This window comes from Rosettibacter sp. KY25 (genome assembly GCF_057554405.1).
In genome coordinates this window covers 173,014-216,897 of sequence record NZ_BAAJAO010000004.1, presented here as the reverse complement: position 1 = coordinate 216,897, position 43,884 = coordinate 173,014, and the positions used below count along the sequence as shown (strand labels likewise).

41 protein-coding genes (1 of these 41 only partly in view) are annotated in these 43,884 nt (G+C 31.5%); 15 read left to right on the top strand and 26 right to left on the bottom strand.

What is annotated here, in order from left to right:
* From AC27L2_RS04375 to AC27L2_RS04365, 3 genes are all read right to left on the bottom strand, one after another.
* The coding region (locus AC27L2_RS04375) for a GxxExxY protein (RefSeq protein ID WP_487210468.1) at positions 1 to 210 on the bottom strand (210 nt) is incomplete at its 3' end.
* 100 nt (positions 211 to 310) lie between these two features.
* A complete protein-coding gene (locus AC27L2_RS04370; RefSeq protein WP_487210467.1) occupies positions 311 to 1,825 on the bottom strand; it encodes an ATP-binding protein in 1,515 nt (504 codons plus the stop codon).
* A gap of 5 nt (positions 1,826 to 1,830) precedes the next feature.
* Positions 1,831 to 2,712, bottom strand: a complete 882-nt coding sequence (locus AC27L2_RS04365) for a substrate-binding domain-containing protein (protein WP_487210466.1) — start codon at positions 2,710 to 2,712, stop codon at positions 1,831 to 1,833.
* Positions 2,713 to 3,027: 315 nt separating this feature from the next.
* Between AC27L2_RS04365 and AC27L2_RS04360 the strand changes: the two genes are divergently transcribed.
* The 7 genes from AC27L2_RS04360 (at position 3,028) to AC27L2_RS04330 (ending at position 12,421) form a co-directional block, all read left to right on the top strand.
* Positions 3,028 to 3,639, top strand: coding sequence for a class I SAM-dependent methyltransferase (locus AC27L2_RS04360; protein WP_487210465.1), 612 nt, complete (start codon positions 3,028 to 3,030; stop codon positions 3,637 to 3,639).
* 7 nt (positions 3,640 to 3,646) lie between these two features.
* On the top strand, positions 3,647 to 5,527 hold the full coding sequence (locus tag AC27L2_RS04355) for an FAD-dependent oxidoreductase (RefSeq protein ID WP_487210464.1): 1,881 nt from the start codon (positions 3,647 to 3,649) through the stop codon (positions 5,525 to 5,527).
* 20 nt (positions 5,528 to 5,547) lie between these two features.
* A complete protein-coding gene (locus tag AC27L2_RS04350; RefSeq protein WP_487210462.1) occupies positions 5,548 to 5,919 on the top strand; it encodes a NifB/NifX family molybdenum-iron cluster-binding protein in 372 nt (123 codons plus the stop codon).
* 114 nt (positions 5,920 to 6,033) lie between these two features.
* On the top strand, positions 6,034 to 7,377 hold the full coding sequence (locus AC27L2_RS04345) for a NapC/NirT family cytochrome c (protein WP_487210461.1): 1,344 nt from the start codon (positions 6,034 to 6,036) through the stop codon (positions 7,375 to 7,377).
* Positions 7,378 to 7,388: 11 nt separating this feature from the next.
* Entirely contained in the window at positions 7,389 to 8,561 is a 1,173-nt protein-coding gene (locus AC27L2_RS04340; RefSeq protein ID WP_487210460.1) for a hypothetical protein, read from the top strand.
* Between the two features lie 417 nt (positions 8,562 to 8,978).
* Positions 8,979 to 11,639, top strand: coding sequence for a magnesium-translocating P-type ATPase (gene mgtA / locus AC27L2_RS04335; protein ID WP_487210459.1), 2,661 nt, complete (start codon positions 8,979 to 8,981; stop codon positions 11,637 to 11,639).
* Between the two features lie 2 nt (positions 11,640 to 11,641).
* Positions 11,642 to 12,421, top strand: a complete 780-nt coding sequence (locus AC27L2_RS04330; RefSeq protein WP_487210458.1) for a PTS sugar transporter subunit IIA — start codon at positions 11,642 to 11,644, stop codon at positions 12,419 to 12,421.
* Positions 12,422 to 12,498: 77 nt separating this feature from the next.
* Here AC27L2_RS04330 and AC27L2_RS04325 read toward each other — a convergent pair whose 3' ends face one another.
* From AC27L2_RS04325 to AC27L2_RS04310, 4 genes are all read right to left on the bottom strand, one after another.
* Positions 12,499 to 12,897: a type II toxin-antitoxin system VapC family toxin gene (locus tag AC27L2_RS04325; protein WP_487210457.1), complete on the bottom strand. Its 399-nt coding sequence runs from the start codon at positions 12,895 to 12,897 to the stop codon at positions 12,499 to 12,501.
* The gene (locus AC27L2_RS04320) at positions 12,894 to 13,124 is read right to left on the bottom strand and encodes an AbrB/MazE/SpoVT family DNA-binding domain-containing protein (RefSeq protein WP_487210456.1); all 231 of its coding nucleotides are present in this window, start codon (positions 13,122 to 13,124) and stop codon (positions 12,894 to 12,896) included. Before AC27L2_RS04320 ends, AC27L2_RS04325 begins: the two co-directional genes overlap by 4 nt.
* 499 nt (positions 13,125 to 13,623) lie before the next feature.
* Positions 13,624 to 14,274: a peroxiredoxin gene (locus AC27L2_RS04315; protein ID WP_487210455.1), complete on the bottom strand. Its 651-nt coding sequence runs from the start codon at positions 14,272 to 14,274 to the stop codon at positions 13,624 to 13,626.
* Positions 14,275 to 14,426: 152 nt separating this feature from the next.
* Positions 14,427 to 14,909, bottom strand: coding sequence for a Dps family protein (locus AC27L2_RS04310; protein WP_487210454.1), 483 nt, complete (start codon positions 14,907 to 14,909; stop codon positions 14,427 to 14,429).
* 163 nt (positions 14,910 to 15,072) lie between these two features.
* Here AC27L2_RS04310 and AC27L2_RS04305 point away from each other — a divergent pair, with 163 nt between their 5' ends.
* The 5 genes from AC27L2_RS04305 (at position 15,073) to ribH (ending at position 19,516) form a co-directional block, all read left to right on the top strand.
* Positions 15,073 to 16,569, top strand: coding sequence for a sigma-54-dependent Fis family transcriptional regulator (locus AC27L2_RS04305; protein ID WP_487210453.1), 1,497 nt, complete (start codon positions 15,073 to 15,075; stop codon positions 16,567 to 16,569).
* A gap of 143 nt (positions 16,570 to 16,712) precedes the next feature.
* Positions 16,713 to 17,162, top strand: coding sequence for a bifunctional diaminohydroxyphosphoribosylaminopyrimidine deaminase/5-amino-6-(5-phosphoribosylamino)uracil reductase RibD (ribD, locus tag AC27L2_RS04300; protein ID WP_487210452.1), 450 nt, complete (start codon positions 16,713 to 16,715; stop codon positions 17,160 to 17,162).
* A complete protein-coding gene (locus AC27L2_RS04295; protein ID WP_487210451.1) occupies positions 17,155 to 17,796 on the top strand; it encodes a riboflavin synthase in 642 nt (213 codons plus the stop codon). The genes ribD and AC27L2_RS04295 overlap by 8 nt, the downstream gene beginning before the upstream one ends.
* Before the next feature lie 2 nt (positions 17,797 to 17,798).
* The gene (locus tag AC27L2_RS04290; protein WP_487210450.1) at positions 17,799 to 19,040 is read left to right on the top strand and encodes a bifunctional 3,4-dihydroxy-2-butanone-4-phosphate synthase/GTP cyclohydrolase II; all 1,242 of its coding nucleotides are present in this window, start codon (positions 17,799 to 17,801) and stop codon (positions 19,038 to 19,040) included.
* Positions 19,041 to 19,051: 11 nt separating this feature from the next.
* Positions 19,052 to 19,516, top strand: a complete 465-nt coding sequence (ribH, locus tag AC27L2_RS04285) for a 6,7-dimethyl-8-ribityllumazine synthase (RefSeq protein ID WP_487210449.1) — start codon at positions 19,052 to 19,054, stop codon at positions 19,514 to 19,516.
* Positions 19,517 to 19,574: 58 nt separating this feature from the next.
* Here the strand turns inward: ribH and AC27L2_RS04280 are convergent, their stop codons facing one another.
* From AC27L2_RS04280 to AC27L2_RS04265, 4 genes are all read right to left on the bottom strand, one after another.
* Entirely contained in the window at positions 19,575 to 21,290 is a 1,716-nt protein-coding gene (locus tag AC27L2_RS04280) for an AMP-dependent synthetase/ligase (RefSeq protein ID WP_487210448.1), read from the bottom strand.
* Between the two features lie 39 nt (positions 21,291 to 21,329).
* Positions 21,330 to 22,805: an aminoacyl-histidine dipeptidase gene (locus AC27L2_RS04275; protein ID WP_487210447.1), complete on the bottom strand. Its 1,476-nt coding sequence runs from the start codon at positions 22,803 to 22,805 to the stop codon at positions 21,330 to 21,332.
* 11 nt (positions 22,806 to 22,816) lie between these two features.
* Positions 22,817 to 23,896 carry a redox-regulated ATPase YchF gene (gene ychF / locus AC27L2_RS04270; protein WP_487210446.1) on the bottom strand — a complete coding sequence of 360 codons (1,080 nt, stop codon included), beginning with the start codon at positions 23,894 to 23,896 and terminating at the stop codon, positions 22,817 to 22,819.
* 109 nt (positions 23,897 to 24,005) lie between these two features.
* A complete protein-coding gene (locus AC27L2_RS04265; protein WP_487210445.1) occupies positions 24,006 to 24,290 on the bottom strand; it encodes an ATP-dependent Clp protease adaptor ClpS in 285 nt (94 codons plus the stop codon).
* Between the two features lie 192 nt (positions 24,291 to 24,482).
* Here AC27L2_RS04265 and AC27L2_RS04260 point away from each other — a divergent pair, with 192 nt between their 5' ends.
* The 3 genes from AC27L2_RS04260 to AC27L2_RS04250 are packed head-to-tail and all read left to right on the top strand — an operon-like array spanning position 24,483 to position 26,815.
* Entirely contained in the window at positions 24,483 to 25,229 is a 747-nt protein-coding gene (locus AC27L2_RS04260; protein WP_487210444.1) for an electron transfer flavoprotein subunit beta/FixA family protein, read from the top strand.
* A gap of 9 nt (positions 25,230 to 25,238) precedes the next feature.
* Entirely contained in the window at positions 25,239 to 26,210 is a 972-nt protein-coding gene (locus AC27L2_RS04255) for an electron transfer flavoprotein subunit alpha/FixB family protein (RefSeq protein ID WP_487210443.1), read from the top strand.
* Positions 26,207 to 26,815: a bifunctional nuclease family protein gene (locus AC27L2_RS04250; protein WP_487210442.1), complete on the top strand. Its 609-nt coding sequence runs from the start codon at positions 26,207 to 26,209 to the stop codon at positions 26,813 to 26,815. Before AC27L2_RS04255 ends, AC27L2_RS04250 begins: the two co-directional genes overlap by 4 nt.
* Before the next feature lie 9 nt (positions 26,816 to 26,824).
* Here the strand turns inward: AC27L2_RS04250 and AC27L2_RS04245 are convergent, their stop codons facing one another.
* From AC27L2_RS04245 to hpnD, 15 genes are all read right to left on the bottom strand, one after another.
* Positions 26,825 to 28,306, bottom strand: a complete 1,482-nt coding sequence (locus AC27L2_RS04245) for a DUF2851 family protein (protein WP_487210441.1) — start codon at positions 28,304 to 28,306, stop codon at positions 26,825 to 26,827.
* 92 nt (positions 28,307 to 28,398) lie between these two features.
* Positions 28,399 to 29,202, bottom strand: a complete 804-nt coding sequence (gene pyrF, locus AC27L2_RS04240) for an orotidine-5'-phosphate decarboxylase (RefSeq protein ID WP_487210440.1) — start codon at positions 29,200 to 29,202, stop codon at positions 28,399 to 28,401.
* An 8-nt stretch (positions 29,203 to 29,210) separates the two neighbouring features.
* Positions 29,211 to 30,440, bottom strand: coding sequence for a rod shape-determining protein RodA (rodA, locus tag AC27L2_RS04235; protein ID WP_487210439.1), 1,230 nt, complete (start codon positions 30,438 to 30,440; stop codon positions 29,211 to 29,213).
* A complete protein-coding gene (gene mrdA / locus AC27L2_RS04230) occupies positions 30,430 to 32,253 on the bottom strand; it encodes a penicillin-binding protein 2 (RefSeq protein ID WP_487210438.1) in 1,824 nt (607 codons plus the stop codon). The genes rodA and mrdA overlap by 11 nt, the downstream gene beginning before the upstream one ends.
* Positions 32,250 to 32,738, bottom strand: a complete 489-nt coding sequence (mreD, locus tag AC27L2_RS04225; RefSeq protein ID WP_487210437.1) for a rod shape-determining protein MreD — start codon at positions 32,736 to 32,738, stop codon at positions 32,250 to 32,252. The genes mrdA and mreD overlap by 4 nt, the downstream gene beginning before the upstream one ends.
* Before the next feature lie 2 nt (positions 32,739 to 32,740).
* Positions 32,741 to 33,571 (bottom strand): rod shape-determining protein MreC, encoded by an 831-nt coding sequence (gene mreC, locus AC27L2_RS04220; RefSeq protein WP_487210436.1) that lies wholly within the window; start codon positions 33,569 to 33,571, stop codon positions 32,741 to 32,743.
* Positions 33,571 to 34,596, bottom strand: coding sequence for a rod shape-determining protein (locus AC27L2_RS04215; RefSeq protein WP_487210435.1), 1,026 nt, complete (start codon positions 34,594 to 34,596; stop codon positions 33,571 to 33,573). Before AC27L2_RS04215 ends, mreC begins: the two co-directional genes overlap by 1 nt.
* A gap of 8 nt (positions 34,597 to 34,604) precedes the next feature.
* Positions 34,605 to 36,122, bottom strand: coding sequence for a bifunctional phosphoribosylaminoimidazolecarboxamide formyltransferase/IMP cyclohydrolase (gene purH, locus AC27L2_RS04210; protein WP_487210434.1), 1,518 nt, complete (start codon positions 36,120 to 36,122; stop codon positions 34,605 to 34,607).
* A gap of 13 nt (positions 36,123 to 36,135) precedes the next feature.
* Positions 36,136 to 36,747, bottom strand: a complete 612-nt coding sequence (gene purN / locus AC27L2_RS04205; protein ID WP_487210433.1) for a phosphoribosylglycinamide formyltransferase — start codon at positions 36,745 to 36,747, stop codon at positions 36,136 to 36,138.
* Positions 36,748 to 36,808: 61 nt separating this feature from the next.
* Positions 36,809 to 38,305 (bottom strand): tetratricopeptide repeat protein, encoded by a 1,497-nt coding sequence (locus AC27L2_RS04200; RefSeq protein WP_487210432.1) that lies wholly within the window; start codon positions 38,303 to 38,305, stop codon positions 36,809 to 36,811.
* Positions 38,302 to 39,933 carry a CTP synthase gene (gene pyrG / locus AC27L2_RS04195; RefSeq protein ID WP_487210431.1) on the bottom strand — a complete coding sequence of 544 codons (1,632 nt, stop codon included), beginning with the start codon at positions 39,931 to 39,933 and terminating at the stop codon, positions 38,302 to 38,304. The genes AC27L2_RS04200 and pyrG overlap by 4 nt, the downstream gene beginning before the upstream one ends.
* Before the next feature lie 100 nt (positions 39,934 to 40,033).
* The gene (locus tag AC27L2_RS04190; RefSeq protein ID WP_487210430.1) at positions 40,034 to 40,987 is read right to left on the bottom strand and encodes a lytic transglycosylase domain-containing protein; all 954 of its coding nucleotides are present in this window, start codon (positions 40,985 to 40,987) and stop codon (positions 40,034 to 40,036) included.
* A gap of 155 nt (positions 40,988 to 41,142) precedes the next feature.
* A complete protein-coding gene (locus AC27L2_RS04185) occupies positions 41,143 to 42,450 on the bottom strand; it encodes a citrate (Si)-synthase (protein WP_487210429.1) in 1,308 nt (435 codons plus the stop codon).
* Between the two features lie 47 nt (positions 42,451 to 42,497).
* A complete protein-coding gene (gene hpnE, locus AC27L2_RS04180; RefSeq protein WP_487210469.1) occupies positions 42,498 to 43,799 on the bottom strand; it encodes a hydroxysqualene dehydroxylase HpnE in 1,302 nt (433 codons plus the stop codon).
* A protein-coding gene (gene hpnD, locus AC27L2_RS04175; RefSeq protein ID WP_487210428.1) for a presqualene diphosphate synthase HpnD crosses the window boundary here: on the bottom strand, positions 43,799 to 43,884 show its final stretch. 757 nt of this gene lie beyond the right edge of the window; the window shows 86 of its 843 coding nt (coding positions 758-843); its start codon lies off the right edge, out of view; it ends in the stop codon at positions 43,799 to 43,801. The genes hpnE and hpnD overlap by 1 nt, the downstream gene beginning before the upstream one ends.

Below are 43,884 nucleotides of genomic sequence, written 5' to 3'. Positions count from 1 at the left end.
TACTAAAATATCAACTCTATATCCCGCATCAAGTTTTACTTCTTCATAAACTAAAGGAAGAGGTTTCTGCTTTTTAAAATTTAATCCAGACTTTTTAAGCTCATAGCACAAACATTCTTCATAAGCACTTTCCAACAGCCCAGGTCCAAGTGCAGAATGAATTTTAAATGAACAATCTAAAATTTTCTTAAATATTTCTTCTTCATTCATTTTTATATCCTTTGTGTTCCTTAGTGAAAATCCTTTGCGTCCTTCGTGGTTAATTCTTTTTTTCACAACAAAGGAACACGAAGGGCTTCACAAAGTCACACTAAGTTATATTATAAATCGGCAAATGTAAATTTACTATCGTTCCTTTTCCTTCTTCACTTTCAAAATAAATTTTTCCGTTATGTGTTTCAATAATGTTATACACTACGGATAATCCAAGTCCTGTTCCTTTTCCCGGAGATTTTGTTGTGAAAAAAGGATCGAAAATTTTTTCTAATAAATTTTTTGGAATCCCTTTACCGGTGTCCTGTATTTGAATTTTAAGAAAATCGTTTTCTCTTCTAGCAGAAAGTATTATTCTCTTTTCACAATCCGGATTAACCTGATTTTTTTCTTCAATCGAATCAATAGCATTTATCAACAAATTAAGGAAAACCTGTTCAAGCTGATTTTTATTGCCTTTAATCTTTGGCAAATCAGCAGACAGATAATTAGTAATTGATATCCTGAGTTTTTCTAATCTATGACTCACGAGCAATAAAGAATTTTCAACAATTTCATCAATAGACAAACTCATAAAATCACCACTTTGTCTTCTTGAAAAGTTTAGCAGATTACCAACTACTTTTTCAATTTTTTCAACTGCATTTTCCATCATAACAAGATATTTTTTGTTTTGCTCGATGTTTGAGGGATCATTTTTAATTCTTCTTATACAATTCTGAATACCTGCAACTGGATTATTTATCTCGTGAGCAAGTCCAGCAGTAAGAGTTCCGACAGTTGCAAGTTTTTCTGATTGAATAATTGTTGATTGAGCATTTTGCAAATCACGATAAGCATTATCCAGACGAAGAATCATCTGATTAAATTTATCAGCGAGAATATCGATTTCATCTTCTGCTCTGAAAAGCATTCTAATTCTATCAAGAAACTTTTCACGAATTTTAATTTGTGGAATTTCTTGTTTCCCAATTTGATTCAGTTCAATATTTTCCGCAACACTTTGAATTGCTTTTATAGGCTTGGTAATAAACTTTGCGAATACAAATGCACCAATAATTCCCACTGTAAGAAAAGCTGCAACCATTAACCAGAAAATATTAACTGTCTTCTGAACATCTGCAATAATTGAAGTTTCTTTCAATCCAACTCTTACCAAGCCAACCTTTCCATCGAGTATAGGAACCGCAACATCAAGGATAATTTCATTATTTAAATATTTAAGCAGCAAAAGTTGCGTGTTGAATGATTGATTTTCTTTGATAGTATTTGCATTTATCAATTCTGTAGGGAAATCTGTACTGAATGTATGAACCAGAACATTATTTTTATTATCAGAAATAAAGATGTAATAAATATTTTCATCAATTTCTTTAATGCTGCTGATAGCATTCTGCAGTGAAATATAATCCTCAAACAAAATTGATGAAGTAATTTGGTTGGCGATACTTCTTGCAATAAATAAAGCTCGTTTTTCAGTTTCTGCTTGTAAAGCCGTTTGAACATTATTATATATAAGAAGTGAATTGATAGAACCAAAAGTCAGAACGATTATAATAATAGCAAGAGAGAATTTCCAAAAAAGAGGTAATTTAAATTTGACTGTTGTCATAATTCTCATCTATAAAGTGAATCATCTGCCAGTATGAATTTATCTATCATAATTTTGTTCAGTAGCTTTTTGCCTTCTGTATCAAGATGCATTTCAAGCATAACTTTTCTTAATTTTTCTTTGAGATTTTTATCAAGATTTTTTTGCACTACAAAAGGCGGGATTCCAAAGTCTATTGATTTATGAATGATTTTTACTCCTTCAATTTTTTCTGGCTGAAAATGTTTCAGATACTCATAAACCAATCCATCAACAGTTGCACCATCAACTAATTTCCTTTTAACTGCCTGAATTGAGTAGTCGTGTGCATAAGTAAAAATTGTTTTGCTAAAAAACTTTTCCGGCGTTGTTCTTCTTTCTTTAAGAATGTTTACAACATAAGAATATCCGGTATTGGATAGCGGATCGGTAAAAGCAAATGATTTATCTCTTAGTTCATCAAACGAATTGATATTGCTATCTTTGTTGACTAAAATGTATGCCTGATAATGTGGTTTTCCATTAACAACTGGAACCACTAATATCTCAATAGGAATTTTATACATAGCTTCGAGATAAGCTCCGGTACATATAAAAGCAAAATCAAGTTTATTTTCAGCGAGCAATTCATTTACTTCTCTGTAAGTTTTTCTTTGTTTGAATTCAATCGGAACACCAAGTTTAAACGAAATATAATCTATCAAATCCTTGTAAAGGTTGAAAGTTTCAATCGGTGAAATCATAGTGGAGACAGCAACATAAATTTTAGATTGGGATTGATTATTAACAGAATCAAAATTTGATTTATCATTCGCTAAATCTATTTCTTTAACATTATGAGTTTGTTCACACGATGTAAGAAATATAAAATTTATTAGTAGTGTAATGGCAATTAATATATTTTTCATGGTTAAATAGAATTATGTTTTTTCTTAAATCAAATATATAAAAATCAAAACTACACATAAATAAATACTTAAAGAATCATAAAGACAAATTCTACGCACATTTATTCACACAATTTTATGCAAATAAAATAGTTTTGAATGATATGCTCTATTCAGAATAAACTTTTCTTAAAAAATAATTTCAAATTATTCTACATATCCAGTAATCTAACATTTCATTTTTTTCTAATAATTGATAGAGTTTTCTCTCCTTTATTATACAGAATCTTTTCTAAACCAATTTCATCTAATCGATAACACTAATTATAGTTTGATATGATAAACAAAACTCACTGGTATGATGGCTGGTTCTATGATAAATTCATAGCTCCAAACCAAGATAAATTATTTTTGATAATTAAGAATTTAATTGAGCCAAATTCTACAATTATTGATGTTGGTTGTGGAACAGGAAGATTTTCATTTACTATTGCTGATAAAAGTAAATCTGTTCTAGGAATAGATTTATCATCAAGAAATATTGAAAAAGCAAATTCAAATCTTACAAAATATCCAAACGAGAAAATTTCTTTTTTGCACGCCGATATTTCAGAAATAATTTCTAAAAACTATCATTTCGATTATGCAGTTATGACTTATGTTATTCACGAAGTAAATGAAGAAGAACGAATAAAATTATTAAAAGATATTTCAAATGTAACAGACAAAATTATAATTGGTGATTATCTTGTTCCAAAACCAAATGGATTTTGGAGTGTATTGAATGAAGTAGTTGAATTTGCAGCTGGAAATGAACATTACAAAAATTATAAAAATTATGTTCATAATGGCGGCTTAATATTTTTAGCTGAAAAGGCTGAATTAAAAATTATAAAAGAAGTTAAAAATAAACCTTTTACAAGTCACATCGTTGTTTTAACTAAGTGAGTTGACGATGAAATTAAAAAACATTGAATTAAGAAATAATTTTTTTATGTCGCCAGTTAAAACTGGTTATGGTGATTCAGAAGGAAGTATTACTGAACGCCATCTTGCTTTTTGGAACAAACGTTCTAAACATGTTGCGGCAGTTATCTTTGAACCATTTTTTATAGATAGAAGAGTTCGTGAATTACCAACTCAGATTGGAATCGATGATGATAATAAAATTGATGGACACAAAAAATTAGTTGAAACAGTTCATCGCAACGGTGCAAAAGCTGTTGCACATATCAATCATCCTGGTAGAATGGCAAATCCAAAATTGCCAAATAATATTTATGTATCAGCATCAGAAATTGAATGTCCTAATGGTGGTCCAAAACCAAAAGCATTATCAATTGAAGAAATTAAAATTGTTCAACAGCAATATGTCGATGCAGCAATTCGAGCAGAAAAAGCTGGCTATGACTTTATTGAACTTCAATTTGGTCTTGGTTATTTAATTGCTCAATTCATTTCTCCAAATTCAAATAAAAGAAATGATGAATATGGCGGCAGTTTTGAAAATCGTTTGAAATTTGGATTAGAAATTTTAAGACAAATAAAATCTTCAGTTCATCTTCCAATCATTGTTAGATTAAGCGGCGATGAAAAGTATGAAGGCGGATTAACAATAAATAATACCATACAAATAGCTAAAATTCTTGAATTGGAAGATATAGCAGCTCTTCATATAACAAGCGGCGATATTTGCATGAGTTCTCCATGGTATTACCAACATCATTTTATTCCTAAAGGGAAAACATGGGAACTTTCAAAAAAGATAAAAGAAAATGTTTCGATACCAATAATAGCAGTTGGACAAATAAATGAACCAGAAGATATTGATGAGATATTATCAAACAACGCTGCAGATTTTATTGCAATAGGAAGAGCCTTAATTGCAGACCCTGATTTTGTTGGCAAATATTTAAAACAAGTTGAAGGAAGAATTCGTCCTTGCAGTTCTTGTTTAACTGGCTGCCTGGGAAGAATAAAAATTGGCAAAGGTCTTCAGTGCGAAATCAATCCACTTGTTGGAAGAGAACTTGAAGAAATTACTCCTGCAAATGAAAAGAAAAATTATGCAGTAGTCGGAGGTGGATTAGCAGGAATGCAGGCTGCTTTAGCTTTGAAACAGCGAGGTCATAAAGTTACATTGTTCGAAAAAGACAAACTTGGCGGACAATTTAATCTTGCACCGCTTCCATCACAAAAACAATCTTTACAAAAACAAATCGATTACTTCATTAATGAAATTAAAGATGCACAAATTGATATTATCTACAAAGAAGCAACTGCAGAAGATTTAATTGGGAAGTACGATGGAGTAATTATTGCAACTGGTTCGAAACCTTTCATTCCACAAATTGAAGGATTGAAAGAATATCATTGGGCCGAAATTTTATATGAATTTAATATTCCAAAAAATAAAAATGTGATTATAATTGGCGGCGGTCTAATCGGAGTTGAAATTGCAAACACTTTGGTAGATTATGGTAATAAAGTTATAATCATTGAAATGCTTGAAGACATTGCTCGCGATATGGAAATGGTTACTCGCAAGTTAAATCTGATGAAATTGAAACTAGCAAATGTTCAGATATTTACAAACTCAAGAGTTACTAAAGTTGACAGCAATAAAGTTTATTTCATTCAAGCAAATGGTATAGATAAAGAACATATATTAGAAAACATTGATGTTTTTGTAATTGCAGCAGGAATGAGACCAAACAAAGAATTAATTGAAAGATTAGAAGGAAAAATTCCATATTATGTAGTTGGAGATGCAGATAAAATTGGCGATGCAGTTTCTGCAATTCAAAGCGGATATTTTATTGCAAAAAATTTATAAACAAATTAAAAGGTGATATTATGTTAATACTAATTGGAGCAGATTCAAATAATTTATCTTCACTCGTTGCAAAAAGATTTGGACATGCAAATTATTATATTCTCTACAACACAGAAACAAAATCTTTTGATGCAATAGAAAATATTGAAGAAGGACATCATCATGAAAATCTTCAAGAATTTCTAAATAAAGGAGTAAAAGCTTTTATTGTTGGAAATATTGGTCCTCATGCATTTGAAATTATTAATACTCCTGAAAGCAAAGTCTATCTTGCAAGAAAAATGTCAGTTCAAGAAGCAATTGATAAATTTTTAAGAGGTGAACTTTTACAATTAAATGAACCAACAGCCAAAAGAAGTATTGGACATGGTCATAAACATCACAATGAATAAATAATAAATCAAAAATGAAATTAATAAGTGATAAAATTAGATTAAATAAAATTGTTTATTGGAATACATTTTATTAGCTTTTAATAGAAATTATTCAATCAATTGGAGGGTTTTATGAGGCTCTCAAAAATCACTTCATTAATTTTTATCTACATTTTATTTCCACTAATAATTTATTCACAAACTGCGATGGGGAGTTTAAAATATGATGATTTTAAAACTCCTCAATACTGCGGTTCAGCATGTCATACAGATTTTTATCAGCAATGGAAACAGGCAATGATGTCTCAGGCATATACGCATGAATGGGATGAAATAGAATATTTTAAATTAGCTGTTCCTCATGCAGAAAAAGATGAAAAAGTTGCAGAAGTAAAAGCTGGATGCAATGGTTGCCATTCACCAATTGCTTATGTATCAGGCGATGTTCCTCCACCGCTTCCAAGTAAAAACTCAAGAGCAAATGAATCAGTATCCTGCGATGTATGCCACAGTATTGCAGGTTTTGCTGGCGATACACCATATAACTTCAATTACATAATGAAACCCGGAAAAGTAAAATATGCTTCTCGAATGCCAAAGATTCAATCACCAGCTCATGAAATTGAAGTTAATCCAATAATGAAAACTGGTGATTTCTGCGGAATCTGTCATAACGAAAAATCCCCATACGGTGCATGGGTAAAATCAACGCATCTCGAATGGAAAGAAGGTCCATATTATAAAGAAGGTGTTCAATGTCAGGATTGTCACATGCCAAAAGCAGAATTCAAAACAGCATCAATGGGAGAAAAATATTCTGATGCAAGATTACATCTTTTCCATGGCGCACATGATCCAGGAAAAGTGAGAGGAGTAATTGAATTAAGAATTAATCCTGATGTGAGAGAAGTTGAGCCGGGAAGCGTTGTTAAATTTACTGTAGCTTTGTTCAATCAAAAAACAGGACACAAATTTCCAACTGGCTCTGTTGAAGATAGAATTGTCTGGCTGCATGTAGAAGCCGTTGATTCAAAAGGAAATGTTTATCATTTACCAGTTGACAAAAAAGGTTTTGAAGGAGAAGAATATACAATTGGAAGTGATGTGCTTGCATATCAGGATATGGGAATTGCTTTGAATGACCCCAACTTCAAAGGAGTTCAAAGAGATGGAATTCCTATTGGTGATAGAATTTTTAGAATGCCATATTTTGACCCTCAAGGGAGAATGACAATTCAACAATGGAATACAGCAAAACTTGGCGTTGATTATAGAATTGGCCCTCGTGAAACAAAAATAGAAACATTCACTTTCAAAGTGCCTTATAATATTGCACCTGGAAAATTAAAAGTAACTGCTACATTAAACTATCAACTTCTTGTTAAACCAGTTGCAGATTTTCTTGGTGTCCCAGAAAGTGAATCACAAATTGTAAAAGTAAATGAACATTCAACTGAAGTTACAATTCTACAATAAAAGGTGATATCATGAAAAAAATTTACTTATCAATATTTCTTTTTTTTATAATGCTTATTTCTATAACTCAAAACTCATTTGCGATTCCAGCTTTTGCAAGAAAATACAATATGAGCTGTCAAACATGTCATTCTCCTTTTCCAAAATTAAAACCATATGGAGATGAATTTGCAGGTAATGGATTTGTGCTTGGAGATAAAGATGCACCAAGATATTTTATAGATACAGGGGACGACCAACTTTCTCTTCTGCGCGAACTTCCTATTGCAATTAGACTCGAAGGTTATGTTACTTACAATAATCTTAAATCAGAAAAACTTGATTTCAGCGCACCATATTTAATTAAATTACTATCTGGCGGAGCAATTACAAACAATATTTCGTATTATTTCTACTTTTTCTTTAGTGAACGTGGTGAAGTAGCCGGATTGGAAGATGCGTTTTTAATGTTCAATAACTTATTTAATCAGGATTTAGATTTGTATGTTGGACAATTTCAAATTTCCGACCCTCTTTTCAAAAGAGAACTGCGTTTGACTTTTGAAGACTATAAAATTTACGATGTAAATCCTGGCTTATCAAAAGCTAATTTAACTTACGACAGAGGTTTAATGCTAACTTATGGCTTACCAACAGGTACAGACCTTGTTTTTGAAGTTTTGAATGGAACTGGAATAGGTTCTGCAAACAGCTTTAGAATTTTTGATGATGATAATTACAAAAATTTCTTCGGCAGAATTTCACAGGATATAACTGATAATGTAAGAATTGGCTTTTTCAGTTATTATGGAAAAGAAAAACTTGAAGATGATTTACAAAGAAAATTCACAAACACTTTTACAATGTGGGGACCAGACCTCACAATAAAATTAAAAGATAAACTTGAGTTTAATTTCCAATATGCACAAAGAAAAGATGAACAGGCACAATTTTATTTTAAGAACCTTAAAACAAAAGGATTATTTTCTGAATTGATATTTACACCAAAAGGTGATGAAAGCAAATGGTATGCAGTAGCTCTCTACAATTGGGTTGACTCGGATTTTGATAATCTTGATTATATCAGTAGCACTTTGAGTTTGGGATATTTAATAAGAAGAAACATAAGATTAATTGGTGAGTATACTTACAACATTGAAAAAAAATATGGTCAAATTGCAGTTGGTATAGTTTCAGCTTTCTAATGATAAAGAGGACGGCTTAAATGCCGTCCTCTTGAAAAATTTTATATCAAAACTTTTTGACTATTAATTACCATTAATTATTAAAAATAAATAATACAAGTAGTTTTAAAACAGAAATTAATTATTTTTGTAAAGTATATTAAATAGTTAAGGACATAAAATGCCCGATTCAGACGAACCTGGCGCCAACATAAACAATACAACATATTTAACCAAACAACTCGCCTTGGAAATGAGCCTCTAAATTTTTCATTGGTTCATTTCCAGGTTGGTTTCAACTGAAGGAAATGCCAATGAAAAATACTTTTGCTAATTATCACATTTCGAAATAAAAATTCTTTTCACTAAAGTTATAAATCATTTTAATTAAACTACTGTGCTTTATAAAAATAATTCACAAAAGCAGTAGGTGATATAATGACAAAATCAATTTTCTCAAAAGTTTCTTCTTCAACATTTACGAAAGAAGCTAAAGCACCTCATGCTTTATCTGAGCAAGAAAAATTATTAATTGATATTTGTCGTTCCTCAGTTCAGGATGCAATTACAAAATTAAAAACTTCTGTAAAAGGTTTAAGCAGCGAAGAAGCAGAACGAAGATTAGATGAATACGGCAAAAATGAACTTGCTCATACAAAAACATTAAGTTTTTGGGGAGACATTTTTAATCGAATCAAAAGTCCTCTTGTAATTCAGCTTTTAATAATTGCAATAGTTTCCGGAATAATAGGAGAAATCAAATCTACATTCATTGTAAGCTGCATGGTGCTTTTAAGTGTTGGATTATCTTATGTTCTTGATAGAAGGTCAAATAAAGCAGTAGAAGCACTTGGCAAAAGAGTTCAAACTCATGCAATTGCATTAAGAGATGGAAAAGAAATTGAAATTCCAATCTCAGAAATTGTGCCGGGTGATGTAGTTCTTCTTCAAGCAGGCTCAATTATACCAGCAGACTTAAGATTAATTAGTGCCAAAGATTTTTTTGTGAGTCAATCTGTTTTAACCGGCGAATCGATGCCAGTCGAGAAAAAAGCAGAACCTCAAAAAAATCAAACTAATTATGTTTTTGAACTTGAAAATGCCTGTTTTCAGGGAAGCAATGTCATCAGCGGAAGTGCTCGAGGTATAGTTGTTAACACTGGTACAAAAACTTACTTCGGTTCAATATCAGAACGATTAACAGAAACACGGCCTCAGACAAGTTTTGATAAAGGAGTAAAATCTTTTACTTACTTGATGATTCGATTTATGGTAGTAATGGTTTTTGTTGTGTTTATGATTGTAGGCATTACAAAAGGAAATTGGCTTGAAGCATTGTTATTTGGACTTTCAATTGCAGTTGGTCTTACACCCGAAATGCTTCCAATGATTGTTACTGTTAATTTAGCTAAAGGTGCTTTAACAATGTCTAAAAAGAAAGTTATTGTTAAGCATCTCAGCTCAATTCAAAATTTTGGGGCAATTGATATTCTTTGCACAGATAAGACAGGAACCCTTACACAAGATAAAGTAGTTTTAGAAAAACATGTTGATATTACCGGTAAAGAAAGTCATGATGTACTGCTGTATGCCTATCTAAATAGTTTTTATCAAACTGGTTTAAGAAATTTAATTGACCGCGCAATAATTTCTCATATCGATTTGAATGTTGAAGCAAAATGTCAATTAGTTGACGAGCTTCCATTTGATTTTCAAAGAAGAAGAATGTCTGTTGTTGTTGAATATGAAGGTGACCATGTTTTGATTTGTAAAGGAGCTGTTGAAGAAATTTTTGCTGTAAGCAATCGATATCAAGTTGATGATGAAATCTATCCACTTATTCCAATGATTCAAAATGACCTTTATGAAGAAGTTGAGGATTTGAACAATGACGGATATCGAGTTTTAGCAATTGCATATAAAGAATTTCCAAAAGAGAAAAAGACATTTACAGTTTCTGATGAAAGTGATATGATTCTTCTTGGTTATATTGCCTTTTTTGATCCGCCAAAAGAATCTGCTGCAGAAGCTATTGCAGCTTTGCACAATAATGGTGTTGAAGTAAAAATTCTTACTGGCGATAATGCCTTAGTAACTAAAAAAGTTTGTAATGATGTAGGTCTTAAAATAACAAAAATTGTAACCGGTGATGAAATTGATAGAATGACTCCCGAACAATTTAGAAAAACTATAGAAGAAGCAAATGTATTCGCTAAGCTATCACCTTCACAAAAAGAAAAAGTTATTTATGAATTAAGAGAAGCTGGACATGTTGTTGGTTACATGGGAGATGGAATTAATGATGCCCAATCACTCCGTGCTGCAGATGTTGGTATCTCGGTCGATAGTGCAGCTGATGTTGCCAAGGAATCTGCAGATATTGTTCTTCTCGAAAAAAGTTTAATGGTGCTTGAAGAAGGAATAATTGAAGGCAGAAAAGTATTTGCAAATATTATCAAATATATTCGAATGGGAGCGAGCTCTAATTTTGGAAATATGTTCAGCGTCTTAGGTGCAAGTTATTTGTTCCCATTTTTGCCAATGAAACCGGTTCAGATATTAACCAATAATCTTCTTTATGATTTTTCTCAAACTGGAATTCCAACAGATAATGTTGATAAAGAATTAATCGAAAAGCCATTAAAATGGAACATCGATAATATAAAGAGATTCATGATTTTTATTGGTCCGATTAGTTCTATTTTTGATTATGTAACTTTTGGAGTTATGTGGTTCTTCTTTCATGCAAAGAATTATCTCAATCCAGAAATTGCACTTCATCAAAAAAGTTATTTAGAAAGTCTATTCCAAACAGGATGGTTTGTAGAATCATTATTAACTCAAACTTTGATTGTACATATCATTCGGACAAAAAGAATTCCATTCTTTGGAAGTATGGCTTCTCTTCCAATGACACTAACAACATTATTAATAATGACAATTGGTGCATGGCTTCCTTATTCTCCATTTTCTAAAACTCTTGGTTTGGTTCCGCTTCCGTTTATTTACTGGTTTTGGATTATAGGTATTTTAATTTCATACGGAATATTAACACATTTTATTAAAACATGGTTCTTTAAAAAATTTGGAGATAATTAAAAATGGATACACTACTTGATGCACTTCAAGAAGGAAGATTAATTGAACTTCCAGATAATGATAAAAATCATGCATTACAATTTTTAGCTCATATTTTGGAAGCAATTCCATCCGTTCCAAATAATACAGATGTGGCTGGATTAGTATTAAAAAGAGAAGAAAGTTTTAATACTGCATTAGGCAAAGGATTTGCTGTTCCACATGCACGCGTTCCATTTGAAGGCGATTTGTTATGTGCTGTTGGATGGAGTCCGAATGGAATAAATTATGGAGCCACTGATAATAATCCTGTTCATATTGTAATAATGTATCTTGTTCCAAGTAATCAAAGAAATCAATACCTAAAAGAAGTCTCCAATATTGCCAAAGCTTTAATGGAATTGCATGATGAGAATAAATTAAAATCATTCAACGACTTAAACTCTGTAAGAAATTATTTGCTCGATATGATTAGCACTGCGAAGGATGTTGTTGGTCCAGAAGCACGAGCGAGAATGATTCAGCTTGAAGTAAGAGAAAGTATCGCAAAGCTGCCAGCTCAAGGTTTAGAAAATTTGATAATTGAACCACTGATGATAATAATTGATGGGAAAGGAAATCACATAGCTTTAACTCAAAATAAAGAGCTTTTAGACATACTTGATAAGGCTTCAAATGTTTCGGAATTATTATCAATAAACGGCGCTTTTGAAATATCTAACTGGCGAATATTAAAAAGAAGTTATACTAACTATTTAGGAGGAAGAATAAATTACGATTGTGTGGCTATTAAAGTGAAATAAAATTTACTTAAAAACAATTGATAATGAATTCACAAAGATAAATGATTCTTAAACAGTTTCTGTTATTCTAATAACTATCACAACCAAATAATTTTGATTTCTTTTTCAAGCACTTTAAATTCTTTATCACCTGTTACAAGACTAGCCTTTTTAATTTTTGCAAGTGCTGCAGCAAAAGCATCGGCATACGATATCTTATTGTAAGCTTTATATTCAGCTGCCTGAAGTGTAAGATTAATATTTGCCTCTACGATTTCTATCGGTAAAGCCTTTAGAATTTCCAAAAACAATTTTCCTTTTTTTTCACCGCCAACACGAAGCGCATGATAATAGACCTCTCCTATATTTACCACACACATCAAAGCATATACATCCTTTTCAACACATTGCTCAAATAATTCTGCAACTTTATTATACCCAGATTCTTTATTCAAATATGCAATTAAAGCATAACTGTCAAAAACAATTGGTTTCATAACTCCCTTTCTCTCTTTTTATCTTCCATTAAAGATTGGAGCATCTTCCCCTTTTCATCCATAATGCCTGCAAGTTTATTAAAATAATTTTTGTCTAATGGCTGTAAAATTAATTTACCCTCTTGCTCGATAATTGCTACTTTTGTGCCGCTTTTCATTCCGTATTTTCTTCTAATCTTTACAGGAATCACAATTTGCCCTTTTGATGTTACTACAGATGTTTCCATCTTACTACTCCTTTTTCAATAAACATACAATATTTGTAAAAGTAAGTCAATATAATTATGTATTACTTAAATTAGAAAGTAAGAAATTATAATCCATCACTTACATATTTTATATCAATAAGGGATACAGCATTTATCAATTTGCATAATTATCTGATTGTCAAGAGTTAAGTTTTATATTTTAAGAGCTGTAATAAAGTCTTAGGTATGCATAACAAAATGACATGGGGTGTCTAAAAGTTCAGCCAAAGGCTGATAAGCCCCTGGCTGAAAGATTTTTCCATCTGAATACAGCGGACAGGTTAAAAATCGAATACAGATTAAAATCAGCATCAGATTTCGATTGTTTGATTGCAATAAATTCTACTGAACAAAATATTCCAAGATTTTCCACAGAACCATTTGCCAAACTATTAATTCGATACACAAGTTTTCATTGTCCGTCAGAATTGGATTATAATTGTAAAATTATTTTTAGACAGCTTTATCATTAAAAAATCTACAATGATTTGTAAGTAAACCACCAATCGTAACCTTCAGCAACTTTCTTTCTTTTTTCTGCTTCAACTATATCTTTTGGCGGTGGTATTATTACTTTGTCCTGAATCAATTCATTATTGGGCCAATTTTCAGGCATTGCAACTTTGTTAATGTCTGAAATTTGCAAAGCTCGTAATGCACGCAGTACTTCATCAATTTGCCTTCCAACTTCTTGTGGATAATAAATCATCAATCTTATTATTCCTTTTGGGTCGATTATGAATACTGCACGAACAGTATTTGTGCCTTTTCCAGGATGAACCATTCCAAGAGCACTTGCAACTTTCCCCATGTCATCAGCTATAATTGGGAAAGGAATTTCTACACCAATTTTTTCTTTAATCCATTCAACCCATTTGATGTGAGAAAAAACCTGATCGATTGAAAGTCCAATTAATTCTGCATTGAGCTCTTTGAACTTATCATTTCTTTTGGCAAATGCCACAAATTCTGTAGTACACACAGGAGTAAAATCTGCAGGATGACTGAATAATACAATCCACTTGCCTGCATAATCCTCCGGAATCTTTTTCATTCCATGTGTAGTTTGAACTTCAAGACTTGGCATCTTTTCGCCGAGAAGTGGAATTCCTCCCTTAACTTCTTCCATATTAAACCTCCGATTAATTTTTAATAATTACTTTTTTGCTAATTGTGTTTGTCTTTCAGAAAAGAATGAAGAGAAAACTTTTACCGCTATAAAAGTAAAAAATTTATAAATACTTTGAAGAAATAATTTTCTTCCATAACTGCAATCACAAATCATTGTTTTGCCTCCTCTAAAATTGATTTTAATAACCATACATGCTTTTCATATCTTTCAGCAACACTGTATAATTTTCCTGCCGTTACTTCGTCACCATACTCAGATTGAATTTCTTCTCCAGTTTCTCTTATTCTTTCGGCAAGTGCTTCATAATCATCAGCAATTTTTTTTACCATTTCAAATTGATTAGGATATGTTCCTTCAGCTTCTTCTTTCAATTCTGATAATTTTAGAAATTCACTCATTGTTCCTGGTGCATATAATCCATAGGCACGAATTCTTTCTGCAGTTTCATCAATATCATCAGCAAGTTCATTATATAAATCTTCAAATTTTTGATGAAGTGTTAAAAATAAACTTCCTTTTACATTCCAATGATAATTTCTTGCTTTTGTGTAAAGAACAAATTGGTCTGCTAAAATTGGTTTAAGCATTTCCCCTATTTTCGTTTTCGATACGCTGCTCAATATTGTTTTCATACCTCCTCCTTGATTGTTTGCATTTATATGCCAAGCTTTATGCCGAAAATTTTTCTTAAAAAATGGCTCAAAAAACAAACTTTTTTAAATGATTTTACATTTAAAACGATATTTCGTAATATTGAATCACTAAATATCGTGGATAACTAAATTTCGGTGAGATATGAACGAACAAAATTTATTGCAATCAGATTTGATTTATTTGACTCCTCAAAGAACAATGGAAATTGTGCTTGATACTATAAGCGAAATCATTCCTTATGAGCTTGCTGTAATTTTAAGCAAAGAATCGAACAATACTTTGAAAGTGAGATATTTACGCGGACCTCTTGTAAATGATGAGCTAAAAAATTTTGAAATATCACTTTATAACAGACCAGAACTGCTTGAGGTATTAAATGCTGGGCAGGTAAAGCTTGTAGAAGAAACAAAAAATCCAGAGCATAAAGATACTTATGCTGGAGTTGTCAATTTACCAATTGGACATTCATGCATGCTTGCACCATTAAAAATTAATGGTGAATCTCTTGGACTTATGACACTTGACCACAGTCAATGTGATATGTTTACACCACAAAGAGTTAATATTGCAAATTCTCTTTCAAAATTAATTGCACTTGCACTTGCTCAAACAATTGTAAATGATTCTTTAATGAATGAAAGAGAAACATTAATTTATGAACGCAATTCTTTAATCAATGATATAAATTCTGTCTTTGAAGGACTTGTAGGAAATTCTCCTAAATGGCTACAGGTAATTGAAAAAATAAAATTAGTTGCACCAACTGAATCTCATGTTATGATTCTTGGTGAAACAGGAACTGGAAAAGAACAGGTTGCAAAAGCAATTCATGCTTTATCGAAAAGAGCTAACAAACCTTTCATAACATTAAACTGCTCTGCACTTAATTACAATCTTGCAGAAAGTGAATTATTTGGACATGAAAAAGGAGCTTTTACAGGTGCAGTTTCTTCAAGAAGAGGAAGATTTGAATTAGCTGATGGTGGAATTCTATTTCTTGATGAAATCGGTGACCTCCCGCTCGATATTCAACCAAAATTATTAAGAGCAATTCAGGAAGGAACATTTGAAAGACTAGGCGGAGAAAAAACTATTCATGCAGATGTAAGAATTATTTGTGCAACAAATGTAGATTTAGAACAAAAAGTTAAAGAAGGAAAATTTAGAGAAGATTTATTCTATCGGTTAAATGTATTCCCAATTTACCTTCCTCCGCTAAGAGAAAGAAAAGATGATATTTATCTTCTTGCAAATTATTTCTTAGAAAAACTCTCAAAAAAATTCAGTAATAAAAAATTTCTGCTGACAGATGAATCAATCAAAATTCTGAAAGAAAATTACTGGGCTGGTAATGTAAGGGAACTTCAAAACACTCTTGAGAGAGCTGCCATTTTAAGTGCAGATGGAATTATAAAACCTTCTCACTTAATTTTTGAAAAACATTTTATAAGCAAAGATGCCATACTTGACGAAGCAACAATTGGTTCTTTTGAAGATGAAACAAGAAAGATAATCAAGAAAGCTCTTGATATTTGCAATGGTAAAATTTATGGCAAAGATGGCGCTGCCGCATTGCTGAAGCTAAAACCAACTACTCTTCAAAGCAAAATGAAAAAATTAAATATTACATATAAATGATTGAGAGTGATTCAAAAGAACGCAGATTTACAGGATTTATTCAGTTAAATTTCAGCTGAACTGAAAAGACTATGTGATTAATTAAGCTATTTTTTCATGAGTAAAATTTAGAGTATTTTTGATTTGGAATTTATAAGTTATTCATGGAATCAGATATAAAATATTTAGAACGTTGCTTAGAACTTGCACTCAAAGGAAAAAATAAAGTAGAACCAAATCCTCTGGTTGGTGCTGTAATTGTTAAAGATGGTAAAGTTTTATCTGAAGGCTGGCATGAATATTTTGGAGGACCTCATGCAGAAGCTAATGCAATTAATAATGCTAAAGAAAATCTTGAAGGAAGCACACTTTACTGCAACCTTGAACCATGCAGTCATACAGATAAAAAAACTCCGCCATGTGTTCCTTTGATAATCAAAAATAAAATATCAAAAGTTGTAATTTGCACACTTGACCCAAATCCTAAAGTAAATGGAAATGGAGTTAAGCAGCTTCGTGATGCTGGAATTGTTGTAGATGTTGGTTTACTTGAAAACGAAGCCAGAGAATTAAACAAGATATATTTCGAACAATTTGCTAAATCAAATGTTTAGTGGAATAATTGAAGAAATAGGACAGATTCAAAAAATTGATTCTATAAACGGCGGAATAAAATTGACAATATCTGCTGATAAAATTTTAGAAGACATAAAAATAGGTGATTCTGTTTCTGTTGATGGAATTTGTTTGACTGTAACTTCATTCAACAAAAATAATTTTACAGTTGATGCGGTTGGAGAAACTCTTAAGAAAACTACTTTATCTAAAATCAAAAATAAATCTTATGTTAATCTTGAAAGAGCAATTAGATTTAATGAAAGAATTGGAGGACATTTAATTCAGGGACATGTAAATTCCACTGCAAAAATAACTCAACTAAAAAAGTTTGGTGAAAATTATTTGCTGCAAATTGAACTACCTTCAGATTTAATGAAGTATGTAATCAAAGAAGGTTCAATTGCTGTTGATGGCATAAGTCTTACTGTAGCTGATATTCATGATAACAAAATAAATATTTCAATTATTCCTCACACTTGGCAGAATACTACTCTTCAATACAAAACAGAAAATGATTTTGTAAATATTGAGGTTGATTTCACTGCAAAGTATATAGAAAATTTTATTAAAAATTTTTTATCACAAAAAAATGAGATTACGGAAGAGATGTTAAAAAAATTAGGTTATTGAAAATGGAAGAATTCAGGAACTTTGAAACAATTAAAAATGCAATCAAAAAATTCCGCAATGGTGAAATGATTATTGTTGTTGATGATGAAGACCGCGAGAATGAAGGCGATTTAATTATGGCAGCAGAATTTGTAACTCCAGAAGCAGTAAATTTCATTACAAAAGAAGCACGCGGTATTCTTTGTGTTGCAATCACACCAGAAAGAGCTCAGGAATTAGAACTCCAGATGATGGTTAAAGAAAACACTTCAATTCATCAAACACCATTTACAGTTTCAATTGATTACATTCATGGAACAACAACTGGAACCTCAGCTTTTGACAGAGCCAAAACAATTAAAGCAATTACCGATAAAAATGTTAAGCCGGAAGATTTTGCAAAGCCAGGTCATATCTTCCCACTTGTTGCAAAAAAAGGCGGAGTTCTAAAAAGAGCAGGTCATACCGAAGCTGCTGTTGATTTGGCAAAACTTGCTGGATTGTATCCAGCTGGCGTTTTATGCGAAATACTTGACAGCGATGGTTCTATGTGTCGAGGTGAAAATTTACAAAAGTTTGCACAGCAACATAATTTGAGTATAATTTCTATTGCAGATTTAATTGAATACAGAAGAAGAAAAGAAAAATTAGTTCGTAAAATTGTGGAAGTTAATCTTCCATCAAAATATGGTGACTTCAAATTACATTTATATGAAAACATCTTAGATTCAAGTGAAAATGCTATTGCACTTGTCAAAGGTAAGATTGATGATGGCGAACCAGTCCTTGTAAGAGTTCATTCTGAATGTTTAACTGGAGATGTTTTTGGCTCATTAAGATGTGATTGCGGAGAACAATTAGCCACAGCACTTCAAATGATTGAACGAGAAGGAAGAGGTGTTCTGCTTTACATGCGTCAGGAAGGCAGAGGAATTGGACTTGTAAATAAATTAATTGCATACTCAATTCAAGAAAAAGGAAAAGATACAGTAGAAGCAAACGAAGCTCTCGGTTTTAAAGCTGATTTGAGAGACTATGGAATTGGTGCTCAAATATTGAAAGACCTTGGAATTTCTAAAATTCGTTTATTGACAAATAATCCGAAGAAAATTGTTGGCTTAAAAGGCTATGATCTTGAAATTGTTGAACGCGTTCCAATTGAAATTCCGGCAAATGAAAAAAACAGAAATTATCTTAAAACAAAAAAAGAAAAACTTGGACATTTATTTAACGAACAAACTTTAAAAAGTATTTTACCAGAATAAGCGGAGGAAAAATGGCAGAAATAATTCAGGGTTATCTTAATGCCAAAGGGAAAAAGTTTGCAATTGTAGTATCCCGATTTAATGAACTAATTTCAAATCAGTTATTAAATGGAGCTAACGATTGTTTGTTAAGACATGGTGCAGACGATAAAGACATCAAAGTTTACTGGGTTCCTGGCTCATTTGAAATTCCATTGACTGCAAAAAAAATTGCAATGACAAAAAAATTTGATGCAGTAATTTGTCTTGGTGCAGTAATTCGCGGAGCTACCCCACATTTTGAATACATTGCAGCCGAAGTTTCGAAAGGAATTGCAAATGTTGGATTAGAAACAGGAATTCCAATTGTATTTGGAATTATTACATCAGATTCAATGGAACAAGCACTTGAAAGAGCAGGAGTAAAAGCTGGAAATAAAGGCTGGGATGCAGCTCTTACCGCAATTGAAATGAGCGACTTGATGAGTAAGATTTAATTAATTCACATCATAATTTTATTGGCAGCTAAAACCACCAAAGCCAAATTTGGTGGTTTTAGTTATTTCCATTATTAACTAAATATCTCTTAATTTTTTGCGTTGTTGTTTTTTCAAATTCTTTTTCTCTTATGTAAAACTTTTTAATCTGCTTATAACTTGCCAGTTGTTTATTAGCTTTTTCGACTTCTTCGGATATTATTTTATGAATTAATTCTTCAGTTATTTCTACTTTCTTGTTCTCTGCATATTCAATTAAAGCTTCGGCATCGATAACAATTTTAGCTGCAATAATTTCATCTTGCTTTGGGTCTTTTTCGCCATAAACAAGTGACTCAAGGATAAATGGGCTTCTGTTGAGTATGTCTTCTATTTCTTCTGGAAAAACATTCTTACCATTTTTAGAAATAATAACATTTTTTTTCCTTCCATTTATATGAAGAAAACCGTCTTCATCAATGTAACCAACATCACCTGTTTTAAACCAGCCATCAAAGAATGCTTCGTTTGTTGCTTTTTCATTTTTATAATAACCAAGCATTACATTTGGACCTTTAGCCCATATTTCTCCGCTTCCATTTTCATCAGGATTATGAATTTTTAGTTGAACATGAGGAAGAGGTAAACCTGCTGCATCATCTTTAAAGTTATCAAGACGATTCAACGCAAGAATTGGTGATGTTTCTGTCAAGCCATATCCCTGAATAAATGTAAACCCGAATTCTCGCAATCCTTTTGCAACTAACGGGTCTGGAGCTGCACCACCTGCAATAAAAATTCTAATCGAGCCACCAAACTTTTCATGAAGTTCTGAAAAGATTTTCTTCTTAACATCTTTTAATCCAATTAGAGAAAAAAGATTTGTTAATTTTACTAAAGGAGGAACAATAAATGATTTTATTTTATCTTCTTTTATTCCTTTAATTATTCTTCTAAACATTTTATCATAAAGCAAAGGAACACCAAGCAAAATTGTTGCATGAACTTTTTGAAGGTCGTCAACTACAGTTTTTAACGAGCGTGCATAATGAGCAGATGCACCTGAATAAAGCGGGCATAACAATCCGCATGTACATTCATAAGTATGATGCATTGGTAGAACTGATAAAAATCTATCCTGTTCATTAATCAAAATCATGCTTACCATATCCATTAAATTAGATGCAAGATTTCTTTGTGATAACATAACTCCCTTTGCTCTTCCAAGTGAACCAGATGTAAAAATTATTTCAGCAAGTTCATCAGGATTTATTTTTGGCAATTCATTTATTGAGATTGGTTTTGCATTTTTAATTAATTCAGGCATAATCAAAAAACTTTTGTCTTCGCTCGTCGGATCCATACAAATAAAATGTTTTAACTTCTTCAAAAAACTTTTTGCCTCTGCCATCATACCAGCAAAATTTCCAGAAAAAATAATTGCTTCGGAATCAGATTCATGAATAATATTCAATATTTCATTGGTGGTTAAATTTCTATCAATTGGAACTACGACATAATTAAAACACATAGCTGTTAAATAACTAATTGCCCACTGAACTCGATTTTCCCCAATTACTGCAATGTGAGTTCTTTCTTTAATCCCAAGCTGCCTAAGTGCATTACCAAATTTCAAGATATTTTCAAGTAGTTCACCAAAAGTAACTTTTTTTATCGGGGTATCATTCAGGTCTTCAAGCGCTAATTTTGAACTGAATTTTTTTGCTGATTGCAGAATCATATCTTGAACAGATTCGATATGAGGAACATCGAAATATTTCATTTCTTTTTTCATAATGTTATCATCTATTTAAATTAGTAATTGGCAATATCATCATAAATCTTTTTTAGATATTTCAGAAATTATTGCTTTGAGGAGATTATAAAATTTTTCTACATCTGATATTTTTACTCTTTCATCTGGTGAATGTGCACCTTCGATTGTAGGTCCAAGTGAAATCATATCAAGCCAAGGAAATTTATCGATAAGAATTCCGCATTCTAACCCAGCATGAACTGCTTTTACCTCGGGTTCTAACCCAAATAATTTCTTATAAACATTTTTAGAAATCTGAAGCAATTTAGAATTGATATTTGGCTGCCATGCAGGATACTTATCTGCAACCATTACTTCTGCTTCGGCTAATTCAAACACTGCTTGAACATATTGCCCAATATTTCTTTTTCCACTTTCAATTGAGCTTCTTTGACTTGTTCCTATTTTTAAATATCCACCTTCAATATTGATAGTAGCTAAATTTGTAGAAGTTTCAACAAGTCCCTCAATATCAGCACTCATTGAAATAACACCATGAGGCAGAGCAAGAATTAGATTGACTACTTTCTTTAAGAAATCATCTGCAAAAACATTTTTGCTGATGACATCATTTTCTTTTCTTTCAAAAATTATTTTTATGTCACTTTCTTTGTTTTTGTATTCAAGAGAAGTTTCAATTGCAAATGCATTTACAATTTCAATTGCTTTTAATTCATCTTCTGGCTTAAGCCATAAAATTGCTTCAGCTTCTCTTGGAATAGCATTTCTTTTTGTACCACCATTAATAAAACTTACCTGATAATCAAAAGCCTCGAGATTTTTTAGAATTAATCCAAGTAACTTAATTGCATTTGCTCTTCCTTCATGAATATTAATTCCTGAGTGACCTCCTTTTAATCCAGATACAAATAAGTAGTATGGTTTAAATCTTGGATTCAATTTTCCATAATTAATTTTGAATGAACCAACTGTATCCATTCCACCAGCACATCCAATATAGAAAGTTCCATCTTCTTCGGTGTCAAGATTTAACAGATACTTCCCTGATATAAAATTATTTTCAAGATTATTTACACCAGTCAAACCTGTTTCTTCGTCGACTGTAAATAGCAATTCTAATGGACCATGTTCAAATGAATCATCCAATGCTATTGCAAGAGCAGCTGCAACACCAATTCCATTATCGGCGCCGAGTGTTGTACCATTTGCTTTAATCCAATCTCCTTCTCTAATTAATTGAATTGGGTCTTTATCAAAATCATGAATGGTGTCTTTATTTTTTTCGCACACCATATCAACATGACTCTGCAAAACAATTGTTGGAGCCGATTCGTAATTCGGTGTTGGAGGCAAATAAATTAGAATGTTACCTGTTTGGTCTTCTTTAAAACTGAAGTTATGTTTTTCAGCAAAATTTTTAAGATATAATCGAATTCTTTCTTCATGCTTTGATGGGCGGGGAATTTGACTTATTTCAACAAATCTTTTCCACAAGATTTGAGGTGAAAGACCTTCAATAACTTCATAAGACATGCATTACTCACTTAATTGTGTCGAATATTTAGAATATCTCCATCTTTAACAATGTATTCTTTCCCTTCGAGGCGCCATGCACCAGCTTCTTTACATTTACTGAATGAACCATATTTTATAAAATCATCATAATGAACAACTTCTGCTCTAATAAATTTATTATAAAAATCAGAATGAATTACTCCTGCTGCCTGCTGAGCATTATAATTTTTCTTAATTGTCCATGCTCTGCATTCATCTTCGCCAACAGTAAAGAAAGACTGCAATCCAAGCATTTCATAAGATGTTCGAAGAATTTTACTTAATGCAGATTCTTTAATCCCATAGTCTTCCATAAAAACTTTCTGATCTTCTTCATTTAATTTTGAAAGCTCGAGTTCAATTTTTGCAAAGAAAGGAATTATTGGAACATTTATTTTGCTTAATGCTTTTTTAATTTCTTCAACATCTTTATCGACAGTTTGAATTGAATCTTCATCAAAATTAATTGCGATGGCAAGTGGTTTCAATGTAATCAACTGAAAGCCTGATAATAATTTCAATTCATTATCATCAAGCTGAAGTGTTCTTAATGGCTGTTCTTTTTCACAATGAGCAAAGCATTTTTCAATTACGGGGAATTCCCTCTTTAATCTTTCATCTTTAGATTTTTGCAAATCCTTTTTTAGTTTTTCAAGACGATTCTCAAGAAATGCTAAATCAGAAAGTAGGAATTCTGTTTCTAAAAATTCTATGTCTCTTACAGGATTAATATCACCAAGTGGATGAATTATAGTATCATCATGAAAAGCACGAATTACATAAAACAATGCATCATTATTTCTAACACTATTTAAGAAAGCAGAAGTAATTTTAACTTTGTTATCTTCAGAAGTTCTTAAGCCGGGAATATCAAATACTTCGATTGTAGCATTAACCTGTTTTTTAGGATTGAAAATTTTTGTCAAATTATCGAGACGCTCATCAGGCACTTTAACTACTTCTACAGCTGCTTCTTCCTTTGCTGAGCTTTGCTGTGAAGAACTTTTTGATAGCGTATGAAATAAAGTAGTTTTACCAGAGTATTGCAAACCAACTAAACCAATCTGCATTAGTATTTCTCAATTATTAATTTCAAATTTCATGACCGCTAATATAATAAATAAACAACACGAGAAAGAGCTGATATTTATACTTTTTTAAGTCAGCAGACAAAAATTTTTAAGACACAATTTGTGTATGTAATGCTATCTCTTCTAAGATTGATGTTACTTTTAAGCATTCACTCAACTCGCCAGAAAAAACAACAGCCTTTCCTTTTACATGAGCTTCAAAAGCATATTTGCGAGCTTGGTCATAACTGCACCCTGTTGCTTTTATTAATTGCTCTATCACTTCATCGAATGTGTGAATATCATCATTGTAGAGAATAACTTTGTAAGGAAGATTAACCGTAACCTCTTCTTCAATTACAGGTTCTACTTTACCAGGTTTTAATTCTTCCATAACTTATTCCCTAATTTCTACTCTAAATTATAAAAATGATTTCAAAAAATGAATTCAAAAAAACCTCATCAATTTTGATGTTTCTTTTCATAAAATTCTAAAGAACAGCAAAAAAGATTTTACATTATTCTTTGAAAATTCAATTAAGTGATAATATATTTCAACTTAGGATTGAACATTTTTGGAGGTTAGATGAAAATTGCAGTATGCATCAATCATGTTCCCGATACAGCAGCAAAAATCAATATCAGCAGCGACGGCAAAAATATTGAATCCTCTGGTGTTGCTTATGTATTAAATCCTTACGATGAATTTGCAATTGAAGAAGCATTAAAAACTAAAGAATTATTAGGAGGTGAAACAGTTGCAATTAGTTTAGGAGGCGAAGCTAACAAGGAAACTTTAAGAAAAGCACTTGCAATGGGTATTGATGAAGCTGTATTATTAAAAGATGAGAGCTATCGTGATTCTTTGTCTGTAGCAAAAGCTCTTGCAGACGAAATTAAATCTCAAGGTGCTGAAATTGTTTTCTTTGGCAAGCAATCTGTTGATTATGATAATTCAATTGTTGGACAACTTGTTGCTGAACTTTTAGGCTTTAATTCTGTTTCTACAGTTGTAGAATTAAATATCTCAGGAAATAAGATTATAGCTGCAAGAGAAATTGAAGGCGGTAAAGAAATTGTTGAAACTTCTTTGCCTGTTGTAATTACTGCACAAAAAGGGTTGAATGAACCGAGATATGCATCGTTAAAAGGAATTATGGCAGCCAAGAAAAAAGTGATAACTGAAAAACAGCCTGCTGTTTATCAAAATTATGTTGAAGTAATTGAATTGAAAAAACCTGCCCCAAAACAACAAGGCAGAATTTTAGGGACAGATGTTTCAGCTGTTCCTGAATTAGTTCGTTTATTGAGAGAAGAAGCAAAAGTAATTTAAGGTGTAATTATGGCAAATAAGATTTTAGTATTTCTCGAACAAAGAAATAATCAAATTAAAAAATCTTCATTCGAAGCTGCAAGAGTCGCTTCCGATATTGCAAGTAAACTTAACTACGAAATTGAAGCAATTGCAATTGGAAATAATATTGATAATTTGCAAGAAGTTGGGAATTATGGAGTTAATCATGTTGTTCACTTTAAAAATCCACAATTAGAAAATTACTCTACTTCAGCATTCACAAAAATTATTACGAATTATCTAAATGAAACTAATGCTGAAATTTTCTTCATATCTGGAACAGCTTTAGGTAAAGATTTAGCACCACATATTTCTGTAAAATTAGATTGTGGATTAGCAAGCGATTGTATAGCTTTAGAATACAGAAACAATGAATTAATTGCTACAAGACCAATTTTTGCTGGAAAAGCTTTGATGGACATAAAATTAACAAGCACACGAAAAATATTTATGCTTCGACAAAATGTTTTTAAGGCTGAGAAAATTTCAGATACAAGTGCAGATGTAAAAACAATCAATGTTGAAGATTTAGATTTATCAACAAGAGTAATTGAAGTAAAAAAATCTGACGGAAAACTTGATGTTGCAGAAGCAGACATTATTGTTTCAGGCGGAAGAGGAATGAAAGGACCGGAACATTTTCATCTTGTTGAGCAGTTAGCAGAAGCTTTAGGTGGAGCTGTTGGAGCCTCTCGAGCAGTTGTTGATGCTGGTTGGCGTCCTCACAGCGAACAGGTTGGTCAAACTGGAAAAACTGTTTCTCCTACTTTGTATGTTGCTCTTGGTATTTCAGGTGCAATTCAACATCTTGCAGGTATGAGATCTTCAAAATATATTGTTGCTATAAATAAAGATAAAGATGCTCCAATTTTTCAAATTGCAGACTATGGAATCGTAGGAGATGTTTTTGAAATTGTTCCATCATTAATTGAAGAAATAAAAAAAGTAAAATCGAATTGAACAAAGTTCAGGTAGAAATATTAGGATTATCGGCAAGCCCTTCCACTGGAGGGGCTTATGCTCTGTTGCTGAAAGAAGTTTATGGCATACGACGCTTGCCAATTATTATTGGCTCATTTGAAGCTCAATCAATTGCACTTGAGCTTGAAGGCATTAAAGCACCTCGACCTCTAACGCATGATTTATTAAAAAGTGTAATCGAGCATCTCGGAGGTACTGTTACTGAAGTAATTATAGATGAATTAAAAGACAATACTTTTTATGCTAAAATAAAAATTGAAATATCATCTTTCACACATGAAATTGATTCCCGACCAAGTGATGCTATTGCTCTTGCTGTAAGAACCGGCACACCCGTTTATGTTGCAGAAGATGTGATGAGACTTGCATCGTTTGTTCCATCAAGCGAAGATATTGAAGAAGAATCTCCTGCAGAAGATGAATCCCCCGAAGAGGAAGAAGAAAAACCTGCCAAAAAATCATCAAAAGAAGCAAGACTAGCCGAATTGCAAAACCAGCTTAGAGAAGCTATTGAAAAAGAAGATTATGAGCGAGCAGCTAAATTGAGAGATGAAATAAATAAAATTAAAGGTCAGCAGAATTAAATAATTCCATCAATTAAAAGCTATCTTTCCAATTTCACATTCAAGACATTTTCCTTTTGAACAGTAACTTCTAAATAAATCAATCATTCCCTGTGATAGTATTGTTTTATTGATATGTTCATTCAAAGAAAGTGCGGTTCCAACATCGGTAATAATTTGATTTTCAGATTTCTGCTCATAAATACTGTAAACTTTCAAAATTTTCTTTGGAATAATTTTATTCCCAAATATCTCAAAATAGACTGCAAAGAAGGGAAGAATTACATTAATTACAATTTCATCAGCTCGTGTTGCACCAACAAAATATTTTATCTCATTCTTTGCTAACTGATTAAATACATAGTGATTCTTCCAGTAACCTTCTGATTTAATTACAAAAAGCGAACGAAGTGAATTAATTAATACTGTTAATTTTTGTATCTCAGAAATTTTCTTTGCAATTACTCCAATTAAATCTCCATAAAGAATTTCGTTTAATATTCTTGCTCCCGCTGCAATTCTTATCGTTGGAAAGTTTTGAGGCCTAAGTTTGAAGAAATGCCATTGACTTTCATTCATGTACTTTCCATCATAGAAAGGTTTTATTGAATTCCAGTGAAGCAATATACTATCGAGATATTTTTTGCTTTCCTCTTCACTTACTTCTTTATTCGAATTGATTAATCCCGATATAAAAAATAATGCTGCTTCAAATTTTTGAATTATAATGCCATCTCTCTCAATTTTTTTTAGAAATTCAATATTTGCATGTTGTGCAAGAGTTGTCATTGGAACTTTATTTTTTGAATATCCAAGTGCCTCAAAAATTAGTTCATAGAATAACTGCTGCCATACTTCTTTGTTCGAAAAATCAGAATGTTTGAATTGCCGTTCGTGAAATTTTGGAGTTAACTCGTATGAAACTGCAGGTTCTTTAATATTCAGTTCTTTCAAAAATTGGAGTTCTTTTAGCCGCTCATAAATTCTTTTACATTTTTTATTGAATCTTTCAATGCCCAGCTGAGTTAAAAATTTTTCTTTGACTTCAAACGGAACAATCCGATTAACTTCTGAGCACTTCAGCAAGCTGATTGTATCTTTTCTATCTTCTTCTATGCTGCTCTTTAATTTTTCTATGGTTTCATCATGAATTAAATTTGATAAGCAAATTGAAGGGACTTTTCTTCCGTTTCTTGTATAAACATAACTATGATTATTCTTATTTGTAAGAGTTACATGAAGAATTACGCTGTTGTATTTATTGTCGATATTGTGACCATGAGCTTTCCAATCTGAATAATCAATATCAATTTCAACATCACCCACATAAGTTAGATTGCCAATTCGAATTCGAGCATTTTTAAAATCGGGACCTGCTAAATCTTCGTTGCGGTTTCCTTTATCGATAATAAAAATATCGTCACCGTTATCTAATTTGATGACATCATTGAAATGGTGTTTTTGCCAGATTTCGTAAAGAATGCTCTCTTGAATTTTTTGTTCTGAACCCATAGGTCCGTTATATTCTTTTTATTTAGAAAAGAATTATCTCTGCAATTGCACTTCAAATTAATACAATATTTTTCTAAATGCTACTATTTTCTTTACAAGTTTTGAATTACAGAATTCATCTTTTCGATTTCTTTTTTTATTGTAATTGGAAACGAATCTGAATTATCACAATAAATTAAAGAACGACTAACATTTATCAAATAATTTTTATTGCTAGCAGCATTAAATATTTTTACAACATCTTCAAGACTTCCACCCTGTGCACCTACTCCTGGAAGAAGAACAGGTAAATCTTCAAATAAATTTACATTTTCTTCAAGTTCTTTTGAGTTTGTTGCACCGAAAACAATTCCACAATTTTTATTTTGATTCCATTCTTTTACTTTTTCAATAACTTTTTGAAAAACAAATTTGCCATCATTCAGTTTTAATTTTTCAAAATCTGCTGCTCCTTTATTCGAAGTAAGAGCAAGAATAAAATTAAGTTTGTCTTTAAATTGCAAAAAAGGTTCAAGTGAATCAAAGCCCATGTATGGATGTAGAGTAACAGCATCGCATTTGAAAAACTTAAAAATTGATTCTGCATACATCATTGATGTATTTCCGATATCCCCTCTTTTTGCATCACCAATGATTAAAATATCCTTTGGAATTAATTCAATTGTCGAAATGAGATTTTCAATTCCTCTCAATCCATCTTTTTCATAGAACGCAAAATTGATTTTGAATGCAGCTGCATTTTCGTAAGTATTTTCAATCACAATTTTATTGAATTCACCAACAGGATTTTTTGATTTTTTTATATAATCTGGAATTTTATTAATGTCAGTATCAAGACCAACACAAATATGAAAATTTTTTTGAAGTCTGAGATTTAATTTTTCTTGAGCTGTCATAATTTTATTTATGTATGAAGTTTTCTGTTACGATAAATGTTTGATACAATACCGAGCAAAATCATATTTGAAATTAATGAGCTCCCACCATAACTTAAAAATGGAAGCGGCAATCCAATAACCGGAGTTAAGCCTAAATTCATTCCAATATTAATTGCAAAGTGTGAAAATAATAAACTCAAAAAACCAATAATTACTAGAGAACTAAATTTATCTTTTGCAATTGAGGACAATTTAAGAAGTCGAATAAAAATAATTAGAAACAGAGTTAAAACAATCACACTTCCGATAAAACCAAATTCTTCTCCGATAACACAATAAATAAAATCTGTCCATTGTTCCGGAATAAATCGAAGTTGAGTTTGATTTCCCTGCATAAATCCTTTACCCAAAAGACCACCTGAACCAATTGCAAGTTTAGCCTGCAATGCATTATAACCTGAACCAAGCGGGTCAGCAGATGGGTCTAAAAATGCAGCTATTCTTTTTTGTTGATGAGGTTTAAGAATTTTATATATATAATCAAAAAAGAAACTCGCCCCCAAATTCATTACAAATACAATAATGCTGTTAAAAATATCTCTCTTAAATAAGAACAGTGCAATTATAACCCCAACAAGTGCCAAAATAAAAGCATAAGTTCCAAATAGTGATGCGAAAGTAACTATTCCAGGAGAAAGAACAACAAATAATCCAAACAAACTTATACCACTCCAGTAAATCAAAGATAATGTAATAATAGCAAAGACAATTGCAGTTCCAGTATCAGGTTCTAATAAAATTAAAATTACAGGAACAAAACCAATCATTAATGCAATTCCAATATCTTTGATGTTATTAATATCTCTATCTTTATAAGTCAACCAGTAAGACAAAGCCAGAATAGTTCCAATTTTAGCAAATTCAGAGGGTTGAAAACCAATAGGACCAAAATCAAGCCAGCTTTTTGAACCGTAAACAGATTTACCCATAAATAAAACAACTATCAAAAGAAAAATCGAAGAAGCATAAAAAGGAATAGTAAATTTTTTAAATGTTTGCTGCGGAAGTGAATAGATTATAAAAAATATTACTAAAGATACTGAGGCAAAAAAAACTTGCTTGAGAAAATTTCCGCTTGCAGTCGGGTGATTAACTGTAGAACTATAAATTGCTGCCAATCCAATTGCAATTAGAATAAATGCCGGAATGAAAATCATCAAATCAAATTTGTCGTTTAATTTATACTCAATTTTCATTTTTAATCTTCTTGAAATTTACTAATTCACTTAAATAAGCAGGTTTTTCAATTTTGACTTTATCCTTCTTCAAATATGCTTTAATTATATCTCTTGCTATAGGAGCAGCATTAACACTTCCAAAACCTGCATTTTCAACAATTACTGCTATTGCTATTTTCGGATTTTTATATGGTGCAAATCCAATAAAAATTGCATGGTCTTTTCCATGTGGATTTTGAGCTGTTCCAGTTTTACCTGCAATTTCTAAATCTGGCATTCGAATGTTAGTTGCTGTTCCTGCTCCATTGACAACTCTATACATTGCTCTTCTTACAATATCAAATGAATGTTTGCTGATTCCAACATCAAAATATTTGGGTTTTATTTCTATGTATTTCCCTGTCTTAGTTTCAATATAACCTTTTAAGAAATGAGGTTTTGCTGTTTTACCATAATTTGCGATTAATGCTGCATACTGTGCTAATTGAATTGGAGTAACACTTAGTTCTCCCTGACCAATTCCTAAACTTACGAGAATTCCTTTAGGCCATCTATCTTTCCCAAATACTTTATCATAATATTCTCTTGTTGGAACAATTCCAGGAGATTCTTCACTTATATCAACACCAGTTTTTTTCCCAAAGCCTAATTTCTTTGCATATTCTGACCATCTATCAATTCCAATTTTTAATGCCAGTTGATAATAAAAAGTGTTGCAGGATTTTTCAATTGAAGTTATAATATCAACAGCTCCATGAACATGAAGACATTTGAAAAATCTATCTCCATACTGAAATCCGCCGCCGCAATAAGTTCTGTAATTCGTATCAATTATTCCTTCTTCAAGTGCTGCAAGAGCAGAAACCATCTTGAATGTCGAACCGGGTGAATAAATTGACATTGTAGCACGGTTGAACAGTGGTCTATTTTCATCTGAGTTCAATTTTTTCCAGACTTCATTGGATGTTACAGATGCAAAATCGGAAAGGTCATATTGAGGTGAACTTAAGAATGCAAGTATTTCACCAGTTGAAGGTTCTATTGCAACAACAGCCCCGCGTTTGTCAACAAACAATGATTCTGCGGTCATTTGTGCATCTTTATCAATAGACAGAATTAAATCATAACCTTTAATTGCAGGCTTATCATGTTTTCCATCTTTATAACTTCCAATAATCTTTTGTCGTGAATCTACTAACACATATTGAATTCCTTTTTCACCTCGGAGAAAATCTTCATAAGTTTTTTCAATTCCATTGAAACCAATTTCATCGCCCATCATGTATTCATTCTTTTTTTTCTGAAGCAATTCAGCAGGTATTTCTTTTGTATAACCGAACATGTGAGCACCAATTACACCAAACGAATAATCTCTTTGTGTTTCAATAACATAATCAACACCTGGAAGTTTACTCGCATTTTCTTCATACCATGCAATTACATTAAATGGAACATCTTTAGCAATTCTTCTTGGGATATAACGAGAATATTGTTGAGTCTGCTTAAGTATTCTATCAATGTAACCGGGTTTAACACCAAGAATAGTTTCTATGTATGGAGATAATTTTTTATCGTATTCAGCTGGAGTAATTCTAAGAGTGAATGTCGGTTTGTTGCCTACAAGTATATTGTGATTTCTATCGTAAAAAACTCCGCGTGGAGCTATTTGATAAATTGGTTTTACACTGTTCTCGTTTGCTTTGGTAGTATAAGTTTTTTCCTGCAGTATCTGCATATTAAATAATTGCAAAACAGAAATGCTAAAAAACCCAACTATTATTGCAAAAAATATTTTTGCTCTTAATGATGAACCAAAACTCGAATCGTTCATCTTAATTCCTTTCTCGTATTAAACAAAATAACTGGCAAAGCAAAAAAGGCAGTATAAAGTCCAGGTAAAATTCCTCCTTCAAGAACAAGAGAAAAAATATTCATTTCATTATAAGAACTTGAAATAAGATTAAACAGAAAAGAGTTAATTGTAGCAGAAAGAAAAACAATTATAATAAATTCACTTGTTGCTGTATTTATCTCAATTTTATTTTCATTAAAAAAATATCCAGCAATAAATCCAGAAATTGTAAATGAAAACATAAATGCACCTAACAAACCTCCTGAAATTAAATCGAAAATAAAGCCAAGAACAAAACCTAACAGTGTTCCATACATCTGGCCATACTTCAATGTAAAAAAGCAAATTAAAATAATTATTAGATTAGGAGTGATTGCATCAATTGATACAAGAGGAATTACTACAAGTTGAACCGAAGCAAGAGGAATAAAAAGCAATATTGGTTTAATAAAATTCCAGAGCATAATTATTTCTTCAATAAATTCATTTCTAATTTGTTTATTTGTTTGCTTGGGACAATTTTCATTATGAATAAATTATTAACAGCATTAATATCAACAAATGGCTTTACGCTCAGATGATGAAGTAAACCAATTGGCACTGATTCACGTTTTGAAATAATTCCAATAGGAATATGTGGTGGAAAAATAGTACTAAAATCTGAAGTAACAACACTATCTCCAACTTTAATTTCATAATGTGATGGAATATTTTTTATTATTAATTCATTTCCATTCCAGCTTAATACTCCATCAATATTCAATCTTTCAATTGTTACAGCTGTATTGAGATTATTGTTGTATAATGTTCTTACCACAGAAAAATTTTTTGAAGTATCGACAATAATACCTATCAAGCCTTTATCGTTTATAACCGGCATTCCAATTAAGACCCCATCATCAGAACCCCGATTAATAATAAAATTACCTTGATTTTTATTCACAAGTTTTGAAATTACATCAGCATACAGCAACTGAGCTTTACTTGTATCCCTAAAATTTAGCATTGAACGAAGATTTTCATTTTCAAGTCCTTTATTTCTAAGTTTATTTATCTCGAGCATCAATCTGGCATTTTCTTCTTCAAGTTCTTTTAATGAATAATCATTTTTAAGAAAAGACAAAGGATAATTTAGAATTTTATTGAAGAAAGCAAAGTTTCCAAATGCAAATGTGCGAATTCTTTTAACTGAAGGTTTTTCATTAGTTGAAAGCAGAGAAATACTTATTATTGAAAGGAAAACAACTAAAAAGTATTCTTTGAAGTTATATATAATTCTTCGTAAAAAATTTATCATCAGTAAGTTCTTTTACGTATAAACACCTTTGAATATTTATTCAAGTTTTCTAATGCTTTTCCAGTTCCTCGGACCACAGCAGTTAATGGGTCATCTGCAACATGAACGGGCAAATTAGTTTCCATTCTAATTCTTTCATCGAGTCCTTTTAGTAGTGCACCACCACCAGTAAGCATAACACCGCGGTCGAGAATATCTGCAGAAAGTTCTGGTGGAGTTCTTTCGAGAGTTTGACGAACAGCTTCTACAATTTGTGTTATACTTTCATTCAATGCTTCTCGAATTTCAACAGAGCTTACTTCTGTTGTTTTTGGAATACCACCAACTAAATCTCTTCCTTTAACTTGAATTGTAATTTCTTCTTTCAATGGCACAGCTGAGCCAACCTCACATTTAATTGCTTTGGCAGTCCTTTCTCCAATTAATAAGTTATAATTTTTCTTAAAGAACTGCATAATTGCGTTGTTCATTTCATCGCCGGCAATTCGAATTGATTCTTCATTAACTATTCCACCAAGAGCTATAACAGCTATTTCTGTGGTGCCGCCTCCGATATCAATAATCATGTTGCCGACTGGAGCTTCTACATCAATACCAATTCCAATAGCTGCTGCCATTGGTTCAGCTATAAGATGTACTTCTTTTGCCCCTGCATGTTCTGCAGCATCTCTTACAGCACGCTTTTCTACTTCTGTTACTCCGCTTGGAACAGCAATTACAATTCTTTTTGATGTAAATGTATTTGGAGTTACTTTTTTGATGAAAGCACGAATCATTCCTTCTGCAATTTCAAAGTCAGCTATAACACCATCGCGCATTGGTCTTGTTACTCTTATATCGCGATGTTCCCTGCCCTGCATTTCTTTTGCTTTATTTCCAAGTTCAATAATTCTTTTTGTGTTCCTGTCAAATGCCACTATTGATGGTTCATTCAAAACAATTCCTTTTCCTTTGATATAAATTAAAGTATTTGCAGTACCAAGGTCGATTGCAACATCTGTTGTAAATAAATCAAATAATCCCATAGTTCCTCTTAATGTTTAAAATTTCTAATTCCAGTAAAAATCATTGAAATATTTTTTTCATTTGCTGCTTTGATTACTTCATCATCACGCACAGAACCTCCAGGTTGTATTACAGCAGTTATTCCATGAGATGCTATTTCAAGCAAACCATCAGCAAATGGGAAAAATGCATCTGAAGCAGCAACTGCTCCATTTAAGTCATGTCCAAATTCTTTTGCTTTCATTGCAGCTATTTTTGCAGAATCCAACCGCGACATTTGACCAGCTCCAACTCCAATTGCTTTTTTATCTTTTACAAAAACTATTGCATTGGATTTTGTATGCTTGCAAACTATCCATGCAAATTTTAAATCTTCAAGTTCTTTTTCGCTACACTTTCTTTCTGTTACATATTTCAACATTGAGTCATCAAGTTTAGAGTTATCTTTCTCTTGAGCAAGCAAGCCACCAGGAACACTTTTTATCATTAACTCATCTTTATCGAGATTTTTTTTCACTCTAATTAATCTACGATTTTTTTTCGTCTTTAACTTTTCTAAAGCACTTTCTGAATAAGATGGGGCACAAATAATTTCAAGAAATATTTCATTTAATTTTTCTGCTGTGTCTTCATCCACTTCAGAATTAAAAGCAACAATACCGCCGAATGCAGAAACGGGGTCACACGATAAAGCTTTTTCGTATGCATCTTTTGCATTATTACCTATTGCTGCACCACAAGGATTTGTATGTTTTATTATTGCACAACCAAATTTTTCCATTTCTGTTACAAGTTCAACTGCTGCAGTTAAATCAACAATATTGTTGTAAGAAAGTTCTTTTCCATGAAGCACTTCAAAATAATCTTCGAAGTTTCCAAACAAGTAAGCTTTTTGATGTGGATTTTCTCCATATCTCAATTCAAATGAAGATTTATAATTCAATCTAATTTCTGTTTTAGGTTGATTAAATTCTTTCTCAAAATAATTTGCAATTAATGTATCGTAATATGATGTGTAGGCAAATGCAGCATAAGCTAATTTTTCTCTTGTAGCCAAACTAATTTCGCCTTTTTTTAATTCTTCTATGAATTCATCATATTGCTCTGGATTTGTAAGCACAGAAACATATTTATAATTTTTTGCTGCTGCACGAATTAAACTTGGTCCTCCAATATCTATGTTTTCAATTTTTTCTTCGAGTGAAATATCATCACGATTAACAACTTTTGGGAATGGATAAAGATTTACACAAACAATATCAATTGGAAGAATATTATTTTCTTCAGCTTGGATTTTGTCTGTTGAATTATCTCTTCTCATTAATATTCCGCCAAATATTTTGGGATTCAGAGTTTTAACTCTTCCCGAAAATATTTCTGGATAAGAAGTAAACGAACTTATTTCGATGCAGTCAATTTTATTTTCTGTCAAAAGTTTTGCTGTATTGCCTGTTGCAAGTATCTTATAGTTGAGCAGATATAATTCTTTTGCAAACTCAATAATTTTTGTTTTATCCGATACACTTATTAAAGCTAACTTTTCCAATTTTACTCCATATTTATTCTAATATTATAACCCGATTATTTTCTAATCTAATTTTGTCATCTGCAAATTTTTCTACAACAAATGGAAGAAGTTCATGTTCAATTTTCAATACTCTCTCTGCAATTTCCTCGGGAGTTTTAACATCGCTGATATCAACTGCTCTTTGAGCAATAATTTTTCCATTATCATAAATTTTATCTACAAAATGAACAGTTGCACCAGAAACTTTAGCAGAAGAATCAAATACTGCTTTATGCACATTAATTCCATACATTCCTTTACCGCCAAAAGAAGGAAGTAATGCAGGATGAATATTTATTATTCTATTTTCGAAAGCATCAACAAATTCATCTGGGATTTTTTTTAGAAATCCTGCCAAAACTATCAATCCCACATTCATACTTTTCAGTTTATCAATCAATTGAGAATAAGTAATAAAATTTTCTTTTTCTTTTGTACTTACAAAAAAAACAGGAATATTTTTTTCTTCAGCAAATTTAATTGCAGGGCAATCTAATCTATCACTAACAATTGCAATAATTTCGGCTTTCGATTTGGGCACTTTTTCATAAATAGCTTTTAAGTTTGAACCCCGTCCCGATACAAACACTGCAATTTTCAACATAATTTTATTCTTATTAAAAATTATCTAAAATGAAATGAATAATCAATGAACTCATTTAGAATCATTTTCTATAAAGTTTTCTCTTAAGATTTTCTATTAAGGACTGAATATAATCTCTGAACTCATAATCATTATTTTCTTCGGCTGCTGTAAGATATTTCTTTGCTTCTTCTTTATCATTCAAGAAATATTTTGATTTAGCTATTATAAAATTTGCAAATGGGACAGTCCATTTTTCTCTTTGGCTTTTCAATTCTAAAACATTTTCTGCAAATTTTACTGCATCTTGTAAATTTCCAAGATAAAGTGATGCTTCGCTCAAGTAAATCAGTGCAAGATTTTTTCTGCCATTGCTTATAGATTCAATTTTAGATTTAATGCTGTCATAAGCAATTTTGTACCAGCCAGCATCAATATAATTTTTCATTCGAATCAGAAACAAATCGACTTGGGAAATTCCTTTTTCAAAAAAATATCCACTTTTTTCTTTTGCATAAGAATCTTCAAATAAATCGGGATTTCCTTCATCAACTTTATTAAGATACTTTTTATATTCATCTTCATCATTCAACATTTTAAAACTTATTGCTAATTGAAATGCTGCGCTTCCTTTCAAATCCGGTTCTCTTGTAGTTTCAAGGAATATTTTATAATGCTCAATTGCTTTTTTGAATTGATTCTTCTTGAAATAAATTTCCCCCTTTCGATAATTGGCAAGTGAGGTAACCTGCGGAAAATATTTGTTATTAAGTTTTATTACTTCATTCAAAATTTTTTGAGCATTATCTAATTTTTTATCTCGAATTAAAGTAACAGCATATTGATAGCGGAACAAGGAATTTTGGGGATATTGAGAAATTAATTTTCTTAATAATCTATAAGAGCTGTCGTATGCAGCAAAGTAATCTGAATAAATTTTTGCAAGATGAAATTCTATTTCTGTTTTGTCGAGAACACCTTTTTTATATGCAGTTTTTATGTAGTTTAATCCTTTGCTTTTATCTGATGAAAGACCTGTAAGATCAACTGCCCATTTCAAAAAGTCAGGCACAAAGCTCATAGCATAATTAAAAATTCCAAGACCAAAATATGCATCATAGAATTTTGTATTCATCTTTAAAGTTTTTTCGTAATAATCAATAGCTTTTTTGCTATACCAGAATGCATCAACAGAAGAATTATTAGTGGCATTAATCATAGCTCTCCAAGATGCAAGATTTCCTGCCATGTAGGTCAATCTAAAATTTTTTTCATTTACTTCGAGAAGTGAATCGATTTTATTCTGTGCTAGTTCTGCATATTTATTGAATTCATTAAAATGATGTTCATCCCTGCTTCCAAGAAAGCACCAAAAATGAATTTGAGCTAAATGAAAATATCCATGCGGTAAATTTGGAGCTCTTCGAATTACACGATTAAAAATTTTTTCTGCAGAATTTATTTCCATATTGTAAGCTTTTGAAATGCCCTGTTGAATTAATTCATTAATACTTGATTGAGCTTGGTAATTATTAAAAAGAATAATTATTATAAAAAATGTTAACTGTAATTTTTTCAATTTTTGTTTTTCTCCTTTGAAAATTGATAAGCAGCTTTCACAAATTCTCGGAAAAGAGGATGAGCTTTTGTAGCTCGAGATTTTAGTTCTGGATGAAATTGACAACCAACAAACCACGGATGATTTTCAAGTTCAATCATTTCAACTAAATTCTCATCAGGTGAAAGTCCGCTGAATATCATACCATGTTCTTCAAGAATAGGTCTAAACTTATTGTTTACTTCATAACGATGTCTATGGCGTTCGGAGATTTTTTGTTTTTTATAAGCTTCATAAGCTTTTGTTTTCTTTTTAAGTATGCATGGATAAGCACCGAGTCTCATTGTAGCGCCTTTTATTTTTACTTTTGCCTGGTCTGGCATAATATGAATAACATTGTAAGGATTATTTTTTGTAAACTCGGCACTGTTAGCTTTTTTAAGTCCACACACATTTCTTGCAAATTCTATTACTGCACATTGTAAGCCAAGACAAATACCAAAGAAAGGAATTTTATTTTCGCGGGCATATTGAATTGCAAGAATTTTTCCTTCAATACCTCTTTCTCCAAATCCACCTGGGATAAGCAGCCCATCATAACCTTTCAAAATTGCTTCGGCTCCTTTTTCTTCAACTTCTTCTGAGCTGATGAAATCAGCTATAACTTTTACATTGTTTTCAGCTCCTGCATGAACAAATGCTTCTGAAATACTTTTATATGCATCTTTGTTTTCAACATATTTGCCGCATACTGCAATTTTAACTTCTTCGGTAGAATTTTTTATTTTATCAACAAAAGAGATCCATTCATCAAGATGAAGATTTATATCAGGTAATTTTAATTTATCCAGAATAATTCTATCTAATTCCTGTTCATAAAGAATTAATGGAACTTCGTAAATTGTTGAACAATCATATGCAGAGATAACTGCTTCCGGTTTAACATTTGTAAACAATGCAATTTTATCGCGAATTTCTTTTGATAATTTTTCTTCAGAACGGCAAACCAAAATATTCGGCTGAACTCCAAGTTCCAATAAATTTTTCACACTATGCTGAGTTGGTTTAGTTTTCATTTCACCTGCAGATGCAATATAAGGCACAAGTGTTACATGAACGCTTATCGCATTTTTTCTTCCCATCTCGAGCATAATTTGACGCATAGCTTCGATGAATGGAAGACTTTCAATATCACCTACAGTTCCGCCAATTTCTGTAATTATTATATCATATTTTCCTGTTTCACCAAGGAGTTTCATTCTTCTTTTTATTTCATCAGTAATATGAGGAATTACCTGAACAGTGGCTCCAAGGAAGTCACCTCTTCTTTCCCTTGTAATTACTTCATAATAAACTTGTCCAGTAGTAGTGTTATTTGCACGAGACATATCTACATCAAGAAATCTTTCATAATGACCTAAATCTAAATCTGTTTCTGCTCCATCATCTGTTACATAAACTTCCCCGTGCTGGAATGGATTCATGGTGCCAGGGTCTACATTAATGTAAGGGTCAAATTTTTGAATGGTGACACTATAGCCACGTAGCTTCAATAAAAGACCAATTGATGAAGCTGTTATTCCTTTTCCTAACGAAGAAACAACGCCTCCTGTTATAAAAATATACTTAACTTTCTTTTTGTGGGACATTAAACTTCAATATTATGGTAGAAAATCTCGGGTTGAAAAATAACAAAAATTGTTCATTTGTCTATTAAATTTCAGAAGAGATTATCAAAAAAATTTACTTTTATTCGTCAAGAAGATAATATTCCCTCCCTTTAGGAATTTTAATTACATAAGTTTTATTTGATTTATTGGGAAGATAATCTGCTCTAAGCCAGGGATTTAATAACTTAAGTACTTTATAATTTATTCCGTGCTTTTCTGCAAAGCTAACAAGATTGTTTATTGAGCTTTTTACTATAATTTCATTTGTTTGAATTGGCTGATATAAATCTTCTTTTTTAAGATAATAACCATACTTCTCTGGATTTGTCATAATTTCTTTCATTGCAAGAATTCTTGCAACAAAGCGATATGTTTCGGTATTAAGAAACAGGTTATAATAATTTTTTGTTCTCTGCCTATTAATTTGCAAATCGATTCCATTCATTCCATAATTATAAGATGCAGCTGCGAGTGTCCAGCTTTTGTATTTTAAGTATGCTTCTCTTAAATATTTACATGCAGCCTCTGTAGATTTTTCTACATTATATCTTTCATCAACTTCTTTAGTTACTTCCAGACCATATTTCTTTGCTGCTGCTTCCATTAATTGCCAGAATCCAACTGCCCCTGCATTTGAAACCACATTAGATAGATTGCTTTCGATTACAGCAAGATATTTGAAATCATCTGGAATAGCATACTTTTTCAAAATTGGTTCTATTACAGGAAACCATCTATTTGCTCTTTTCAGTGCTAATATTGTTGATGAATACCAGTAAGCATTAACAAACAATTCTCTTTCAATTCGTTCTTTTACATCGATATCATTTAAGGGCACCAGTTCACCACAAAAATCTAATTTATCTGGCACAGTTGGAATGAAAATTTTGTAGGTTTCTGGTTCTATTTTAACGACAATCTGCTGAATATTTTTTCTTTCCTTAAATGCTAAATAACTCATTATTAATGAAATCAAAGAAATTATAACAATCAAACTTATTCCAGCTGCAATAAAAATATTTTTTTTGTTCATATTATTTTATTTATTAATTCAATCATAAAATAAAATTTATCTAAAATAAAAATTAGACTTTAAGCAAATACTTAGCAGAAGATTAAATTGACTTGTAATTTTTAGAAGATAAAAAGAGCCGGAGTAAAATTCCCCGGCTCATAAAGTTGAACAAATTATTTTTTCCCGAAAGCAATTTCTTCGAGCATTGCAGTTGTAACAGATTTTGGTCTTTCAATTGGATAACCGAGTGCACGAGCCCAGATAATATTTGCACAAACTCCAAGTGCTCTTCCAACCCCAAAGAGTACTGTATAAAATTCATATTCTTTAACACCATAATGCCATTGAATTACACCTGATTGAGCATCAACATTAGGCCATGGATTTTTTGCTTTCCCCTGTTCCATAAGAATTGGGGGCACAACTTTGAATAATAAATCTACATACTTGAATATTGGGTCATCTGGTAAATGTTTCAAGCAGAATTCTCTTTGTGCCATGTATCGCGGGTCAGTTTTTCTTAATACTGCATGACCAAATCCAGGAATAACTTTTCCAGCTTTGAGTGTATCCCAAACAAATTGTTTCATTTCATCTTCAGTTGGAATTTTTCCTCCCATCGATTCCATTACACCATGCAGCCATCTTAAAACTTCTTCATTAGCTAAACCGTGCAATGGTCCAGCAAGGCCATTTAACATTGCACTTATTGCATAATAAATATCCGAAAGTGCACTTGCAACTAAATGTCCCGTATGTGCGCTTACATTACCACTTTCATGGTCGCTGTGCAAAATAAAATAAAGCCTTGAAACATCATCATAAGGTTTATCAATACCCATCATGTGAGCAAAGTTGCCGCCAAAATCTAAATGCGGGTCTCCTGGAATAATATCTCCATCTTTATACTTCCATCTGTAAATATGAGCAGCAATTTCAGGAATTTTTGCAAGAAGATTCATTGCATCTTCATAATATGCAGACCAATAATCAGTCTTTTTCAATCCTTTACGATATTCTTTTGCGAAAATAGATTCTCTTTGCATTGACATTATACCAGTTGCAAACATGGTCATTGGATGTGAATCTTTTGGCATAGTATGAATAATATCAAACACATAAGAAGGCACTTCTTTTCTTTGATTAAATTCCTGATGAACTTCTTCTACTTCTTTTTCAGTTGGAATTTCACCAGTTAACAATAAGTAAAAGAGACCTTCAACATAAGGCATTTCTGCTCCTGGAACTTTAGGGAGCTTTTCAAGAACTTCAGGAATTGTCATACCACGAAAACGAATTCCTTCATAAGGATCCAGATACGAAATATCAGTCACAAGGCATTTGATATCACGCATCCCTCCAATCACCTGATTGATTTTTACCTCATCAACTTTCACATCACCAAACTCTTTAAGCAATCTTTCTGTTCGTGGTCTTTCCTGAATAATCTTTTCTTGCAGCTTTTCTTTTAGAGAAGACATATACCCCTCCACCTATTTTTATTACGTTTGTAATAGAATAAATAAATTTATTTCACCGAAAAAACAATTTTTTCAGCTGCAATGTAACCACTCAAAACAGCACTTTCAATTGTTGATGGCAGATTTATAATCGTCCAATCACCTGCAATAAAAAAATTTTCAAATGGAGATTTAATTTTTTTTCTCTTACTTAAAGAACTAACATCAGGAATAAAAGTTGCTCTTTTCTCTTTTATAATTTTATAATCAATTACAAATTCACTTTTGAATATAGGAAAATATCTCTCCAAATCCGAATACAAACTTTCAAGAAGTTCTTCATCTTTTAGATTAATTAATTTATCTGCTGCACTCGTAGTAAGTGTAATGTGTTTATTGTGATTAAAAACCCAATGTATGTTTGAATCGATTAATCCATAAAAATCTTCTGTGAATGGATTTTCTCTTAACCATAAATGCACATTCAAGATTGGTGAATAATTTAACTCAGGAATAAAAGAAAAATCATGAATTGATTTCGAACTTTCTATTTTTATTTTCTTTAATGAATATGAAGGAACTGCTGATATTATGAAATCAAAATTTTCATAAATGTTTTTATCTGTTATTACTTTTATAATTTTATCTTGATCAATAACAAATTTCAAAACTCGTTCAGAGGTTTTAATTTTTCCATTGCGTTCTTTAATAAATTTTTCTGAATCTTTTATATAAAGATTTGTCAAATCCGTAGCTGGCACTAAAATTAATGACGAATTTGAGCTGTTAAAAATTCTCTTTAATATTTCCTTAAAAATTTTTACGGATGCTAAATCTATCCTAGTATTTAACGCACCTACAGTAAGAATTTCCCAGAATGTTTTAATTGATTCATCAGATTGATTTTTTCTCTTAAGCCATTCTTCCACTGTTAAATCATCAAAAGAATTAATATCAAATAAAAGAACTTCGGCGAGAAGTTTAATTATTTTCAATCTCGACTTGAGGTTTATGGCAGAAAATTTCATGAAAGCAAAAATCAAATTAAATGGATAAAATAAAGTTGAGGAATTCAATTGATAAATTTTTCCACCTTTTTCAACATAATTTATTTTTAATGAATTTGGAAAGTGCACCTTATTAAGTGCATTTATTTTTTTCAGGAAATTTAATGCAGCATTGTAGCAGCCCATCATTATATGCTGACCGTTATCATAAAAATCATTATGCTTGGAATTAAATAAAGAATAAGCTCTGCCACCTAATTTTGGAGAAGCTTCAATCAAAGTAACTTTAAATCCTTTATCGGAGAGATAAACTGCAGCACTTAATCCTGCAAAACCACCACCAATTATCAAACAATTTTTCATCAATAAATTAAACTGTATTTAGCCCAAACACCTAATGAAATTGCAGCTTTTTCAATTGTGCTTACTTTGATTTGATTGTTAAACA

Excerpts from the sequence above, each read along its gene's own strand:
- AC27L2_RS04370 (WP_487210467.1), bottom strand. The coding sequence starts at position 1,825 with ATGACAACAGTCAAATTTAAATTACCTCTTTTTTGGAAATTCTCTCTT.
- AC27L2_RS04365 (WP_487210466.1), bottom strand. The coding sequence starts at position 2,712 with ATGAAAAATATATTAATTGCCATTACACTACTAATAAATTTTATATTT.
- AC27L2_RS04360 (WP_487210465.1), top strand. The coding sequence starts at position 3,028 with ATGATAAACAAAACTCACTGGTATGATGGCTGGTTCTATGATAAATTC.
- AC27L2_RS04355 (WP_487210464.1), top strand. The coding sequence starts at position 3,647 with ATGAAATTAAAAAACATTGAATTAAGAAATAATTTTTTTATGTCGCCA.
- AC27L2_RS04350 (WP_487210462.1), top strand. The coding sequence starts at position 5,548 with ATGTTAATACTAATTGGAGCAGATTCAAATAATTTATCTTCACTCGTT.
- AC27L2_RS04345 (WP_487210461.1), top strand. The coding sequence starts at position 6,034 with ATGAGGCTCTCAAAAATCACTTCATTAATTTTTATCTACATTTTATTT.
- AC27L2_RS04340 (WP_487210460.1), top strand. The coding sequence starts at position 7,389 with ATGAAAAAAATTTACTTATCAATATTTCTTTTTTTTATAATGCTTATT.
- mgtA (WP_487210459.1), top strand. The coding sequence starts at position 8,979 with ATGACAAAATCAATTTTCTCAAAAGTTTCTTCTTCAACATTTACGAAA.
- AC27L2_RS04330 (WP_487210458.1), top strand. The coding sequence starts at position 11,642 with ATGGATACACTACTTGATGCACTTCAAGAAGGAAGATTAATTGAACTT.
- AC27L2_RS04325 (WP_487210457.1), bottom strand. The coding sequence starts at position 12,897 with ATGAAACCAATTGTTTTTGACAGTTATGCTTTAATTGCATATTTGAAT.
- AC27L2_RS04320 (WP_487210456.1), bottom strand. The coding sequence starts at position 13,124 with ATGGAAACATCTGTAGTAACATCAAAAGGGCAAATTGTGATTCCTGTA.
- AC27L2_RS04315 (WP_487210455.1), bottom strand. The coding sequence starts at position 14,274 with ATGGAAGAAGTTAAGGGAGGAATTCCACTTCTCGGCGAAAAGATGCCA.
- AC27L2_RS04310 (WP_487210454.1), bottom strand. The coding sequence starts at position 14,909 with ATGAAAACAATATTGAGCAGCGTATCGAAAACGAAAATAGGGGAAATG.
- AC27L2_RS04305 (WP_487210453.1), top strand. The coding sequence starts at position 15,073 with ATGAACGAACAAAATTTATTGCAATCAGATTTGATTTATTTGACTCCT.
- ribD (WP_487210452.1), top strand. The coding sequence starts at position 16,713 with ATGGAATCAGATATAAAATATTTAGAACGTTGCTTAGAACTTGCACTC.
- AC27L2_RS04295 (WP_487210451.1), top strand. The coding sequence starts at position 17,155 with ATGTTTAGTGGAATAATTGAAGAAATAGGACAGATTCAAAAAATTGAT.
- AC27L2_RS04290 (WP_487210450.1), top strand. The coding sequence starts at position 17,799 with ATGGAAGAATTCAGGAACTTTGAAACAATTAAAAATGCAATCAAAAAA.
- ribH (WP_487210449.1), top strand. The coding sequence starts at position 19,052 with ATGGCAGAAATAATTCAGGGTTATCTTAATGCCAAAGGGAAAAAGTTT.
- AC27L2_RS04280 (WP_487210448.1), bottom strand. The coding sequence starts at position 21,290 with ATGAAAAAAGAAATGAAATATTTCGATGTTCCTCATATCGAATCTGTT.
- AC27L2_RS04275 (WP_487210447.1), bottom strand. The coding sequence starts at position 22,805 with ATGTCTTATGAAGTTATTGAAGGTCTTTCACCTCAAATCTTGTGGAAA.
- ychF (WP_487210446.1), bottom strand. The coding sequence starts at position 23,896 with ATGCAGATTGGTTTAGTTGGTTTGCAATACTCTGGTAAAACTACTTTA.
- AC27L2_RS04265 (WP_487210445.1), bottom strand. The coding sequence starts at position 24,290 with ATGGAAGAATTAAAACCTGGTAAAGTAGAACCTGTAATTGAAGAAGAG.
- AC27L2_RS04260 (WP_487210444.1), top strand. The coding sequence starts at position 24,483 with ATGAAAATTGCAGTATGCATCAATCATGTTCCCGATACAGCAGCAAAA.
- AC27L2_RS04255 (WP_487210443.1), top strand. The coding sequence starts at position 25,239 with ATGGCAAATAAGATTTTAGTATTTCTCGAACAAAGAAATAATCAAATT.
- AC27L2_RS04245 (WP_487210441.1), bottom strand. The coding sequence starts at position 28,306 with ATGGGTTCAGAACAAAAAATTCAAGAGAGCATTCTTTACGAAATCTGG.
- pyrF (WP_487210440.1), bottom strand. The coding sequence starts at position 29,202 with ATGACAGCTCAAGAAAAATTAAATCTCAGACTTCAAAAAAATTTTCAT.
- rodA (WP_487210439.1), bottom strand. The coding sequence starts at position 30,440 with ATGAAAATTGAGTATAAATTAAACGACAAATTTGATTTGATGATTTTC.
- mrdA (WP_487210438.1), bottom strand. The coding sequence starts at position 32,253 with ATGAACGATTCGAGTTTTGGTTCATCATTAAGAGCAAAAATATTTTTT.
- mreD (WP_487210437.1), bottom strand. The coding sequence starts at position 32,738 with ATGCTCTGGAATTTTATTAAACCAATATTGCTTTTTATTCCTCTTGCT.
- mreC (WP_487210436.1), bottom strand. The coding sequence starts at position 33,571 with ATGATAAATTTTTTACGAAGAATTATATATAACTTCAAAGAATACTTT.
- AC27L2_RS04215 (WP_487210435.1), bottom strand. The coding sequence starts at position 34,596 with ATGGGATTATTTGATTTATTTACAACAGATGTTGCAATCGACCTTGGT.
- purN (WP_487210433.1), bottom strand. The coding sequence starts at position 36,747 with ATGTTGAAAATTGCAGTGTTTGTATCGGGACGGGGTTCAAACTTAAAA.
- pyrG (WP_487210431.1), bottom strand. The coding sequence starts at position 39,933 with ATGTCCCACAAAAAGAAAGTTAAGTATATTTTTATAACAGGAGGCGTT.
- AC27L2_RS04190 (WP_487210430.1), bottom strand. The coding sequence starts at position 40,987 with ATGAACAAAAAAAATATTTTTATTGCAGCTGGAATAAGTTTGATTGTT.
- AC27L2_RS04185 (WP_487210429.1), bottom strand. The coding sequence starts at position 42,450 with ATGTCTTCTCTAAAAGAAAAGCTGCAAGAAAAGATTATTCAGGAAAGA.
- hpnE (WP_487210469.1), bottom strand. The coding sequence starts at position 43,799 with ATGAAAAATTGTTTGATAATTGGTGGTGGTTTTGCAGGATTAAGTGCT.